Genomic DNA, 57671 nt, shown 5'->3' on the forward strand with positions numbered 1-57671 from the left:
ACGTTCCGCTGGCCGGCGATAAGGCAAACGAGGGTGAGAATGATTGATTTCGCACGCAAACCAGGACGGCAGCAGGCTGTAAAGCTGAACTTCTTCGAGGTACTCCTTCGCCGCTTGTGCTACCTGCTAGCGCAAAAGGGGAATCCAGATGTGTAACTCAACAAAATGCGGGTACTGCGGCAAGCCGGTTGAACCGGAGGAAGTAGTCAAAAGTACCCTTCTCTATCGCAACGGCGCAGAGCTGGCGCGCAAAGAAAAAGAATACTGCTCTGAACGTTGTGCTTCCTACGACCAAATGGCCCACGAGGCATAACGTAAAAGCCGCGCAAGGCGGCCCGTACGTCCGGTGCTCCCGACCAAAGTTACACCGGAAAACTACTTAAAAAACCAAAGTTCACCCAATGGGCGCTATCTCTGGCCCGGGGATCTTACATCCAAAAAAGAGGATCTCACATGGAATTTTTCTATGTAGTTAAGGCTACGCAGAAATCTGGCAAAGAAGACGCAGTGATTTGGTTCACTGCGAAATCAGAAGCCCGTGCCAACCTGCAGCTCGATGTTGAGCTAGAAGATGCCGGTATTGAAACCGGACGCGGTAAGGATTACGTCAAACCGGTTCGCACCGATTTCCCTGTTTACAACGATCTGCCTGAAGAAAGCACCGTGGATTACACCTGGTGCAAACGCTACGAACTGCAGGACGATGGACGCACCTGGCTGCCAAAGGCTGGTGCTGAGTCTACTGGAGCCATGGACAACACAGCGGCACCGGAAACTACCGTTAAAGTCGAAACTACCGTCGAGAGTGTCCCGCTTGAAAACCGCACTCCAGCAGTTCGTTATGCCGTCCATCTGACCAGCGACAAATACCAGTCACATATCACTAAAAAGCAGCAACTGGCTGCCAGCGAAATGTCACTGGATGAAGGCAACACCTATCTCCAGAACCTGCTACAGGCGAAGATCGATATCCCTGAAGTTGACGAACTCAGCCTGAACGCTGAGTGGAAACTAGTTCAGGCGATTAAGCAGGTATTTGCGCCAGATGAAGAGCACGAAGTAAAGCTACTTGCTGCTTTCATGGCCGACTGGTTGAGAGTAGATGCAGGTGACCGCAATGAGTTAGTTAGAGAGTGGAGAAGCGGAAAGCTTGCTCTTCTCAAATCAGAAAGCACCAGCATCGAAGACGTTGCAACTGCTAAGGATCTAGATCCTGATAACGGTATCCAGATTGACGAAAGTGATGACGAAACCACACGTTATCCAGTCGTTCGTATGCCGTTCCGCAAGCAGCTACTCGCCCAGTTCACCGCCGACGAACTGCGTCACCACTTAACCCGCGAAGAATACGAAGGTATCAGCGCGCTGGAGATGGATACTGACAACAGCTATGTCCAGAACCTGCTGCTGGCGGCAGAAAACTGCGAAGAGGTGAAGGGTTACGATACCAAAGACCTTTGGCGCTATACCGACGCCATTCGCAAGGTGTTCAGCCAGGAGAAGCGCCACGAACTCGCTTTGGTTCTCCGTTTCACCCGAATCTGGGCGGCGACTGATTATATTGACCGCGGAATTCTCGTTCGCGAGTGGGTAGCCGGTAATCGCATCAGTAATGTTCAGCGCACCGATTCTGGTACTAATGCCGACGGTGGCTGCGTAACGGATCGCGGCGAAGGCGCGCATCACACTCTGGACACCCTCGATCTTGAGATCGCATGCGCCCTACTGCCTATGGACTTCCACCACTTCGAAATTCCTTCGAGCGTGTTACGACGTGCCAAAGAAATCTTGGCTAAGAAAGAAGAACCATGGAAGTCATGGAGCGCAATCTTACGCAATCAACCAGGCATATTGGCGGTGAACCGTGCGGCAATCTTCAATCTGATCCGCATCGCGCCGGAAAACGTCCACCACACGCCAGCGGCTCATCTTGAGTTTGTTAATAAAACCATGACGGCTGAGTTTATCTCTGCTGTGGAGTTACTGCCGTTGCCTACTCCTGTAGTTGAGACTGAAGCCCCAGGTGAACAACCGCAGGTTGAAAATCTCGGCAGCGGCGTCTTCTCCATCGATGGCCTGATGGGTGGAAATACCGAACCGGTCGTCGATACCTCCTCAAATAAAGTCGAAAAAACGGAAAACGCAGCGGAGACCACCAACGATGTGCAGATGGAAACGGCTAAGCCAGAAAAAGACGAAGATGTTGGTTCGGTACCAACGGGCGAAAGCACTGATGCAGCTAATTCGCAGACAGATTCCGTAGCGTTGGAAGAACAGCAAGCAGAACCAGTAATTGAATACCCGGCTTACTTCGAGCCTGGCCGCTACGAAGGCCTACCGAATGACGTTTATCACGCAGCGAACGGCATTAGCTCAACCCAGGTGAAAGATGCCCGCGTCAGCCTGATGTACTTCAACGCGCGCCATGTGGCTAAAACTATCCCGCGCACAGCATCCAAAGTGCTGGACATGGGAAATCTGGTGCACGCCCTTGCACTGCAGCCGGAAAACCTGGAAGCAGAATTCAGCGTAGAACCTGAGATCCCAGAGGGTGCTTTCACCACCACCGCAACTCTGCGCGAGTTCATCGAAGCGTACAACGCCAGCCTGCCGGCGCTGCTAAGTACTGACGAGATTAAAGCGTTACTTGAAGAACATAACGCGTCCCTTCCCGCTCCAGTGCCGCTTGGCGCCAGTCTGGAAGAAACGGCTCAAAGCTATATGGCTCTCCCTGCTGAGTACCAGCGTATTGAAGAAGGCCAGAAGCAGACAGCAACGGCAATGAAGGCATGCATTAAAGAGTACAACGCCACTCTGCAGACGCCGGTTAAAACCAGCGGCAGCCGTGATGCGCTACTCGAGCAATTAGCGATCATCAATCCTGATCTGGTCGCACAGGAAGCGCAGAAACCGACGCCGCTGAAAGTGTCCGGCACCAAGGCAGACATGATCCAGGCAGTTAAGTCGGTTAAGCCCGATGCCGTGTTCGCAGACGAGCTGCTGGATGCCTGGCGCGACAACCCTGGCGAAAAGATTTTGGTTACCCGCCAGCAGTTGGCCACCGCGCGAGCAATTCAGTCCGCACTACTGGCGCACCCGACCGCGGGCATGCTGCTGACACATCCAAGCCGCGCCGTTGAAGTGAGTTACTTCGGCTTTGACGACGAAACCGGATTGGAAGTGCGTGTACGTCCGGACCTTGAAATTGAACTGGACGGCGTGCGCATCGGTGCGGACCTGAAAACCATCAGCATGTGGAACGTGAAGCAAGAAAGCCTACGCGCCAGGCTGCACCGGGAAATCATTGACCGGGACTACCACCTCAGTGCGGCTATGTATTGCGAGACCGCGGCGCTGGACCAGTTCTTCTGGATTTTCGTCAACAAAGACGAGAACTACCACTGGATCGCCATCATTGAGGCATCCACCGAACTGCTGGAACTGGGCATGCTTGAGTACCGCAAAACAATGCGCGCCATCGCCACAGGTTTCGACACGGGCGACTGGCCAGCGCCGATCACTACCAATTACACCGATGAACTGAACGACTTTGACCTGCGCCGCCTCGAAGCGCTGCGCACTCAGGCTTAAGGGGGATTTATGCATAACACTAACGTTACCGTTGCTGACCAGAACACCGTTATTAACTCCAACGTGGCTCTGTTCGATTCCCAGTATCTGAACGCCATCAGTACATTTGCGCAGATCATGGCGCAGGGCACTGCCACCGTTCCTAAACACCTGCAGGGCAACCAGGCCGACTGCATGGCAGTTGCGATGCAAGCGGCACAGTGGCAGATGAATCCCTTTGCCGTGGCGCAGAAAACGCACCTGATTAACGGTGTGCTCGGGTATGAAGCGCAGCTGGTTAATGCCGTCATTTCACGCAGTGGCGTGCTGGCCAGCCGTTTTGAATATGAGTGGTACGGGCCATGGGAAAAGGTCGTTGGGAAATTCCATATCCGTAAAGGCGACAAAGGCGAGTACCGAGTCCCGGGCTGGACCCTGGCTGACGAAGCAGGGATCGGCATCATTATCAGCGCAACGCTGAAAGGCGAAGATCAGCCGAGAGAACTTGATTTGCTGCTGGCTCAGGCCCGAACCCGTAACTCTACCCTTTGGGCTGATGACCCTCGCCAGCAGCTGGCGTACCTGGCCGTCAAACGCTGGGCGAGACTGTTCTGCCCGGATGTGATTCTGGGCGTTTACACCCCTGATGAGCTCGATGATCGACGAGAAGAACGAGAGGTAAACCCGGCACCGGCGCAGCTCGTTAGCCTCGCAGACATTTCAGGTGACAACGTAACTACCACTCAAACGGCTCAGGAATCAGCTCAAAACATCGATGCTCTTGCTGATGATTTTCGTGACCGCATCGAGGCGGCTCAGGATGTGGATAGCGCTAAAGCTCTTCGCGCAGATATTGAAACCGTGAAAGCAACCCTGGGTTCTGCCCTGTTCACTGAGCTGAAAAACAAGGCCGTGAAGCGTTATTACCAGGTTGATGCACGGAACAAAGTCGAAGCAGCCATCAATTCCTTGCCACCTTCAGATGAACCCGATGCAGCTGCGCGGTTCGCAGAGGTAGAGCGCGTTCTTGCATCGTCTAAACGCCATCTGGGCGACGAGCTGCATGGTCAGTTCAGCATCACCCTGGCGGATATGAAACCGGAATATGTAGGCTAATGGAGGCGGGAGGGTCAGCCCTCCCGGAAAAGGAATGCAAAATCAGAACTGTGTAAAACATCCAGCAATTCGCTACCACGGCGGTAAGTTCCGTCTTGCTTCATGGATTATCCCACATATGCCTCAGCACGTTTGCTACGTAGAACCTTTCGGCGGCGCAGCCGGCGTGCTGCTGCAAAAACCTCGAAGCTATGCAGAAGTCTATAACGATCTGGATGGCGAGGTAGTCAACCTGTTTCGCGTGCTGCGCGACGTCGAGATGAACCAACGTTTGCAGGAAGCGTGCATGCTAACACCTTATTCTCGGGACGAATTTTGCGCAGCCCGAGATGCGACAGACGAGCCGATTGAACGGGCCAGGCGCATGATTGTACGCGCCAGCATGGGCTTCGGTTCAGCAGCCGGAATCGGTGGTAATTCCGGCTTCCGTAGTGACAGCAAAAGGAAATATGCGACAGCTGCACATCTTTGGGTCCGTTATCCGGAAAATTTGGCAGCAGTAGGTCAGCGCCTCCAGGGGGTCATTATCGAGAATAAAGATGCTCTGGCAGTAATGCACGCTCATGATGCTGAAACCACACTGCACTACATCGATCCACCTTATGTACTTGAAACCCGTGTACAGGGTAACCGTTATTACAGACATGAAATGACTACAGAGGAGCACGTGCATTTGCTCTCAGCGGCAAGAGCGATGCTCGGAATGGTGATGATCAGTGGCTACGACACTGATCTGTATAACGACATGTTAAACGGTTGGGCAAAGCTTACAAAAGGAGCACGCATCAGCGCTGGGCGTGGCACAAAAGTTCGTACTGAATGCTTATGGATTAATCCACAGGCGCAACAAGCGGAGCGTGCAGTATGAAACTGATTAATCGAGGCAGTAAGCAATCCCCTTTGGCTCGCCAGGCATGTGAAATAGCACTTGCAGCCCACCAGCAAAGATATGGTGACTATGGGCGCAGCAAGATGAAAGAGACCTATACGGTGAGAGTGGAAGGCGTGAAGGTCTGGGTTGAAGTGATCAACTGCAAGGCAAGCTACGTGGCCACCGCAATGACCGGCATGCGCCGACTGCGTTCCCTGCCCGGCCAGGCAAACTGAAACTGAAATATCAACGACTGAAGACCGGCATATCTATACTCATGCCGGTTACCTGAGGTGAACCATGTCGCAGGTAATTTTTAACGAAGAATGGGTTGTTGGCGCAAGGCTCACAGAAAAAACAGGCCTGACCGAACGACAGATTGAGAAGTATCGCCAGGGCTGTTGGGTGGAAGGTGTCCATTTCAAACGGGTTTCTCCTTCCGGAGAAAAAACCTTGCGTGGCACAACCTGGTACAACTATCCGAGAATTAATCAGTTAATAAGGGATGCGTAAGATGGCAGCTTTGCCTACAGGTGTCGAAATCAGAAACAATAAGATTTGTATCTGGTTTATGTACCGGGGAAAGCGTTGCCGCGAAATTCTCAAAGGTTGGATTAACACCCCGGCGAACATCAAAAAAGCCGGGAATCTTCGGGCTGTGATCGTTAGTGAGATCAACCTTGGAGAGTTTGTTTACCACCAGCGCTTTCCTTCATCGTCCAGAGCAAAAAAAACCGTAACCACTGTTTCAGTTCAAACCTTTTCAGAGCTGTGTGAACTGTGGACGAGCATTAAAGAAACCGAAATTAGCGCGAATACCATGCGTAAGACGCGCTCACAACTCGGTACGTTAATGCACATCATTAACGGAGATACGCCTGTTTCAACTATACGCCACAGCGACATTCTGAAATACAGAAAGGAGCTGTTGAACGGTGAGACACTTTACCTGGCAAATCCCAGAAGTAACAAACAGGGACGCACTGTGCGTACCGTGAACAACTATATATCGCTTCTGTGCTCCCTTCTTCGGTTTGCACACAAATCTGGCTTTATCAGTGGCAAGCCCTTTGAAGGGATCAAGAAACTACACAAAGGGAAATTAAAACCGGATCCTTTAACGAAGCAGGAGTTTAGTTTGCTTGCGGAATCCGAGCGTGGCCAGAGCCTCAATATGTGGACGTTCGCAGTTTATACTGGTGTCCGTCATGGAGAGCTTGCAGCTCTTGCCTGGGAAGATATCGACTGGGAAAAAGGTACGGCTCATATACAGCGCAACCTTAATGCGCTAGGAATGTTCGTCCCACCAAAAACCGATGCAGGTGATCGAGTTATCACGCTATTAGAGCCAGCACTGGAGGCCTTGAAGGCACAGCGTACGCTGACTTCATTACAGCCCAAAACCGAGATTGTTTTTCATCACCGTGAGTATGGTGCGATGGAATATCAAAACCTGCGATTTGTTTTCATGCCCAGGATGCGCAAGGGCATACAGAAGGCCTACTACTCTTTATCGAGTATCGGCTCCAGATTTAACGCAGCTGTAAAACGTGCTGGTATTCGCCGCCGGAATCCGTACCATACGCGGCATACTTTTGCCTGCTGGCTGTTATCTGCCGGCGCTAACCCGTCTTTCATAGCCAGCCAGATGGGGCATGAAAACGCGCAAATGGTTTATGAAGTCTACGGTGCGTGGATTGAAGAAATGAATGGCGAACAGGTGCTGATGCTTAACGATAAGCTGGCACGCTGAAAAATTTTTGCCCCTATTATGCCCCTATTGGCTCCGAAGGTAGTAATAAATGCAAGAAAATCAATCAAATACAAAGAAAGAGCAATACAACCTGAATAAACTGCAAAAGCGACTGCGCCGTAACGTGGGCGAAGCCATTGCAGACTTCAACATGATTGAAGAAGGTGACCGCATCATGGTCTGCCTGTCAGGGGGTAAAGACAGCTATACCATGCTGGAGATCCTGCGTAATCTTCAGCAAAGCGCACCGGTGAAATTTTCCCTGGTGGCGGTAAACCTTGACCAGAAACAGCCGGGCTTCCCGGAGCACATTCTGCCGGAATACCTCGAGAAGCTGGGCGTTGAGTATAAAATCGTCGAAGAAAATACCTACGGCATTGTGAAAGAGAAAATCCCGGAAGGGAAAACCACCTGCTCACTCTGCTCTCGCCTGCGCCGCGGCATTTTGTATCGTACCGCGACGGAGCTGGGCGCGACCAAAATTGCGCTGGGCCATCACCGCGACGATATCCTGCAAACGCTGTTCCTCAACATGTTCTACGGCGGCAAGATGAAAGGCATGCCGCCTAAGCTGATGAGCGATGACGGCAAGCACATTGTGATCCGCCCTCTCGCCTACTGCCGCGAAAAAGACATTGAGCGTTTTTCTCAGGCTAAAGGTTTCCCGATCATTCCATGTAACCTGTGCGGCTCTCAGCCGAACCTGCAGCGTCAGGTAATTGGCGACATGCTGCGCGACTGGGATAAGCGTTATCCAGGGCGTATCGAAACCATGTTCAGCGCGATGCAGAACGTCGTCCCTTCCCATCTCGCGGATGTGGAGCTGTTCGACTTTAAAGGCATCAACCACGAGTCAGAAGTTGTGAACGGCGGGGACCTGGCGTTCGATCGGGAAGATATTCCCATGCAGCCAGCGGGCTGGCAGCCGGAAGAAGATGACAATCAGTTTGAAGAGCTACGTCTCAACGTGCTTGAAGTGAAGTAAGCGATTAGCGTCTCAGAAACACCGTCTGAGACGCTTCATTCTTTATTTCAGCAGACGTACGCGACAGGTTTTACCCTTAATTTTCCCGTTTTGCAGCTGCTTCCATGCCTTATGGGCAACCGCCTGGCGAACCGCTACGTAGACATGCGCCGGATGGACCGCAATCTTGCCGATATCCGCCCCGTCCAGACCCACATCTCCGGTCAGCGCCCCTAATACGTCTCCTGGACGCATCTTGGCTTTTTTACCGCCATCAATGCACAGCGTCGCCATTTCGGCCTCCAGCGGCACAAGGCTTACGCCAGCAGGGGCATTCATCCAGTTCAGCTTAATCTGCAGCATCTCAGACAAAATATTAGCGCGCTGCGCCTCTTCCGGTGCGCAGAAGCTGATCGCCAGACCGCTGTTTCCCGCGCGCGCGGTACGGCCAATACGGTGCACGTGCACTTCAGGGTCCCACGCCAGCTCAAAGTTCACCACCAGCTCCAGGGATTTAATATCCAGACCGCGCGCAGCGACGTCGGTTGCGACAAGAACGCGGGCGCTGCCGTTAGCGAAGCGGACCAGCGTCTGATCGCGATCGCGCTGTTCCAGATCGCCATGCAGAGACAATGCGCTCTGGCCGGCGGCATTCAGGGCGTCACAGACCGACTGACAGTCTTTTTTGGTATTACAGAACACCACGCAGGACGCAGGCTGATGCTGGCTCAGCAGTTTCTGCAGGAGCGAAATTTTCCCCTGCTGCGAGGTTTCAAAGAACTGCTGCTCGATAGCGGGCAGCGCATCTACGCTGTCGATTTCAATGGTGAGCGGATTTTTCTGCACGCGCCCGCTGATGGCGGCGATGGCCTCCGGCCAGGTCGCGGAGAACAGCAGCGTCTGACGATCGGCCGGGGCGAAACGGATCACCTCGTCAATCGCATCGCTGAAGCCCATATCCAGCATCCTGTCTGCCTCGTCCATCACCAGCGTTTGTAACGCATCCAGCGAGACGGTGCCTTTTTGCAGGTGATCCAGCAGGCGGCCGGGCGTTGCGACAATAATGTGCGGCGCATGCTGAAGTGAATCACGCTGCGCGCCGAACGGCTGTCCGCCACAGAGGGTTAAAATCTTGGTGTTGGGCAGGAAACGCGCCAGGCGACGCAGTTCACCCGCGACCTGGTCCGCCAGTTCGCGGGTCGGGCACAGCACCAGAGACTGGGTCTGAAAAAGCGCCGCATCGATATGCTGCAACAGGCCAAGGCCAAATGCCGCCGTTTTCCCGCTGCCCGTTTTTGCCTGCACGCGCACGTCACGGCCCTCAAGGATGGCGGGCAACGCGGCCGCCTGAACAGGCGTCATCGTGAGGTAACCCAACTCGGTGAGGTTATCGAGCTGGGCGGCGGGCAGAACATTCAGGGTAGAAAAAGCGGTCACAGTAGTCTCTCGTGGTCATCTTTGCGGTCAGATGGCGCGTATCCTCGCAGATCTCGCGGTTCGATGCGACAATTTAATCGGTTCTTGATCTGGCGGCGGGTCGGGCATCGGCTGCGGACGCGGGATGGGATCGGGCATTGGCACCGGATCGGTGGGGACGGGATCGGATTGACGCGATTGTTGCAGTAGCAGAGCGTTCAGGATGCTCATCATTCCCTCCAGAATTTGCTGTCGTCCCTTTTAGGGTAGACGCTGAGAATCAGGAGGCAAAAAAAAGCCGACTATGAAGTCGGCGTCGTACGAATCAATTGTGCTATGCAGTAATTCAAAAAAGGAAGTAAGACAATATGGAGCGCAACGCCCATCGCTTGACGTTGCATTCACCTGCGGGAGTAATATTGCACCTTACGGGGTAGATGTTTATTGACTTCGCTCAATTAAAAGAGCGTTTTGATCCCAGTAAAAGAACAAAAAAGCGTAAATTTACAGCCATTTACTACGATGCAACCACCATGCAACACCACCAATCAAAACAACTAACATCACGCAAAACGCGGTAAAGCCGTAGCGATAAGCGCCACCCGGAATTCCCCCAAGGTTGACGCCAAACAGCCCGGTAAGAAACGTGCTCGGTAAAAACACCATCGCCATCAGGGACATCGTATAGGTTCTTCTCGCCAGCGACTCCTGCATCACCTGCGCGATTTCGTCAGCCATCACCGCCGTTCTGGCAATACAGGAATCAATTTCATCGAGCCCGCGCCCCAGCCTGTCGGCGATATCCTGCATTCTGCGTCGCTGATCGTCATTCATCCAGGCGAGCCGCTCGCTGGCCAGACGCGCGTACACGTCGCGCTGCGGCGTCATATAGCGACGCATCACAATCAACTGCTTACGCAACAGGGCCAGAAAACCGCGGGGCGGGATCTGCTGATCGAGCAGGTTATCTTCTAGGTCGATGATTTTGTCGTGCAGTTCTTCAATAAATTCACTCGCATGATCGGTCAGGGCGTCACAGACGTCCACCAGCCAGCTGCCGCAGTCGACCGGCCCGGTGCCTTCTTTCAGATCGTTGACTATGTCATCCAGCGCCAGAACTTTTCGCTGGCGGGTCGACACAATGAGCCCGTCGTCCATGTAGACACGCATCGCAACCAGCTGATCCGGGCGTTCATCCGTGCTGCCGTTAATGCAGCGCAGGGTGATTAGCGTCCCGTCACCCATTCGGCTCACGCGGGGCCGCAGGCTTTCACCCGCCAGCGCATCGCGCACGTTATTGGGCAACAGCGGAGTCGAGGCCAGCCAGTCAGCGCTGTCCGGGTGGGTGTAGTTCAGATGTAGCCAGCAGGGATGCGCACTATCGATCGCATCATTATCTTCCAGCGGTCGCGCACCGCCGCGACCGTCCAGCACCCACGCAAAAACTGCGTCTGGAACGTTAAGTTCAGATCCTTTAATGCTTTCCACAGCGCCTCCACCTTTTTAGCTCTTCGGTGTCAGTCTAGCTTTCATCAGGTGTTAAGCAACAACTATGTATCCCATCGCGCTGAAATCGCTCAGGAATTGTACATACTGGCCAGAGGCGTAAAAAAAGCCTGGCATGCCAGGCTTTGAGGTGCTGTCAGAGAGAGTGCTCTGGCCGCTGCAGGAAGGATGGCGAGCCGCCAGGTGATGAGGACAAGGATGACTGATCGAGCCTGAAATTACGCGTTCGGGTCTGCAGCTCAATCACCTGATTACGCAGCACATCAGACGAACCGTTGAGTTCCTCTGCCATTGCCACGTTACTTTGCGTAACCCGCTCCAGCTCCGATAGCGCCAGGGTAATCTGAGAAATGCCTTTCTCCTGCTCTGAGGTTGACGCGGAAATGTCGTCCATTAAGCGGCTGACATTCCCCGAACCCGTCACGATTTCATGCATATTTTTCTCTGCCTGTGACACAACGCTGGCTCCCTGCGTGACGTTACTGCTGGTGACTTCAATCAGCGTTTTGATATTCTTCGCGGCCTCCGCGCTGCGGTGTGCCAGGTTTCTTACCTCTTCCGCGACGACAGAAAACCCCTTTCCATGATCGCCCGCCCTTGCCGCCTCAACGGCCGCGTTGAGCGCCAGGATATTCGTCTGGAACGCAATGCCGTCAATGAGCGAAATAATCTCCGTCATCTGCTGCGCGCATTCGGTAATGGACTGCATATTGCTGGCGACCTGCCCCATCAGCTCACCGCCCTTGCGCGCCTGTAACGTCGCCACATTTGCCTGCTCGCTCGCCAGGCGGGTGTTATCGGCATTGTTTTTGGTGCTCGCGGCCATTTGCTCCATGCTGGCTGCGGTTTGCACCAAAGACGCAGACTGCTGCTCGGTTTTCACCGATAGCTGAGCGCTACGTGCCGAGAGTTGGTCCGATAAGGTCATGGCGGTTTGCGATGACGCCCTGATCTCGCGCACCAGCGTCGCAATATTGCCGGAAAGGCTATTGATCCCGGGGATGAGCCGGCCCGCGCAGTTATTGCCAAATTCAGGGATAGATACGCCAAGGTTACCTGCAGTCACCTCCTCAATACTTCTCTTCACCGTATTGATCGGCGTCACAAGATACTTCGTCATATAGACCCAGAGCAAAAATAGCGCAACGAAATTGATGACATTAAGCGAAATAAAGAGAGACGTATTGCTGGAAAATAGAACAACGACACCTGCACTTACCAAAAAAAGAAAGAAAAGGAACCCGATAATAAAGGTCCTGACACTAATATTTTTTAGCATGATAATACCCACGTTTTATATTTTGGTCGGCACTTAGACTTATAGCATTGGCCCGGAAGTTTTTCATCGCAAACAACGCTTGTTTTTTGTTTCGCCGTTAGCATCCTGAGATTTACGTTAAGTCAGATAAAAAGAGCGTATTAGTGAAAATGTTCTGCTCAGCATGCTGTAATACTGGTCTCCAGCCATGTTAAGCGATAGTATCGCCCGCGGTGAGACGATACGATCGCCTTCATATTTAAGGAGCTTTGCTACTGTCATTCGTTCTTGTTTAGCAATGCTTAATATATTAACAAGAGAATATATTTTATATTCTTAATAAGTTTTAGAGTATTAATATGACTGGTCATTTTTCACGATAAATAACTAATATGGTTTGAATGCGCATGTTCGTTGCCCGATAAAGATGTACCCGGCAGGCGAAATCGGTAACCCTCTCAGGCGTGGGATTGCATAATGCTCAATATATCGTGGGACCCTGTGTTAATCGCTATCTCTTATCTGGTGGCGTTTATCGCCTCCTTTGTGGCGCTGGACAGCGCCGGAAAGATCCCCCTCTCCAGCCGAAAGGCTGCCCTCTTCTGGCGCATTGCCGGTGGGGTCACGCTGGGCATTGGCATTTGGTCGATGCACTTTATCGGCATGCTGTCGATGCAAATGCCCATGATGATGAGCTACGATCTCTGGTTAACCCTTGCGTCACTGGGCGTCGCGGTGGTTGCATCAGCCACGGCACTTAATATTGCCGTCGCGGGCAAAAAACTTTCTCCCTTTCGACTGATCTTTGCCACGGCAATCCTGAGCGCTGGCGTGGTGTCGATGCACTACATCGGTATGGCGGCCCTGATGCTGGATGGCAGCATCATCTGGGATCGCCGCCTCGTGGGGTTGTCCGTGGTTATTGCCGTTGTTGCCTCCGGCACGGCGCTGTGGCTGGCTTTCCGCCTGCGGGATAAACACAAAGGCGTCTTTATCAATCGCATTCTCGCGGCCTTCATCATGGGTGCCGCCATTTGTGCGATGCACTATACCGGCATGAGTGCCGCGCAGTTTCAGGAAATGGCGCATACCCTCCCGGGCGGGATCGGCGAGCTGGGGTTATCCATCTGGGTGTCGGTCACCACGCTCTGCCTGCTCGGCGTGATGTTAATCATTTCACTGATCGACTCCCACCGGCGCACCAGCAGACTGACGGATAATCTGCATCAGCTCAACCGCCAGCTTGAGCTACAGGCGCGTTTTGACGCGCTCACCGGGCTCGCAAACCGCCACCAGATGGATCTCCGCATGCAGGATTGTCTGCGCAGCGCGCTGCTGAGCAAAAAGCCATTTGCGGTTATTTTCCTGAACGTCGATCACTTCAAACGCGTTAACGATACGTGGGGTCACAGCGTCGGTGATGAGCTATTGATCACGGTCGCGCAGCGCATCACGGCCCGGCTCACGCGTGAGATGACCCTGGCAAGGCTGGGAGGCGACGCCTTTATCCTGCTGGTGCCGGAATGTGACGACGACAGGCTCAACGCCCTGGTCACCGCGCTGCTTGAAGACGTGCGACGCCCTCTTTCTGTCTGCGGGCACACGTTAAGCACAACGATCAGCGCGGGCGTCAGCCTCTATCCTCAGGATGGCGAAACGCTGCATGAGCTGAAGCTCAAGGCGGATGCAGCCCTTCATCGCGTCAAGGAAGAGGGCCGCAACGGCTGGGCGATTTACCGGGCCGAGATGTCAACGGCGATCCCGGCAAAACCCGGTTTCCTGCAGGAGCTTTCTCAGGCGCTTGAGCGCGATCAGTTTGAACTGTGGTACCAGCCAACCTGGCATGCGGGAGAGAAAACCATTCACGGTTTTGAAGCCCTTCTGCGCTGGCGACATCCTGAGCAAGGGGTTGTACTGCCCAATCTGTTTATCCCGTCTCTGGAGCAAACGGGTTTAATTATTCCGGTTGGTAACTGGGCCATTGAAGCAGCATGCCGACAGCTTCATTTCTGGACTGAGCAAGGTTTCAGCCAGTGGACGCTGTCGCTCAACCTATCCCCCATCCAGTTTGAACAGCCGGATATTTTCCAGATCATCTCGTCGATGCTGGAAAAATATAGCTTGTCCCCGTCCCGGCTGATCCTTGAGGTAACGGAAAGCACCGCGCTTAAAAATCTCGACCGCAGCATTGAGTTGCTCAATGCGTTTAATCACGCGGGGATCGTTGTCTCGATTGATGATTTTGGTACAGGCTATTCCAACCTTCTGATGCTGAGCGTGCTTCCGGCAAAAGAGCTCAAGATCGACAGAAGCTTTGTCACGTCGATGCTGGAAAATGAAAAAAGCTACAAGCTGGTTGAAACCATTATCAGTATCGCCCGGACCATGGAGATGAATGTGGTGGCAGAAGGGATCGAGACGGAAGAACAGCAGGCGGTTCTCACCCGACTCGGCTGCGATTACCTGCAGGGTTACCTTTTCTCCCGGCCCTTACCTGCCGAGCAGGTACCGTGGCTACTGCTGCAGATAAACTCAGACAAACAGATTATACCCATTAATAAAATTCAAACGGACCCCGCATTTATTTCTCAAAAAAATCATGCCTGAAGGGGTTAAGTGGAGTATGTTTCAAGGGAGTACACGCGAGTCAATTCTGTCATGATTGTCAGACACATGTTGTCGATGAACAGGAAACGCCTATGTCGCAACCTTGTTTTGATGCGTTGAATGTAATTAAAACACCCGTGTGGCTCGTTTCACCCGTGTCGGAAAAGATCATTTTTGCGAATGTGGCCGCAACGCAGATCATGGGGGATAAAACGCTCGATGACCTGCGCAAAGGGATCTACTCTGCCAGTGCGCAAACCGTCCTGTCGATGTATGTATCTGAACTGAAAACAGAGCAGGAGATCGTCGAAATCTGGACAACGAGCCGGAATGGACAGGATACGCCGTTAAGCTGTCGCCTCTCGCTTGCCCACTACGCGCCCTGGGGAGATGTGATTGTTTTCGAGGGCATCTCCCAACAAATACTCTCAGGATTGAAGGCCAGCCGTTCCGCTAACTACCGGCGGAAAAAGCAGGGTTTTTATGCGCGCTTTTTTCTGACCAACAGCGCCCCGATGCTGTTAATCGATCCGGCCCGCGACGGTCAAATCGTCGATGCAAATCTGGCCGCGCTTAATTTTTATGGTTATTCACATGATGACATGTGCAGTAAGCATACCTGGGAAATCAATACGCTGGGGCGAGATGTGATGCCCATTATGACTGCGATTGCCGCGCTGCCCGGTGGTCATAAGCCGCTCAATTTTGTTCACCGCCTTGCCGATGGCTCCACCCGCCACGTTCAGACGTATGCCGGGCCCATTGAGATCTACGGTGACAAGCTGATGCTGTGCATCATCCACGATATCACCGAGCAAAAAAGGCTGGAGCAGGAGCTGGAACATGCGGCGTTACGTGACTCCATGACCGGGCTACTCAACCGGCGCCAGTTCTACGCGATTACCGATCAAAGCAACCTTAATACACTTCCCGCGCAGCAGCAATTTAGCCTGCTTCTGGTGGATACCGACCATTTCAAAAACATTAATGACCTGTTCGGCCATCTGAAAGGCGATGAGGTGCTTATCGCCCTTTCCCGAACGCTGGAAGCCTGTAGTCGGGAGGGCGATATGGTCTTCCGCTGGGGTGGCGAAGAGTTCGTTATCCTGCTGCCGCGCACCTCTCTCGACACCGCGATGCAGATTGCCGAGTCAGTCCGCGCAGCCGTTGCCCGCATTACAATTCCGGGCCTGCCGCGGTTTACCGTCAGCATTGGCGTGGCGCGGCACAATCAGGGAGAGAGTATTGACGAGCTGTTTAAGCGCGTGGACGATGCGCTGTATCGCGCTAAAAATGACGGACGCAATAAAGTGCTTGCGGCATGAAACTGGAGTATCCGGAAAAGCCCCGCTACAATGCCCACCTCGAATCAATTAGCTTCAGGTGGGTAAAAGCCGCAATGGGAAAAACAGAAATAATACTCACCTTAATTATTTTACTCCTTATTATATTTGGCTTCTGGTTTATTTTTAGCGGTGAGATCTGGTATCTCGTCGAGTTTCTTGAAAATAGCCTTTATCCGACCTTTGACGCACCGTAACGCACGTTTAATCGCTTGTTTCACCTACCGAATATGTCAGGTATCTGCTTCCCTTACAGCCGCGTAAAATACGCGGCGTTATCCTCCAACAACGTTGATAACGAATCACTTATTCATTTGCTTATGTTGCCCGTGCTCTGACGGGCTTTTTTATTTCCGGCAATTCACCCACGCCAGGCTATATCTTAATCATCTTTATTGATAGAGGTGAGGAAAGATGAGCAAGAAGATCCTGATGCTGGTTGGCGATTACGCCGAAGATTACGAAACCATGGTGCCTTTTCAGGCGTTGCAGATGATTGGCCATCAGGTGGATGCGGTCTGCCCCGACAAACCGAAAGGCGACTACATCATGACGGCAATCCATGACTTTGACGGCGCCCAGACCTACAGCGAAAAGCCCGGTCACCGCTTTACCCTCAACGCCGATTTTTCAACCGTAAAGGAGCAGGACTACGACGCGCTGCTCATCCCCGGCGGGAGAGCCCCCGAGTATCTACGGCTAAATGAGGACGTCTTAAAGCTGGTACAGGCATTTGACGCCGCGCGTAAGCCGATTGCTGCGGTGTGCCACGGCCCGCAGCTGCTTGCTGCCGCGGGGATCCTGAAAGGACGAACCTGTAGCGCCTACCCGGCCTGCGCGCCTGAGGTACGCCTCGCGGGCGGACATTACGCCGCTATCGGCATCGATCAGGCCCATGTAGACGGTAACCTGGTGACGGCTCCCGCCTGGCCCGCGCATCCGCAGTGGCTGGCGAAGTTTAATGCGCTATTAGAATAACAGAGACCCGGCATCGGGCCACGCATAGCGGATGAAGCCGTACCGCGTATTGCAGACCTGGCGCATTCTCGCGCCAGGTCTCATAAAACATCAGTGCTTCTCGATATACATCGTCCGGCTATACGCCACGTCTTCCGGGTTATTAATAGGGTAGCCTTTCACCCAGGGCTTAATCAGACGACCATTGGTGTACTGGTAAATTGGCGCGATAGGCGCTTTCTCCATGAGGATTTTCTCCGCCATGTTGTAGTCCGTATTACGCGCTTTCGCCGTGGTTTCCAGCGTTGCCTGGTGGATAATTTTATCGTAGGCCGGGTCGTTGAAACGCGAGATATTACCGGTGTGGGTTGAGGTCAGCAGAGACAGGAAGGTCGACGGCTCGTTGTAATCGCCTACCCATGACGCGCGGATCACATCAAAATTGCCGGTATTACGGCTGTCGATATAGGTTTTCCACTCCTGGTTTTGCAGTTTGACGTCCACACCGAGATTTTTCTTCCACATAGACGCTACCGCAATAGCGATTTTCTGGTGGTTTTCCGAGGTGTTGTACAGCAGGGTCAACTTCAGCGGACGCTGAGGACCGTAACCTGCGGCCTGGAGCAACGTTTTTGCCTGAGCGTTCAGCTCCTGCTGGGACATCTGCTCGAACGGTGAAGGCTCAGGGGTGAACCCCGCCGTCACGTCAGGGGTGAAATGCCAGGCCGGCTTCTCGCCTGTACCTAATACCTTTTCTGCCATAATGCGGCGATCGATAGTCATGCTCAGCGCAAGACGCACCCGGGCATCGGCCGTCGGGCCCTTTTGCGTGTTAAACGCATAGTAATAGGTCCCGAGCTGAGGCGGCGTATACACCTGTCCCGGAATGTCCTTCAGGAGCTTCTGATACATGTTTTTCGGGAACGATTCGGTGATATCAATATCTCCCGCCAGATAGCGCTTAGTGGCGGACGATTCCTGATTAATTGGAATAAAGGTCACTTTTTGGAGGACAGTTTTCGCGTTGTCCCAGTAGTGCGTATTCGGCACGACAACCAGTTTTTCATTCACCACGCGGTCGTTCAGGACGTACGCGCCGTTACCCACCAGAGCGCCCGGACGCGTCCACTCTTTGCCGCTTTCAACGTTCGTTTTTTGCACCGGATAGAAGGCGAAGTTCGCCGTCAGGTTGCTAAACCACGGGAGCGGTTTGTCCAGCTGGACGCGTAAAGTTCTGGCATCCACCGCCGTCACGCCCAGGGTATCTGGCGCCGCTTTGCCATCGATAATGGCCTGCGCGTTGTTGATGCCCGCCAGTACCGCAAACCAGGCAAACGGAGACGTGGTTTTCGGGTCAACCAGACGCTGCCAGCTGTAGACAAAATCCTGCGCGGTGACGGGCGTACCGTCAGACCATTTCGCGTTATCGCGCAGGGTAAACGTCCAGATACGGTTATCGTTGCTCTGCCAGCGCGTCGCCACGCCCGGGGTCAGCTCCCCTTTCTCGTTCTGATTCACCAGCCCTTCGAAAAGATCGCGAATCACCTGAATCTCGGGTAATCCCACAGCTTTTGCCGGATCGAGCGAAGCCGGCTCGTCTTTAATATGCCTGACCAGCTCCTGTTTTTGCGCCAGTACCGTGCCCTGGGGCACATCAGCAGCGTACGAGAGTGTAGAGAGTCCGCACAGGTACAGTGCAGCGCAGAGACGCGAAACAGGATGCTTCATAAGATCCCCTTTAATGAATTCAGGTAACAAGCAGATGCGTAATTATTTGTTTCGAAACAGAGAAATGCAAATACCTTACGCCTGAATAGTGATTTAAGGCAATTCTCAAGCGTTACGGAAACTATTTGATTAACAGCGAGTTTTGCACAACACTGCCAGTAGAGACTTCTTTATCAGGATTTCGTATGGCAATCACCCGACCACGAGCGGAGCGCGGAGCCTTTCCGCCGGGCGCTGAGCAATATGGCCGCTCATTTTTAGGCGCATCGCTGATCTGGTTCCCGGCACCCGATGCCGATCGCAACAGCGGTTTGATCATTGCCGGCACGCACGGAGATGAGAACTCGTCCATCGTCACGCTTTCCTGCGCGCTGCGGACGCTGACGCCTTCATTGCGACGTCACCACGTGATTCTTGCCGTCAATCCGGACGGCTGTCAGCTTGGATTACGGGCGAATGCGAGGGGCGTTGACCTGAACCGTAATTTCCCGGCGGCAAACTGGCGTGCCGGCGAAACGGTTTATCGCTGGAACAGCTCCGCCGAGGAGCGGGACGTGGTGCTGCTGACGGGAGACAAGCCTGGTTCTGAGCCAGAAACGCAGGCGCTGTGCCAGCTTATCCATAAGATCCACCCTGCCTGGGTTGTCTCCTTCCACGATCCGCTGGCCTGCATTGAAGATCCGCGTCACTCCGATCTGGGCGCGTGGCTGGCGCAGGCTTTCGCCCTGCCGCTCGTCACCAGCGTGGGCTATGAAACACCCGGATCGTTCGGTAGCTGGTGCGCCGATTTGAGTCTGCCCTGCATCACCGCTGAATTCCCGCCGATTTCCTCCGACGAAGCCAGCGAAAAATACTTAAACGCGATGATGGAGCTTCTGCGCTGGCAGCCTCAGAGATGAAGCACGCCGCTGGTAAAATTAAGCGCCGGTGAAACGTCAACCGCCAGCCACGTCGGGCCATCCAGATCGGCAAAACGGACCTGATTGACCAGCGGCAGCGCCGCGCCGATCGCCCGGGATGTGCAGAGCATGCATCCCAGCATCAGGGAAAAGCCCTGCGCCTGCGCTTCCGCCGCCAGGGCCAGCGCTTCTGTCAGCCCGCCGGTCTTGTCGAGCTTGATATTGACCATCTCATAGCTGCCCTTAAGCGCGCTCAAATTCTCGCGGGTATGACAGCTTTCATCCGCACAGACGGGCAGCGGATGGATAAAATTCTTCAGCGCCGCATCATCCTTCGCTGGCAGAGGCTGCTCCAGCATCGCCACCCCCAGGTCAGCCAGCAGCTGGCATCGGGCGGCAAGCCCCTCGGGATGCCACGACTCGTTGGCGTCAACAATCAGCGTGGCCGAGGGAACCGCCGAGCGAATGGCAACCATGCGCTCGCTGATCAGGCGATCGTCGAGCTTCACTTTTAACAGCGTGGCCCCGGCGTCATAGAGCGCTTTTGCGCTGGCGGCCATCTGCTCCGGCTCACCAATCACGACCGTTTGCGCCGTTACGACGGACTCCGGCAGCGCCGCTCCCAGCAAGGATGTCAGCGATTGCTGCTGCTTTGCGGCCTCAAGGCTCCAGAGCGCACAGTCGATGGCATTGCGCGCTGCCCCGGCGGGTAAACGCTGCTGTAACGCCTCGCGCGTGAGCCCTTTTTGCAGCTCAGGCACCAGAGTCATGATATGCGCCATCACCGACGCGACACTTTCTCCGTAGCGCGGGTATGGCGTACATTCCCCAACGCCTTTAAACCCCTCTTCTTCGATTTCGACTACGACCACGCTGGCTTCACTACGACTGCCGCGGGAGATCACAAACGGGGTATGCAATGGCCAGGCTTCTTCATAGACCTTAACGCTTCTCATCACTGACTCCTTGCGGCCCGGAAAGGCGAAAAATTTGGTTTGCCGTGTTATCCGCTGATGGCATACACTAGCCCCGACGTTAACTATATGTAAACAGGAAGATATCTATGTCACAACTCGTTCATTTCCAGGGCAACCCGGTTGCTGTTGCAGGTTCCATTCCGCAGGCTGGCAGCAAAGCGCAGGCTTTTACTCTGGTGGCTAAAGATCTGTCTGACGTCACACTGGCTCAGTTTGCGGGTAAACGCAAAGTACTGAACATTTTCCCAAGCATTGATACCGGCGTTTGTGCCGCGTCCGTGCGTAAATTCAATCAGCTGGCGACTGAAATGGACAACACCGTTGTGCTGTGCATTTCCGCCGACCTGCCGTTTGCCCAGTCCCGTTTCTGCGGTGCTGAAGGCCTGAGCAACGTTATTACCCTCTCCACCCTGCGCAGCGCAGATTTCCTCGAGAAATACGGCGTCAGCATCGCGGAAGGCCCACTGAAAGGTCTGGCAGCACGTGCCGTACTGGTTCTGGATGAAAACGACACCGTTGTCTTCAGCGAACTGGTTAACGAAATCACCACCGAGCCGGATTACACTGCCGCGCTGGACGTGCTGAAAGCATAATAAGTACTTAGCATTCTATACAACTTATTCTCAACCTCGCCGCGGCGGGGTTTTTTATTGCGTCAAAGCTGAATCGTTAAAGCATAAATACACACAAATCACATTATTCATGCAATAACTTAGACAACATGTAACCTGAGCGTGATCAATAACGCATAATAATCGTTAAATTTCCCTATTTTCATCCCCAGTGAAGCACATCACATTTCCCTTTCTGCCTAAACATTAGATTTGCTTACGAAAGAAAATAATCGTTTCAGCAAAAAGGATAATATATGAAGATTAAATTCGCTTTTACGCTCCTTGCGGTACTGATTTCTGGCCATGCAGCGGCTAAAACCTGGGTGCTGACAAGCGCTGAAAGCAGCGTAGAGAAAGGAAACTGGAAGATTTCCAGTGATGAGCTGAAAGTTAAAGATCGGACGTTCAGCATTGAGCAAAAAGTCTTACACGGTGGTAAACAGGAAGGCAGCAAAGTCATCATAATTAGCAGCAAAGATGGCCTGACGATTACCCTCAGCCCGACCCGCGGGATGAACCTTCTGCATGTAGAAGGCTTTGGCACCCGGCTGGGGTGGAATTCGCCCGTTAAAGAGGTTGTTAACCCGGCTTATATCAATCTTGAAAGCCGCAACGGTCTCGGCTGGCTGGATGGTTTCAACGAGATGATGGTGCGCTGTGGCTATGAGTGGACCGGGCACCCGGTCACCGCTGACGGGCAAATTTACACCCTGCACGGCAGGGCCGGTAATACCCCTGTTTCGCAGGTCGAGGTTGAAATCGCGGATGCCGCCCCGCATGAGATCCGCGTTCGCGGTTTGATCAAAGAGAGCACGTTTAAAAAATCGGATCTGCAAACCATGACCGAACTGCGCTACGTTCCCGGAACCAACCAGTTCAGCCTGCATGATGTTCTGACCAACCATGCGGATTACCCTCATGATTACCAAATCATCTATCACAGCAACTTCGGCACGCCGATCCTTGAAGAAGGCGCCCGTTTCCTTGCGCCGGCGGCAAGCGTGAGCCCATTCAATGACTATGCCAAAGCGGGGGTTAACGACTGGCAAACCTATGCCGGGCCGACAAAAGGCTTTGATGAGATGGTCTTTAACATTAAACCGCTCTCAGACAATAACCACGAAACGCTTGCGGCGGTGGTCAATAAAGCCGGAGATAAAGGCGCGTCAATCCAGTTTGATACCCGCCAGCTGCCCGTGCTGACCTTATGGAAGAACACCGACACGCTGAAGCAGGGCTACGTCACGGGCATTGAGCCGGGCACCAGCTACGCCTACCCCGTTACGATTGAACGCGAGCAGAAGCGGGTTAAGCAGCTGCAGCCCGGTGCCAGAGCGCAGTTTGACCTGACCTATACCCTGCTGCACAGCCCGCAGCAGGTGAAAGAGGTCGAAAACAGGATTGCATCGATTCAGGGAGAGACAAAAACAGAAATCGTTAACACGCCTATGGCGAAGGAATAAACGTAAAGTAAAAAGCCTCTTTGCAGAGGCTTTTTTGTTATTCGTCGCCTTTCTTATGATTCAGACCGTACTCGCGCAGCTTGTTGGCGATCGCGGTGTGCGAGACGCCAAGGCGTTTTGCCAGCTTGCGGGTGCTGGGATAGCTGCGGTACAGCTGCGTCAGCACCGAGCGCTCAAAACGGCTGGTGATATCGTCCAGCGAACCTTCCATCGCCTCTTCGCCAACCGATACCGTCCCCGCGTCGTAATCAGGCAACAGAATATCCTGCGGACGCAGTTCATAGCCTTCAAGCTGGGTCAGCGCACGATAAACGGCGTTTTTGAGTTGGCGAATGTTGCCCGGCCAGCCGTAGCGCATGAGCACCGTGCCGAGATCGGCAGACAGCTTCGGACGCGGCACCCCCTGCTCGTCGGCAAAGCGGGCAACGAACAGCTCCGTTAGCGGCATGATGTCCTGCGGACAATCGCGCAGCGGGGGAATATTCAGCGTCAGGACGTTGAGACGGTAATAGAGATCCTCGCGGAAGATCCCCTTTTGCACCAGCTCAACCAGGTTTTTCTGAGTGGCGCAAATGACGCGCACGTCCACATGCACTTCGTGATCCTCGCCGACGCGGCGGAAGGTTCCGTCATTCAGGAAACGCAGCAGCTTAGCCTGCATGCGCGGCGACATTTCGCCGATCTCGTCCAGCAGCACGGAGCCGCCGTTAGCCTGCTCGAAGAACCCTTTCTTGCCTTCCGGCGCGTGGCCAAACAGCTCGCTTTCAACGGCATCTTCCGGAATAGAGGCGCAGTTAAGTGCCAGATAAGGCTTAGCCGCACGCGGGCTCGCCAGATGCACCGCGTGAGCCAGCAGGTCTTTCCCGGTGCCGGTATCCCCGGTAATCAGCAGCGGTGCGGTCAGGCTTGCGAGCTTGCGCGCCTGATCGACCACATGGCGCATTTTCGGGCTGACGGCAATAATCTGGCTAAAGGCGCCAACATCCTGGCTGGAAATGTTCTGCAGCTGACGGCCCATGCGTAACGTCGAGCGCAGCATGATCACCGCCCCGGTCAGCACACGGGTATTCCCTTCCCCTTTCAGATAAACCGGCGTGATCTCCATCAGGAAATTCTGCCCGTTAATCACCACATGCTCGCTAAGCGTGTTCTGCGGATTGCTGTCCAGCCAGCGCTGGAAGTTAAAGCCGGGGATCAGCTGCGCGGCGTTATGATTGCTGAGCTTCTCCTGGCTCTGCGCGAAAAGCTGGCAGCTCGCGTGGTTAACGCGCTCAACTTTGCTTTTCAAATCCAGGGAGAGGAACGGCTCTGGCATGGCCTCCAGCAGCGCGCTCAGGGCCAGGTGCTCACGCTCAGAGGGCATCCAGGGAATGGTGCGTACATCCGTAACGCCAGCGATACGGCGGATTTCCGCCATCAGGCTGCTGAAGGTGTTAAATTCAATTTCGGCAAAATTGAGGTAAATTCGCCCGACAGGATCGATCTCAATGCCACGTAAATCAATGCTACGTAAAACAAGAAGATCGAGTAATTCGCGGGTCAGACCGAGACGGTCTTCACAGAAGACTTCAAGACGCATGGGAAATTCACCGTTTTAAGCCAATAACAGTAAAATGATATGTCAGAACACGGTGATCGGGAAGATGGCTGTCAACAAATATTGACAGCCAGCACGATAAGTGAACAAAACCTCACGGAGCCGGTTTTTTATTGAGCGTCTCTTTGAGCTGGCCGATAAGCTCGCGCCTGAAATCCCCCAGACGGGGCTTATCGCCATCAATCCACGGCAGTGGACGACAGACCTCCATCGCTTTAATCCCCAAACGCGCCGTCAACAATCCCGCGCCAATACCCTGGGCGGCTCGAGCAGAAAGACGCGCCGCCAGATCCTGCGACATCCAGTCTATGCCCACTTCGCGCACCAGTTCACTCGCCCCGGCAAACGCAATATTGAGCAGGACCAGCTTGAACAGCCGGAGTCGACTGTAGTAACCCAGCTCTATGCCGTAAAGGTTCGCGATACGGTTGATCAGGCGCAGGTTACGCCAGGCGATAAAGGCCATATCGACCAGCGCCAGCGGGCTGACGGCAATCATCAGGGTGGATTCCGCCGCAGAACGGCTAATCTCGCGCCGCGCCTGGGCATCCAGCACCGGCTGAACCATATGGGAATAGAGCGTCACCACTTCCCGGTCATTTTGGGTTTCATGGATGGCGGCATACCAGCGCTGAAGCGCCGGATGCGACTGGTCGATTCCGGCCTGGCTGGCCAGCTTTTCACAGAACGCGCGGCCTTTGCCGGTGCCGTGACTGTGGAGCAGATCCCGCGCTTCATCACGCTCGTGCGCGCGCTGGCGCAAACGCCAGAGCCGCCGCCACTCGGTGGCAACCGACCCGATGCCCGCCCCCACAATCAGCGCGCCTGCGGCACATCCACCCAGCGCGACCCAGTCCTGAGTTTGCCAGGCATTCATCGTCCACTGCACGCCTTGACCAACCACGCTTACGCCAAACAGCGCCAGCCCGGCGGTGACCATCCTGCGCCACAGGCTGCGCTTTGGACGCAGGGCGGCTTCCACAACCGCCTCTGCCGGACCTTCCTCAACGCCGGGCTCCTCGGTCAGGGCCGGGGAAAAGTTATCAGCCTGCGTGCCGCTGAAGGTCTGCGCGGTTTTAAACGCCTCCTGAGGATCCTGCTCAAGCGTTCCGGTAAAGTCTATGCGCGGTTTTAACGGTTCCGTCATCGCAATTTATCTCCAATCAAAAACTCCAGCGCCGCATCCAGACGGATGTGTGGTAATGGCCGATCGACGCTCATTGCCTGCGGGCGGAAGGCTTCAAACTGGAAGCCCTGGTTCTGCCAGAAGGCCTGGCCAGGCAGCCGCGCAGGCACTTCCCCCGGATACACGGTAAGCGGTTCACCGTCGCTGAGCCGGTTCCCGCGTAATGCCGGTATTTTCTCGCCGTTAAGATCAATCAGCCCGCTTTGCGTCGCCTGCACGGACGCAAGCCCAAGGCAATCCATGCCGATCCCTTCGAAGGCGGCGTTTTGCCAGGCGTCCTGCACCAGCTGCTGCAGCAGCGATACCATATTGGCATGCTGGTCGACCGTGACGTGATCGGCCTTTGTGGCCGCAAAGAGCAGTTTGTCGATCACCGGTGAGAACAGACGGCGAAACAGCGTCCGCTGGCCGTAGTGAAAACTTTGCATCAGCTGCGTCAGCGCCAGGCGCATATCGTTGAAGGCCTGCGGCCCGCTGTTGAGCGGCTGCAGACAATCCACCAGAACAATCTGACGGTCAAATCGCAAAAAGTGGTTTTTATAGAATCCCTTAACCACTTTTTCACAGTAGTAATTGTAACGCTCGCGCAGCATCCCGGCGTTAGTGTGCCTGTCGGCCTGCGCCATCTTCGACTCGCCCACCCCGTCCACGTCCGGCCAGGGGAAGAACTGAAGCGCAGGCGCGCCCGCTAAATCACCCGGCAGGACAAAGCGACCCGGCTGAATGAAGTGCAACCCTTCCTGCTTGCACTGATGCAGATACGCCGTCCAGGCTTCGGCAATGGCCGCCAGACGGTTTTCATCGGCCGGTGCAAGCGGGTCCAGGCCTTCGCACAGCTGTCGCCATTTGGCCGACCACCCGGCGCGCTGCCCCTGCAACAAGCCCGTCATCTGGCGGGACCAGCTGAGGTAATCCTGCGCCAGCATCGGCAGGTCGAGCAACCATTCACCGGGGTAATCGACGATTTCAAGGTACAGCGTGGAGGTATCCTTGAAGTGGCGCATCAGGGATTCATTCGAGCGAAAGCGCAGCGCGAGGCGAATTTCACTCACCCCGCGCGTCGGCGTCGGCCACGTGGGCGGATCGCCGTAGAGCTGCGCCAGCCCTTCGTCATAGGTAAAGCGTGGAATACCAAAATCACGCTGAGGGACGCGCTTCACGCCCAGCAGGCGTTCTTCCCGCACCGCGCTAAGCAGCGGCAGACGCGCGCCGGCGTGCAGGTTCAGGAGCTGGTTTACCATCGCTGTGATAAACGCCGTCTTACCGCTGCGGCTCAGCCCCGTCACGGCCAGACGCAGATGACGGTCAACGCCACGGTTCACCAGTGAATTGATTTCGTTTTTAAGTCGCTTCATCGCCGTCCTTCGTTGCCTGGAAGCCTTGAATGCATGGCTTCAGAATACAATAAATGGGGGCAGATCGTTGATTATCAATTCTTATTTATTGCTATTGCCGTTTTCTCTCCAGTAAGATGAACGGCATTGCTGTCAGTCCGGAGTGAGTAAGGTGTATGTCACCCACCATCTATGATATCGCACGGGTTGCGGGCGTATCGAAATCAACCGTTTCCCGCGTTCTGAATAAACAAACGAATATTTCTCCCGAAGCGCGTGAAAAAGTGCTGAAGGCGATTGACGAATTAAATTATCAGCCCAACAAACTGGCCCGCGCCCTGACCTCTTCAGGCTTCGATGCCATTATGGTTATTTCGACCCGTTCAACCAAAACCACTGCCGGCAATCCTTTTTTCTCAGATGTCCTGCATGCCATTACGGCAAAAGCGGAAGAAGAAGGCTTTGACGTTATTTTACAAACGTCAAAAAGTAGCGAAGACGATCTGCTGAAATGCGTGAGTAAAATAAAACAGAAGATGATCAAAGGGATCATTATGCTGAGCTCACCGGCAAATGAATCCTTTTTCACCACGCTGGATGCGTATGGCGTACCGGTAGTAGTTATCGGCAAAGTCGAAGGTGAGTTTCAGAATATTTATTCCGTCGACACGGATAATTTCCATGACAGCGCCACGCTGACCGAAACCTTTATTAAAAACGGACGCCGTAAAATTGCCTGTCTGCATGCCCCGCTTGATTACCATGTTTCGATCGATCGCCTTGCGGGCTATAAAGCCAGTCTGGAAAAGCACCATATTGCCCTTAACCCGGACTGGATCAGGAATGGCGGTTATACCCATGAGAGTGCGCTTACGGCGGCGCTGGAATTGTTGTCTTCACCCACGCCGCCTGATGCAGTATTCGCTACCGACAGCATGAAGTTACTTAGCCTCTATCGCGCGGCGGATGAGTTGAACCTGATGATCCCGGAGCAGGTGGTGATAGCCGGATACAGTGACCCGATGCTGTCTCTCATTTTAACGCCCGCACCTGGCGGCTTCGATATCCCGACCCGAAAACTGGGCGAAGAGAGCTGCGATCTTCTTTTCAGGCGTATTGCGGGTCAGCCCGCACCGCAAAAAGTTCTCGTTGATACCCACTTTTTACTGGGGGCCTCGCTGCGCTAAAACCAGGGGCTTAGCGCCCCTGGCGTGCCCTCGGTCAGAACGCGTAATTTACCCCAACGCCCGCATAGTGGAAGCGGTCGTTTTTACCCTCGTCATGGTTTTCCCATTCATAGGCGTATTCAAGCGTCATGGATAAACCGTTGTTGAAGTCATAGGCATACTGCATACCCAGGCGGTTGAAATCATGTCCTTCACGCTCAGGATCGTCCTGCCAGTCCCAGTTCGACCAGCGATCGAGCCCCAGTCGGGTATAAGGCGTTAAGGTCGTCTGGCCCAATGAAATAGGCAGATAGGCGCGAAATTCCTGAGTGGAGAATTCGCCGTTATTACGCGAACCGTTCATATTGAAACCGCGCTCTAAATAGTAATTCACTTTAGCCGCAAAGGTTTCGTTAATGGTCCAGGTAAAGCCCGTTTCGGTTTCAACGCGGCTATCAGAATAACCGGTTTTCTCCAGATCGTTGGCAAACTGATACATAGCAAACCAGCCGCCAAAGCGCCAGTCATCGGTTAATTTAATATCCCAGTCAGGCTGAACTTTGTAGCGCTGCATATTCGCACTGCCGTCTTTGGCACCGTGTTCATCTTTAAAGTGGTAGCCATAATTACGGAAACCACCGGTCAGACCGAAAGTAAAATCATCGGTTCCGATAAAGCGATAGCGTAATTCAAATTCAGGACGGTCGAAATAGGTTCCACGGGTCATACTGCTGTAATCAACTGGCCCCTCCTGATACATCGCCAGTGAAATAGTCCACGCATCCCAGGTTGCATTAAACCACACGGAAGGTTCATATAATCCATCTTTATCGTCGCCCTGCCCCTCAACGTTTTCGATTTCATACATCGCGCCGATATTAAATTCCCACTGTTTCGCTGTTTCTGATGCTTGTGCACAGCTAACCCCTGCGCACAGCACGAGCGCAGCACTTCTTAGTAGAGTACTCATTTAATTTTCCCTTTATAAGTAACAAACAAAAAAACCGGAAATTTGCATTTCCGGCGAACACCTTTCTTATCTAATAGCCGCTTCGGTTTCAGCGTCGAAGAAATGGCACTTGTTCATATCGAACTGGATGTCGATATTATCCCCAGAGGCATAATCATTCGCAGCACCAGCGCGCACAACCAGCTCATGGCCGCCAACGGCGGCGTAAAGCATGAACTCCGCGCCGGTCAGTTCGGCTACGCTGACTTTCGCCGCGATATTCTCACCTCGGCTCTGCAGCGTGAGAATATCTTCCGGGCGGATCCCAAAGACTACGGCTTTGCGCTGATACCCTGCGGCATTCAGTGAAGCGAGCTTGTCCTCTGGAATCTTCAGACGGAGCGTTTCCGTAACAAAATAGCGATCGTCGATAGCGCCGCGAATAAAGTTCATGGCTGGCGATCCAATAAATCCTGCAACAAACATGTTTGCCGGTTCGTTGTACACCTGCTTCGGTGCTCCGACCTGCTGAATAATGCCGTCTTTTAAGATCACGATGCGTGTCGCCATCGTCATGGCTTCCGTCTGATCGTGGGTCACGTAAATCATCGTGGTGTTCAGCTTCTGGTGCAGCTTGCTGATTTCAGCCCGCATCTGCACGCGAAGCTTGGCATCAAGGTTGGAAAGCGGTTCATCCATCAGGAACACGCCAGCTTCGCGCACGATCGCCCTGCCCAACGCCACGCGCTGACGCTGGCCGCCGGACAGCGCGCCGGGTTTGCGCTTGAGATACTCGCGTAAACCGAGGATCTGTGCCGCCCAGTTAACGCGTTCTTCGATAACCGCAGGCGCAATTTTTTGCATCTTCAGGCCAAACGCCATGTTGTCATAGACCGTCATATGCGGATAAAGCGCATAGTTCTGGAAGACCATCGCAATATCGCGAGACTTGGCGGGCACGTCATTCATGCACACCCCGTCAATAATTAGTTCACCCGCGCTGATCTCCTCCAGACCGGCAATCATTCGCAGCGTCGTGGATTTACCGCAGCCCGAAGGCCCAACGAAGACGATGAACTCCTTGTCTTCGATTTCGAGATTGAAATCCTTAACCACGTGGACCTGGTTATCATAGATTTTCTGAATGTGTTTCAGGGACAGTTGAGCCATTGTTAATTCCTTAGCAATACGTCCGGGATGCCCAAAACTCGGTCAGGCATTTCCAGGTCAGTTCCCGCGTTGAATGAAGTTGTAATCCCGCATGGTTCAGGCCAGATCCAATCCCAACCGACAGCATTCCCGCCGCGTTGATCGCCTCAACGCCTGCAGGTGCATCTTCGATACCTATAGCCGCGTCAGGACGCACATTCAGGCCTAAACAGGCGGCGAGGAAGATCTCCGGGTCTGGTTTTGAGCGGCGAATACGGGAAGCATCGGCGCAAAAATCGAAGGCCTGATCAATGCCAAGCGCGTGCAGGATCCCCGGGGCATTCAGGGAAACGGAGGCAAGCCCAATTTTGACCTTCGCCGCACGGATATCCGTCAGCACGTCGCGAATACCGGGAAGCAGTGAATCCTCCGTCAGCGACGCCAGAGACTGGACATAGAGCGCGTTTTTCTTCGTCGCCAGCGCGAGGCACTGCTCATCGCTAAACGTCCCCTCTTTCCCGCCATGCTTCAGGATGCGCTGAAGGGAATCCATGCGGCTAATGCCCTTCAGCTGTTCGTTAAACGCTTCGTCGAAGGTGATGCCGATTTCATCAGCCACTGCACGCCAGGCCAAAAAATGGAGGTGTGCGGTATCGGTGATCACACCGTCCAGATCGAATACAACAGCCTTAAGCGTCATGGTGCCCCTCCGTGGTAGCGGTCCCATTTTCAGGTGCAAGAAAATCCTTATAAGCGCAAATTTTCCGCCCCGATACATGTAGCGTTTTGCCCCACAGCGTGAGCGTGGCAGGTGCCGAAGCTTCTATGGTTAACACCTCATTTTCATAGGTGAAGTGCAGCGTCGCGTTCCGCCAGCGCAGAGGGAAAGCAAGTCTTCGCCAGTGGGCCGGCAACCTGGGCGCAAGGTGCAGTTCCCCTTCCTCTATCTGCATACCGGCAAAGCCCTGAATGACGCCGGACCAGATAGCGCCGGTCGCAGCGGCGTGAATTCCGTCATCGCAGCTGTGGGGGTCGTCCCCAAGATCAATGGCGACGCCATCGCGCCAGAAGGCGTAGGCACCTTCGACGTCACCACAGCGGGCAGTCACAATGCCGTGAATGGCCTTGCTCAGCGAAGAATCATGGATCGTGCGGGGCTCGTAGAACGCCAGATTGGCGGCGCATTGCTGCGGGGTAAACCGCTCCGGCAACAGGTAGGTAAGCATCACCACATCGGCCTGCTTAAGGATCTGCATGTCGTTGACTTCCGCGCGGGAATAATCGAGCAGAATGGTCTGCTTACCCGCTTTGGCTTTGTAGCGGCTCAGATCGATGGCAGGTTTTGCCATAAAGGTATCATCCTGCGGGATCACACCGTCTGAATTGGCCTCCGGCAGCCATAAGCGCGTCAGGAACCGTGTCGCTTTCTGCGTAAAACCTTCATCCTCGCGCCCAAACATCGTCATAAACTGGCGAGCGCAGGCGACGTTGTGCCAGGCCAGATAGTTGGTATAAGCGTTGTTGTTCACATGCTCGGTGTATTCGTCAGGTCCGATAACGTCATGGATTTCGAGACGACCATTAATTTCCGTCGCGCGGCCCATCCAGAACGCAGCGGTTTCCATCAAGAGCGTCAGACCTTCATTCCGCATAAAGGTCTCATCGTGCGTCGCCTGCCAGTAAGCGACGACGGCCCAGGCGATGTCCGCCACGATGTGGTGTTCCGCCAGCGCGGAGGCCACCTTCTGACGCGTGCCGGTTCGGATGTTGATAGCCGCGAACTCTGGCGTCTCTTCCAGCCCGCTGGCGGCGCTTTCCCATGGGAACAACGCGCCGGGCCAGCCATTGCGACGGGCTTTTTCCCGCGCCCCGGCCAGGTTGAGCCAACGATAGCGCAGCAGGCTACGGGCGGTCTGGGGACGCGTGAAGAGATGGAAAGGCAGCAGGAAAATTTCGGTATCCCAGAAGACGTGGCCTTTATACCCCTCGCCCGTCAGCCCTTTGGCGGCGATACTGCTTCGCTCATCATGGGCAGGCGTCATGGCCGTCAAATGCCAGACGGCGTAATCCAGCGCCATCTGATCCTGATGTTCCGTAGAGTCCACCTCCACCCGAGCGTTACGCCAGACCTCTTGCCAGGCACACGCCGAACTCTCAAGCAAGGCGTCGTAGCCTCTTGCCGCGCAGACTTTGAGATCGGCCAGCACGTTGCGGGCGAAAGACGCCTGCGACAGTGCCTTATCACTGCGATGTGCCACCCAGACGATTTTTTCAAGCGTGACAGTGTCACCCTTCGCAATCGTCAGCGAATGATTAGCGCTGAGACGACGATTTTTGGCGGTGAAACAGCTGTCGCTCTTCGCTGAGAGCTGACAATACGCTGAAACAACAATCTCAGACGCGCGGTCCTGCGTTTCATACACGCCCTGCATGTATTCCTGATCGAACACTCTGACCGACACTTCATCCAGATGCTGTCTGCCGCTGTTCGTTTGCGTTGCGTCAATGCCGGTTTGCAGCACGGCGTGCGCGACGGCATCGAGCGGCGTGATGGAAAGCTGCATGGCCACTAAGGGCAACTGGTCCAGCGACACAAAACGACGGCTCTCCAGACGATAGCGTTTCCCGTCAGGCGAGCGCCAGACGACGCTGCGACGAAGTTCGCCATTGGCAAACGCCAGCTCGCGCTGCCACTCGAGGATTTCGCCTGACAGGAGCGTGAAATTGACGCCATCCAGCTCAACATCAATACCGATGATATCCGGCAGATTGACCAGCTCAGTGGTCTCGTTGCGACCAGCACGATGATAGAGACCCGCAAGATACATGCCTCTGGTTTGCTGGGTGTAATCTTCTTCGTGCGCAGCGCGGATCCCCATGTAGCCATTACCGCAGGCCATGATGGAGGCGTATTTATTCAGGCTGTGTGGACAAAAGCCCGGGTCGGTTAATACAGACACGTTTAGCATAACGTCACGCTTTCCCCTGTTTCAGCTGATTCATACAGCGCGGCGACGAGCTGCTGGATAACCAGCCCCTGCTCCGCATCAGCGATCATGACGGGCTCTCCCTGCACATGCCGCACAAAGGCATCCATACTGCGCATATGACGCCGATCGTCAGCCTCTTCACGCTGCGTGAGGGTGACTAAAGTCCCGGCTTCGTCGTTGTAGATGTGCGCCGGGAACAGCATGGCGCCCGCCTTTTCACCGCAGAATGCGACGTTCATGATGGATTGTTCACGGATATTGAGCGCAAACGACGTGTCCAGACGCAGAATGCCGCCGTTGCAAAATTCAATAGTGCCAAACAGGGCATCTTCAACGGTAAACTGCGTGGGATCCCACGCGCCAAACTGGCCGCTGCTTTTACGGTTTCCCAGCCTCTGGAAGCTGTGTGCCGTCACCTTTTTTACCGACGGGAACCCCAGCACGTACATCGCGGCATCGAGCATATGGATGCCGATATCAATCAGCGGCCCACCGCCCTGAAGCGTTTTGTTGGTAAAGACGCCCCAGCCGGGAACCCCGCAGCGGCGTAGCGCCTGCGCCGTGGTGTAATAAATTTCTCCCAGCGTCCCCTTCATCACAGCCTCACGCAGCAGTTGCGTATCGAGAGCAAAACGATGGTGAAAATCATACGCCAGCACTTTTCCCGCCTTGCGCGCGGCCATGCGCATCCGATCGGCCTCCTGCGACGTCATAGCAGGTGGTTTTTCACACATCACGTGGCAGCCAGCTTCCAGCGCTGCCATGACGTGCTCGAAATGGAACCGGTTAGGCGAACAGACGCTCACCACATCCGGCTTAACCGCCTCGAGCATGTCTCGCACATCCTGCCATACCGAGGGAATACCATGACGTTCCGCAAACGCCCGTGCCTGTTCAGGATGGCTGTCCATGACAGCCACCATCTGAACATCATTGCGCGTGGCGTAATACGAGGCATGCACTTTATCCGCGACCTGCCCGGCGCCAATGATGGCGACGCGCAGAGGCGAAGGTGTAGAAGCACTCATCACGCTCGTCATCCTTAGCATTCACGCAAGTAAGTGAGCGAATCCCGGTATGCCTGAGCCGGATCCTCGGCGCGAACACGGCACTCATACACCACGTAACCCTGGTAGTTATCGGCACGCAGCTGATCGAACAGGCTGGCAAAATCGAGGCTGCCGCTGCCCGGCTGGTAGCGGTGGTTATCTGCAATGTGCACATGGCCCAGCAGATCGCGGTGCTGATGCAGCGCATCCGTCAGCGAGTCTTCTTCGATGTTCATATGATAGAAATCGCCGATGATCTGCACATGCTTCAGACCGTTCTCTTCGATATAGCGACGCGCGTCAGCCAGGGTGTTGATCATGTGATCCTGATAGCGGTTCAGCGGTTCCAGGTAGACGGTTGTTCCGGTGCGCGCCGCCACCTCATCCAGCCAGCGCAGGGAGGCGCTTACGGCTTTGCGGTCACCGTCCAGGCTGCGTGGAGAGGTCATTGGCGGCAGACGGAAGGTGAACATCCCCCAGGCAGCAGGCACGATAATGCCCTTGCCGCCCACTTCAGCCAGCGCTTCCAGAATGCGTTCAATCTGCTTTAATCCGTTCAGACGACGCTCTTCGATGAAATCACCGATCCAGCCATCGTATCCACCGCAGGCCGTTGTCACCGGCAGACCGGTGGCTTTAATAGCGGCTTTTACGTCGTCGAGGTTTTCAACCAGCAGGCGGCCGTCAATTTCGTAGCCATCAAAACCCATCGCTTTGATGTACTCGAATTTTTCCATGATGTTGGTTGGGAAAAAGGCCTGGTTTTGTGTTGCGATCTTCATGATTTGCTGTCCTTAGCTTAAAAAGTGACGCCCATTTTGATACTGAGTTCCGGGTGCTGATCGACATACTTCATATAGCTTTCCGGGGTGGTGGCGAAGGTCACGACCGGATCGATCAGATCGTCACAATTCAGATAGCCGTTCATCAGCAGTTCCCAGCAGGTCTCTTCAATACGCTTGCGGCTCCAGCGCGGGTAGTCCGGGTTGGGCTCGCTGCAGGCGCGGGAGAAGACAATCTTCGCGTTATTGAAATGCGCTTCGCGGCCGAGGTTAAAGCCTTCCGCGAACGGTTTTGCGAAAGCTACATAGGAGATGGTGCCGCCGTAGGCAAGTCCGCGCAGCGCGGACTGCAGCGCATCTGCAAAGCCGCTGGTTTCGATGATCGCGTCCGCGCCCTGCTTCCCGGTCAGCTTTTTGATTTCCAGACCGACATCAGTGCCTATTGGGTTCAGACAGTGGTCTGCCCCATGACGACGGGCGATCTCACAGCGGTGTTCGATTGGATCAACGCCGATAACCACTGACGCACCGGCTTTTTTCGCCAGCTGAATCGCAATCTGCCCAATGGCTCCCAGACCGACCACGACCACAAAGTCGCCCACGCGGACGTTGGCATCACGCACGCCGCTCATGGCGAACTGCGCCGGATCGTAGCAAACGGCGTTTTTCCAGGACGCACCCTGCGGCATTTTGCGCAGCTTGTAGTTGTTCACCGCGTTAACGATCAGCGTTTCCTGCAGCGGGCCGTAGCAGCAGACGCTGTCGCCGATCTGATATTCCGTGACGTCATCACCGCATTCGATAATCTCGCCAACAATCATGTTGCCCAGCTGGAACTTACCGAATTCGATCCCGCGGGCCGTCCCCTCTTCACGCGGCGTGAACATCTGCCACTCCGCGTTGAACTCTTCGTCAATAAACGGGCTTGCCGCGCGGAAATCCACGACTTCAGTGCCGTGCTTCGGCGCGCCAAAGCGTGAACGAATTTTCACTTCATGCGCTCCCACAGCACGATCTTCATATTCCACCAGCGCCGCCACGCGTGGCGCTGTCGCTACTAATTTTTTCATGACTGACTCCTTGTTAAAATTGGCCGCCTCAGCCCTTCACGCCACCGGCGGTCAAACCACTTTTAATAAAACGTTCAGACAGGGCGTACATGATGACCACCGGAAGCGCCGTCACCAGCGATGCCGCCATCATGCGACCCCAGATATAATCTGGCGTGCTAAAGAGCGTGTTCAGTCCGACCGGCAAGGTGAAATTGCTGGCGCTGGACAGGAAAATGGACGCAAACAGATAGTCGTTCCACGCCACCATGAAGCAGTAGACAAACACCGATACGAGCCCGGAAATCGCCAGCGGCACGGTGATGCGGAAGATGATTTGCAGGCGGTTAAGGCCGTCCATCATCGCGGCTTCTTCGATTTCGTCCGGGATGGTGTCGAAATAGCTGCGCAGCATGAACACCGCTGTCGGTAACGTTTGGGTCACCATGGTGATAATCAGCGCCAGCTCGGTGTCGTAGATCCCAAGGGCAGTGATGATTTTGAACAGCGGCACCACCAGCAATATTCCGGAGAACATGTAGACGGTGTAAAAACTCGCGTTGATCGTCGTGCGGCCCTTAAAACGCAGTTTGGACAAGGCGTAAGCCCCCAGCGTGCCGAGAAACACGGCAATCACCGAGGAGGTCAGCGACACCACCATGCTGTTTTTGAAATTGTCCAGGAACGGGAAAATCAGCGGATTAAAGATGTCGACGTAATGCTGCAGCGTCCACGCCTGCGGCAAAATGGTCGGGTTAAGCGATATGGCCTCTTTCGCGCTCTTGAATGACGTCATCAGCATCACGAAGAACGGGAACAGCGTGATGACCAGGAACACCGCCAGACCGAGATAAAAACCAATACGGCTCAGTACGCGTTTATTTGTTGCCATTGAGGTTTACCCTTTTTCTGGTCAGCAGAATCACCGCGAAGATGATCACAAACAGCACAACGGAGATCGCCGCAGCCTTCCCCAAATCGTTGAAAGCGAATGCCGTTTTGTAGAGGTAGACGCCCAAAATATCGACCTTGGTCGTCAACAGGTAGACATCCGCAAACATGTAGAACATCCAGATAGTGCGGAGCGTCACTACCGTTGCCAGCACCGGCATAATCGCGGGTAGCGTAACGATTCGAAAACGCTGCCAGGCATTCGCGCCGTCCATTTCCGCCGCTTCATACAGCGACTTATCAATGGTCTGCAAAATCGCGAGGAACGAAATGAACGCGTACGGGAAGTAGCGCCAGATGGCGAACAACACCACCAGCACAAAGCTGCTGCCAGGATTGTCGAACCACAGGGGTGCCTGGTCATACAGATGCAGCAGGTCAACGCCCAGATAGTTCACAATGCCGTAGCCGTTGTTGAACATGTATTTCCATGCAAACACCAGCGAAATGGACGGGGTGACGTAGGACAAAATCACCAGTGAACGTGCCGTTTTCCGCAGACGGAATTCACGGTTAAAGAAGATCGCAACCGCCAGCCCCAACCCCGTGCTGCCGATCACCACCAGCGCGGTATACCAGAACGTCATCCACAGGGAGTGCCAGAACGCAGCATCTCCCAGAATGCGGATGTAGTTATCCAACCCGACGAACACCGCATCAATACGCGGGTTGAGCGGCAGACGTAAGAAACTGATTTCAATATTGGAAATCATTGGCCAGGCCACCAGGCCCCCCAGCAAAATCAGGCTGGGGGCCAACAGCAGCATGGCGAAAGGCATATCTGAACGACCAGAAAACAACGTCTTCATAATTTCCTTCCGCAGAGCGCTCCTATCGTTGTGAAATCAGATCGGTCAGACGCTTCTGGCTGTTACTAAGCGTGTTGCTGAGATCTTTTTTCCCCACCGTGACGTTATGCACCATGGAACTGATGATGCCGGACCCGGTAACATCGCCCATGCGTGTGAAGTTTTTGTCCCCCACCGAGCCAAACACCTGCACATTCGGGAACTGCGCAATCAGTTCGTAAGGCAGTTGTCCAAACGCTTTGATCACATCGTTGTTTTTCCAGGTATCGGTGCCCACCACCAGCTTGTTCACCGGCAGTGCCGCGCCAGGCGACATCATGACCCAGTCGGTTGCGTTTTGAGCCTGCTCCATCCAGGTCACAAACTTTTCAGCCGCCTGAGTTTCATCTTCGGTTTGACCGGTGGTAATCGTCAGCGACGTGACCATGCCGTAAACAGCAGAAGAGGTTTCTGTTGGGACGACGAAGCCCAGGTTGGCAGGGTTTCCGTCCTGGAATACCGCCGGAAGGATGTAGGTGGAGTAAACCGCCATAGGCGCAGAACCGTTCATGAAGGCATCTTTGATCTCCATGACGTCGTTTGAACCCGGCATGGTGGTCGCGGCCAGATCTTTGTAAAACGCCAGGGCTTTTGCCATTTCAGAGGTATCGATATCGACGTTCCCTTTGGCATCAAAAACGTTCGCGCCGCCGGAAAGCGCAAACTGGGAGAATGCCTGCTCCGTCATCACGCTTTCGGCGGTGGGCAGCGCAATGCCGTAATGTTTTTTGGCCGGGTCGTTGAGCCTCTGGCTGGCTTTCAGCAGCTGTTCCCAGTTATGCGGCTCCTGGATACCTGCCGCAGCAAGCGCATCTTTGTGATACCAGACGCCGGATAGCCAGGCGCTGACTGGCACTCCCGTCAAGGCAGAACCGTCTTCCGTACGAACAACACGCAAAATGCCGTCATAGAAGGTGTCCTCGCCTACCGCTTTAATGGCTTCGCCGATAGCTTTGCGATCCAGTAGCTGTTCCTTGTCCATAACTTTCGCGTAGTCATGGCTGACCTCAATCACCTCGGGCAGCGCGCCCGTTCTGGCGAGCGTAATGACCTTGGTGTTGTAGGCATCCTCTTCTACCGGCACCTGTTTCACCGTGATGCCGGGGTTCTCTTTCTCGAACTTTTCGATAAGCTTCGTTATAACCGCCTGACGCTCCTGCTCGACTGACGAGTGCATAAACTCAATGGTGACAGCAGACTTTTTGTCGTCCTTGCAGCCTGATAACAAGGCGCACGAAACCAGTGCTGAAATCAGCACAATTCTGGGCATTTTCATTTTTAAGGTCCTTTTTAGTTTTCTTTAATCCACAACACCTGCCATGGATGTAGGGTCAGCTTTTTGTCTGTAATATCGTTTCCGGTGATCAAGTCCTTTCCGGATTGAATATCGGATTCCACCGTTTGAATGCCGTCACTGAAATTAAACAGCGCCGTTATTTTTTCACCACAAACCGCCACACGAACGATTTTTAAAACATGTTCACCTGACGCGCTAAAATAAGCCTCACTGTCAGGGTGAAATGCTTTCTCCGCCCGACGCAGCGCGATTAACTGGCTTAACGAGTAATAGACCTGAGAGCGCAGGCTATTTTTATCTTCAAGCTCGCCATCAATTTGTCCTGCGATATATTTCTCACGATTAATCGCACGGTTATATCCCAGGCGCTCAACACCTGCATAATCATTACGGGAACCGAGAATGCTCTGGATATAAACCGCAGGCACGCCGGGGAAGCTTAAAAGGACGGCATGCGCCAGAATAAAACGGGCAATCCGTTGGCTGTCAGGACTGTTACGCGTACTTAATGCATCCAGATAGGTCACATTAATTTCATAAGGACTGCGTGTTCCATCCGGGTTATTTTTCCAGTTAACCAACGCCCCTTCAGCCTGAAGTTTTTCCACAAGCGAGAGGATTTCCGACTCGGGTAAAATTCCGCGTAACGGATTCAGACCAATCCCGTCATGCGAGGCCAGGAAGTTAAACCAGGTGGTTTTCGTGGAAGGCAACGTCAGCGACGCCGCCCACTGGCTCAGCGTCCGGACGTCCTGACAATGCACCGCATGCAGCACCAGCGGGGGCAAAGAGAACTGATAAACCATCTGCGCTTCATTTTCACCGTCACCAAAGTAAGCAACGTTATCTTTATGCGGAACGTTCGTCTCGGTGATAATCACCGTTCCCGGGGCGACAGCCTCGGTAATGGCGCGGAAAAGCTGGATGAGCTGATGGGTTTGCTCAAGGTGGATGCAGTTTGTTCCGGGTAGTTTCCACATGAAGCCTACAGCATCCAGACGAATATATCGCGCCCCTTCAATCAGGTAATGCAGCAGCACGTCGACCATCGCGATCAGCACCTGCGGAGAGGCGAAATTGAGATCAACCTGGTCCTCGCTGAAAGTGGTCCACAGGTGTCGCACGCTGCCGTCATGCAGCGTGAAAGGCGTAAGAAGCGGTAAGGCACGCGGACGCGTCACCGCGGATAAGTCTGTTTCAGGATCGACGGAAATAAAGAAATCGTCATATCCTGGCATTTGTTTCAGATAATTAGCGAACCATTTGCTTTTGGCCGACATATGGTTGCATACGAAATCAAACATTAAACTGGCTGACTGTTTTAATTCGGCAACGTCTCGCCACGTTCCGGTTTCCGGTGCAACCTCATGATAATCAATAACAGAAAACCCGTCGTCTGAAGACCATGGATAAAAAGGCAAGAGATGGACATGAGAAAAAGAATGAGAAAGCCACCTGTTATAAAAACGTGTAAAAACAGGCAGCGCCTTCTCCCCTTTCGCTGAAAACTGATCGGCATAGGTGATCAGGACAACGTCTTTTTCATCCCAACCCGTTTTACGTTTTTCCGTAATAACAGAAGCGGCCTTTTCAATATTTTCCAGCAGCACATTAAGATGGGCTTCAGAAAACGTTTCCCCGTAAACAAAATTAATGATCTCTTTAATTTTTGTATTCATTTCATTTTCCATGGTAGCGGTCCCACGAAGTGGCAATCTACTCCCATGAAAAATATCTGTCAACGGACCAGAAAGGAGAAAAAGGTGATTGCAAAGCAGCTCAGCGCAATATTGTGAGCTGCCGCAAAGAAAGAACGGGGAAAAGAGGAAATGCGGTTAACCCTCGCCAGTCCCTCCCCCGTCAGGGAACGGGCTAACGCCAGCGGGAATTATTGGGATAAGTAGCGGCGAGAAAGCCGTTTTGCCACCTTTTGCAACAGCGGTTCTAGCGCCACGGCCAGCACCATTCTGACCGGCTTGCGGGCTACAGATTTAATTGCCCAACCCGCCACACCTGCCGGGCCGAACCGTAACGCGGTCAGCAGGACCAGTTTACCTGCGATTTTCAGGCCGGGTTTTACCTTCTGACCGGCCTGTTGCCAGTGTTGTTTCATCTCATCTCTCTCTTAAAGCTGACGAAAGCGACTTCTCAGCGTAAAGGTATCCGACGTGACATAGCGTTCCATTTCCCGTAGCCGCTTCTCACCGGCGGCAAGCTGCTCATCAACCGCATTGAGAAGATCGCTGCTGGTCGGGGCTCCCTCCGCAGCCAGTTCTCCTTCCGGCATCGGGTCAAGAACAAACGACAGGACGATGTATGCCACCAGGGTAATAAACGCCAGGCCGAAGAAGATCGATAGCACCGCGACCACGCGGACAAGTTTCACCGGGACATCAAGATAGTGAGCCAGCCCGGCACAAACGCCGCGCACCATGCCCTGCTGTGGAATACGCCACAGCTTTTTGTTCAGATTCAGTCCAGACATTAACGGTCCCTCCAGTTTGGATGCTCAGCATCCAGGATGGCTTCCAGCGCCTGAATGCGTTCGCGCATTTTGTTCGCTTCGTCGGAGAGCTGCACCAGACGCTGTTGTTCACTCTGGGAGAGTTCGCCCCGAGAAGAACGGTTGCTGTAGTGCAGCCATAGCCAAATCGGCAAAACGAACAGCACGAAAATTGTCAGGGGAATGGCCAGAAAAAGCGCGCTCATGTGTACTCCTTGTCTTATGATGCGGCACGCTCAGGTGCCGCAGGAATTATTATTGGTTGTCTTGCTTCATTTTGGCTTTCAGTGCCGCCAGCTGCTCGCTGATTTCATCATCAGCCTTCAGATCGGCGAACTGTTGATCCAGCGACTTCTGCTTGCCGATGCCGTGGCTTTCGGCTTCCGCTTCCATGTGGTCGATACGACGTTCAAACGATTCAAAACGCGCCATTGCTTCATCCAGCTTACCGCTGTCCAGCTGACGACGCACGTCGCGGGAGGAGCTTGCCGCCTGGTGACGCAGGGTCAGCGCCTGCTGACGCGCACGGGTTTCGCTCAGTTTGTTTTCAAGCTCACCAATCTCTTTCTTCATACGGGTGAGCGTGTCGTCCACCAGCGTCACTTCATGCTCGAGCGTCGCGACCATATCGGCCAGCTTCTGTTTTTCAATCAGCGCCGCGCGCGCCAGATCCTCTTTATCTTTGCGCAGCGCAAGTTCCGCTTTTTCCTGCCATTCGTTCAGCTGAGCGGTAGCTTGTTCAATGCGACGCGTAAGCTGTTTTTTCTCCGCCAACGCGCGGGCGGAGGTAGAACGCACTTCAACCAGCGTGTCTTCCATCTCCTGAATCATCAGGCGGACCAGCTTCTGCGGATCTTCTGCTTTCTCAAGCAGCGAGTTGATGTTGGCGTTCACGATGTCGGCAAAACGAGAAAAAATACCCATAATCTAATCCTCATAGTTCTGTTATCGGGCTATGCCCTGCTGTACAGATAATACAAACATCATGCCAACTTTTTATCTTATTGATTTTAATGAACCTGATTGATTTTCATGCAGTGAAGAACTATTCTTGCCTGGTGAATATCGCTAAGGAGTGGTTAATTTCATCATGCCTGGATACAAAGACAATTTACTCGGCGAAGCAAACAGTTTCCTTGAAGTGCTGGAACAGGTCTCTCGCCTGGCGCCGCTCAACAAGCCGGTGCTGATCATCGGTGAACGCGGAACGGGGAAAGAGCTGATAGCCAACCGTCTGCATTACCTGTCCGGGCGCTGGGATGGCCCCTTCATTTCCCTTAACTGCGCGGCGCTGAACGAAAACCTGCTCGACACCGAGCTCTTCGGCCATGAGGCGGGCGCGTTTACCGGTGCCCAGAAACGCCATCCCGGACGCTTTGAGCGCGCCGACGGCGGTACGCTGTTTCTTGATGAACTGGCCACCGCGCCCATGCTGGTACAGGAAAAACTGCTGCGCGTGATTGAGTACGGCGAGCTGGAGCGCGTCGGCGGTAGCCAGCCGCTGCAGGTTAACGTGCGCCTGGTGTGCGCCACGAACGCCAACCTGCCGGAGATGGTGGCGGAGGAGAAATTCCGTGCCGACCTGCTTGACCGCCTGGCCTTTGACGTCGTTCAGCTTCCTCCGCTGCGCGAGCGCAAAAGCGACATCATGCTGCTGGCAGACCAGTTTGCGATTCAGATGTGCCGCGAGCTCGGCCTGCCGCTGTTCCCCGGCTTCAGCGATTATGCGCAGGAGACGCTGCTGGCTTACCACTGGCCGGGAAATATCCGTGAACTGAAAAACGTCGTTGAACGCTCCGTCTATCGTCACGGCACAAGCGAGACGGAGCTGGACAATATTATTATCGATCCTTTTCAGCGCAGCGCAGCGCCGCTGCCCGCACCAGCGTCTTCAGGCGATCTCCCTACTCTCCCCCTTGATTTACGCCAGTTCCAGAACGACCAGGAGAAACAGCTGCTGGAGCAAAGCCTGAAGACGGCGAAATATAACCAGAAACGGGCGGCTGAACTGCTGGGTCTGACCTACCATCAGTTAAGGGCATTGCTTAAAAAGCATCAAATGCGCTGACAATATCAGCACTTACCCGCAGACATTTTTACGAAGCAGGCGTAAGTGCGATACACTTTGCAGATCGAACCTAAAAACCTTAAAAATTATGCGTCTGGTTTTATCGTCCTTTTTTGCACTCGGTCTGTTTAGCAGCCTGGCCTTTGCCGCGCCCGGGCTAGCTCCGCAGCCTGACATTCGTGACAGCGGCTTCGTCTATTGCGTAAGCGGCCAGGTGGACACCTTCAACCCGCAAAAAGCGGGCAGCGGCCTGATCGTGGATACCCTGGCCGCGCAGCTTTACGACCGTCTGCTTGATGTTGATCCTTACACCTACCGTCTGGTGCCTGAGCTGGCGGAAAGCTGGGAAGTGCTGGATAACGGCGCAACCTACCGTTTTCACCTGCGCGATGACGTCGCATTTCAGCGCACGCCGTGGTTTACCCCCACGCGCAAGCTGAACGCAGATGACGTGGTCTTTACTTTCCAGCGCATCTTTAACCGCAACCACCCGTGGCATAACGTTAACGGCAGCAACTTCCCCTATTTCGACAGCCTGCAGTTTGCCGACACCGTCAAGAGCGTGCGCAAGCTGGACAACCGGACGGTTGAATTTACGCTGACGCGCCCGGATGCTTCCTTCCTCTGGCACCTGGCGACCCACTATGCATCGGTCATGTCCGCTGAATACGCGGCGAACCTGACGAAAAAAGATCGCCAGGAGTTGCTCGATCGTCAGCCGGTCGGCACAGGTCCGTTCCAGCTCGCCGAATACCGCGCCGGGCAATATATTCGTCTGCAGCGTCATGAGCATTTCTGGCGCGGCACCCCGCTGATGCCGCAGGTGGTGGTCGATCTCGGTTCAGGCGGGACAGGACGTCTGTCAAAACTGCTCACCGGGGAGTGCGATGTACTCGCCTGGCCCGCGGCCAGCCAGCTCACCATTTTGCGTGACGATCCGCGCCTGCGCCTGACGTTACGCCCCGGCATGAATATCGCTTATCTGGCCTTTAACACGGATAAGCCGCCGTTGAATAACCCTGCCGTACGTCACGCTCTGGCGCTGGCGATTAACAACCAGCGTTTGATGCAGTCGATCTACTACGGCACGGCGGAAACAGCCGCCTCAATTTTACCGCGCGCCTCGTGGGCCTATGACGGTGAAGCTAAAATTACGGAATACAATCCGGCCAAAGCGCGTGAGCAGCTGAAGGCGCTGGGGGCGGAAAACCTCACGCTGCAGCTTTGGGTGCCAACCAGTTCCCAGGCGTGGAACCCGAGCCCGCTCAAGACCGCCGAACTGCTGCAGGCAGATATGGCGCAGGTGGGCGTCAAAGTGATCATCGTACCGGTTGAGGGCCGTTTCCAGGAGGCGCGCCTGATGGACATGAATCATGATTTAACCCTGACCGGCTGGGCGACCGACAGTAACGATCCGGACAGTTTCTTCCGGCCGCTGCTGAGCTGTGCGGCGATAAATTCGCAGACCAACTACGCCCACTGGTGTAACCGGGAGTTTGACGCCGTGCTGCAAAAAGCGCTGGCTTCCCAGCAGCTGGCCTCACGCATCGACGCCTATGATGAAGCGCAGAAGATCCTTGCCCAGGAGCTGCCGGTGCTGCCGCTGGCCTCTTCCCTGCGCCTTCAGGCCTATCGTTATGATATTAAAGGTCTGGTGCTGAGTCCGTTCGGCAACGCCTCGTTTGCCGGCGTGTCGCGTGAAAAAGAACAAGAGGTGAAAAAACCATGATTATTTTTACCTTACGTCGGCTCCTTTTGCTGCTGGTGACGCTCTTTTTCCTGAACTTTGTCGGCTTCAGCCTGAGCTATTTCACGCCCCACGCCCCGCTCCAGGGGTCGTCGCTGTGGGATGCCTGGCTGTTCTGGTTTAACGGGCTGCTGCACTGGGATTTCGGCGTGTCCAGCATTAACGGGCAGCTGATTTCCCAGCAGCTGAAAGAGGTATTCCCGGCCACGATGGAGCTGTGCATTCTGGCCTTCGGCTTTGCCCTGATGGTCGGCATCCCTGTGGGTATGCTGGCCGGGATCTATCGCAATAAATGGCAGGATAAGTTTATCAGCGCCCTCGCCCTGTTCGGCTTCTCCATCCCGGTATTCTGGCTGGCGCTGCTGCTGACGCTGTTCTTCTCGCTGACGATGGGCTGGCTACCGGTTTCGGGTCGCTTTGACCTGCTCTATACGGTTAAAACGGTGACGGGTTTTGCCATCATTGACGCGTGGCTGTCCGATTCGGTGTGGCGCCATGAGATGATCGTCAGCGCCGTGCGCCATATGGTATTGCCGGTACTGACGCTGGCGGTTGCGCCAACAACCGAAGTGATCCGCCTGATGCGACTGAGCACAATTGAGGTATTTGACCAGAACTACGTCAAAGCCGCGGCCACGCGCGGGTTGTCCCGCCTGACCATACTGCGCCGCAACGTCCTGCACAACGCGCTGCCGCCGGTAATTCCGCGTCTGGGATTACAGTTTTCCACCATGCTGACGCTGGCCATGATCACCGAGATGGTCTTTAGCTGGCCGGGCCTGGGGCGATGGCTGATTAACGCCATCCGCCAGCAGGACTACGCCGCTATTTCTGCCGGCGTAATGGTGATTGGTTCGCTGGTGATTATTGTTAACGTGTTGTCCGATATTCTGGGTGCCATGGCTAACCCATTGAAGCATAAGGAATGGTATGCCTTACGATAGCGTATACAGTGAAAAGCGCACGCCCGGCGTGCTGCGTACCGTGTGGCGTAAGTTCTATGGTGACACCACGGCGATGATCGGCCTTTACGGCTGTGCCGGCCTGGTGTTGCTTTGCGTCTTTGGCTCGTGGTTTGCGCCGTACGGCATCGACCAGCAGTTCCTTGGCTATCAGCTGCTGCCGCCGTCCTGGTCGCGCTACGGCGAAGTCTCTTTCTTCCTGGGAACGGACGACCTTGGACGTGACGTGTTGAGCCGTCTGCTGAGCGGTGCAGCCCCGACGGTGGGCGGCGCATTTGTGGTGACGCTCGCGGCAACGATCTGTGGGCTGGCGCTTGGTATTTTTGCAGGATCCACGCACGGCCTGCGTTCGGCGTTGCTTAACCACATTCTGGATACGCTGCTGTCGATCCCGTCCCTGCTGCTGGCGATCATTGTTGTTGCCTTTGCCGGTCCGCACCTGTCGCACGCCATGTTCGCCGTCTGGCTGGCTATCCTGCCCCGCATCGTGCGCTCGGTTTACAGCATGGTGCATGATGAGCTGGAAAAAGAGTACGTCGTTGCCGCGCGTCTGGACGGCGCGACAACCTTCAACATTCTGTGGTTTGCCGTACTGCCCAACATCGCCGCCGGGTTGGTCACAGAGATCACCCGCGCCCTGTCGATGGCGATCCTGGACATCGCGGCGCTCGGCTTCCTCGATCTCGGTGCACAGCTGCCGTCGCCCGAATGGGGTGCGATGCTCGGCGACGCGCTGGAGCTAATCTACGTGGCACCGTGGACGGTCATGCTGCCGGGTGCGGCCATTATGGTGAGCGTGCTGCTTATCAACCTGCTGGGCGACGGTATTCGCCGTGCAATTAACGCGGGGGTGCAATAATGCCGCTTCTTGATATTCGCAACCTCACCATCGAATTTAAAACCGGTGAAGGCTGGGTTAAAGCCGTCGATCGCATCAGTATCACCCTTGCGGAGGGTGAAATTCGCGGGCTGGTGGGGGAATCCGGCTCAGGAAAAAGCCTGATTGCCAAAGCTATATGCGGCGTGGCGAAAGACAACTGGCGCGTGACGGCAGACCGTATGCGTTTTGATGATATCGATCTGCTGCGCCTCTCCCCCCGCGAGCGGAGAAAGCTGGTCGGGCATAACGTCTCGATGATTTTCCAGGAGCCGCAGTCCTGTCTCGATCCGTCCGAACGCGTGGGTAAACAGCTCATGCAGAACATTCCCGGCTGGACCTATAAAGGCCGCTGGTGGCAACGCGTTGGCTGGCGCAAGCGCCGCGCCATCGAGCTTTTACACCGCGTCGGGATCAAAGATCACAAAGATGCGATGCGCAGCTTCCCTTATGAGCTGACCGACGGCGAATGTCAGAAAGTGATGATTGCCATTGCGCTGGCAAATCAGCCGCGTTTGCTGATTGCGGATGAGCCCACCAACGCGATGGAACCCACCACGCAGGCGCAAATTTTCCGTCTGCTGTCGCGTCTCAACCAGAATAACAACACCACCATTTTGCTGATCAGCCATGACCTGCAAATGCTCAGCAAATGGGCGGATAAAATTGACGTCATGTACTGCGGGCAAACGGTCGAAACCGCGCCGAGTGAAGATCTGATCGGCGCGCCGCATCATCCGTATACGCAGGCGCTTATCCGCGCCATTCCGGATTTTGGCAGCGCGATGCCGCATAAGAGCCGCCTGAATACCCTGCCGGGGGCGATTCCGCTGCTGGAATCCCTGCCGATAGGCTGTCGTCTGGGGCCGCGGTGTCCCTATGCTCAGCGTAAATGTATCGAGACGCCACGCCTGACCGGGGCCAAAAATCATCTATACGCCTGTCATTTCCCGCTGAACATGGAGAGAGAGTGAAATGGTCGAAACCTTACTGGAAGTCCGCAACCTGAGTAAGACCTTTCGCTACCGCACGGGGCTGTTTCATCGTCAAACTGTCGACGCGGTGAAGCCGCTGAGCTTTACGCTGCGTGAAAAACAGACTCTGGCGATCATCGGCGAGAACGGTTCCGGGAAATCCACCCTGGCGAAAATGCTCGCCGGCATGGTTGAACCCACTGCAGGCGAAGTGTTGATTGACGATCATCCTCTGACGTTCGGCGATTACTCTTTCCGCAGCCAGCGCATCCGCATGATCTTCCAGGATCCGTCTACCTCTCTTAACCCGCGCCAGCGCATTTCGCAGATCCTCGATTTTCCGCTGCGTCTGAACACCGACCTGGAGCCAGAGGCGCGCCGTAAGCGCGTATTTGAAACCCTGCGTATGGTTGGGCTATTACCGGATCACGAAAGCTACTACCCGCATATGCTGGCACCAGGCCAGAAACAGCGTCTGGGTCTGGCGCGTGCGTTGATTTTGCGGCCAAAAGTGATCATTGCGGATGAAGCGCTTGCCTCGCTGGATATGTCGATGCGCTCGCAGCTGATTAACCTGATGCTGGAATTGCAGGAAAAACAGGGGATCTCGTATATCTACGTCACCCAGCATCTGGGAATGATGAAGCACATCAGCGATCAGGTGATGGTCATGCACCAGGGTGAAGTGGTAGAGCGCGGCAGCACGGCGGATGTGATGGCCTCTCCGCTTCATGAACTGACAAAACGGCTGATTGCCGGTCATTTCGGTGAAGCATTAACCGCCGATGCGTGGAGAAAGGACCGCTAAGCGCGACGCTTCACAAAAACTACCCCGTTAAATTAAGGATTAAATAGCCTGCGTGCGCTATTTAATCCTTTAATTTTTCGTCTCCATCCCTGCTCCATATTTTAAGCAATATCAATCAACAGTTCTTCTCCAGAATATCCGGACATTACGGAGGAGAAGAAATGAACACCGCCACTTACGTTTTAAAATACACAGAGTATCTCATCAGAAAATGCCGCTCATTTTTAATGACGGACCTGCATTTTCATACCGTGAGGCTTAAAAAATCAACCGGGGAAACTCCTGACATTAACTCGCCCACGACGTTGAGTGAAAAAATATGTCATCGTCTGGTCTATGACCATAATAACTTCTACACGATGCTTGCCGATAAACTCGCCGTTCGGGCATACGTTTCCTCCAGAACAACGCGCGTGAAAACGGTGCCATTAATTGGCGTTTATACCAGGCCGTCGCAGATTGATTTTTCAGTTCTTCCTGACAAATTCGTCCTTAAGTGCAACCATGACAGCGGCAGCACAATAATATGTACAAACAAAGCACAATTTAATGAAAAAGAAGCGTGTAAAAAACTGAGCCTCGCGTTAAAGAAAAATCTTTACTACACCACGCGCGAATGGCAGTACAAAAACATTACGCCAAGTATACTTTGCGAGCCGTTTGTCGATCTCTTCGACAATGCTGACAGGAACACAACGCCCGAAATGCTGAGGATCCATTGCTTTCACGGCGTTGCCCACTATGTAGAGGCGGATTTTACGGATGATAACGGCAAAGGGTTTATCAACGTTTATGACAGGCACTGGAACTTACAACCCTTCCGGATGGAATATCCGAATACTTCAGCAACGCCTGTCGAACCGCTCTTGTTCCGTCAGGCACTGTTGGCCTCCCAGGAGCTGGCGGATGGAATTGACTACTGCCGCGTTGACCTTATGCTAAAAAAAGATGAAATCTATTTCAGCGAAATAACCTTAAGCCCGAGACGCGGTAAACTGACGATTACCCCGCAGGAATGGGATGCTAAGTTAGGAAAAATATGGCATTTATCGCCGGCAGGCACATTTGACCTGCCGCTGAAGCTCACGAGTCGGGCCAGGTGAGTTTAAATATCGAGTGGTTTTGCGTCGATAAGGTATAGGTAACATCGCCACCATGAGCCAGCATGATGGCTTTTACCACCGACAGGCCCAAGCCACAGCCTTCCGGGTTCACATGTCTGGCGCCATTATCGCGCTGAAAGGGCTGAAACAGGAAATCATGAAACTCTCTGGGGATGCCCGGTCCCCCGTCCTGAATAAGGATATAATTGCCTTTATCAGAAACGCCATTTTTCACGATGAGCGTGCGCGAGGTTGAATAGTGTAAGGCATTATCAAATAAAACGGTCAGACACTGATTGATGCGTAATGGATCGAATACGCACTGCTGCTCCCTCAGGTCTGTATTGACGGTAAATGCCTTACGGCTGAACTCGGGCATGAACGTATCGAGTGCGTTCTGGATTGCCCCTTTTAGATCCGTTCTGGACTGGCATAACGTGTATCCCGCCCCGCCATTCGAACTGACAACCCGGAGATCTTCAATCAGGCGGGTTAACCCTTCCGTCTGTTTGAGAAGATTATTAAACAGCACCGGATCCGGGGTAAAAACGCCGTCAACCAACCCCTGAAGCCGTCCGCGTAAGATCGTGACCGGGGTTCTCAGCTCATGCGCGATAGCGGCATTCCAGGATTTCCTCTGAATATCCAGCGTCTGTAATTTTTCCGCCATTTCATTGAAATCCGTCACCAGGTGATTGATCTCACCCAGCCGGGAACTGGCGCAAAATGCCCTGGCGTCCAGATCGCCCTGAGAAATCTTTTTCAGGCTGGACGCTACCGCGTTTAGCGGGGTGAGTATCCGCGATGAAAGTTTGACCGTGAAAAAGAGGGCAATAATCATACTGATCGTAGTCGCGGTCCCAATCCATACCCAGTCCCACATCGTCATCTGCTCGTCATCGCCCGCAGCAGGGCCGCCCGGGAGGTGATCCAGAATAAAGGAGTAAAAAAACCAGGAGCCGAGTATGGCGATGGCAATGATCGTAAACGTCAGCAACAGCATATACGTTAAGATCTGACGACTCAGGACAGACTCTTTGTTCATTTCTTTTCCCCAAGCCGGTAGCCCATGCCTCTGATACTCTCGGGAACACCGTAAAGGCCGGCAAGCTCCAGTTTTTTACGCAACTTGCTCATGTGGCTATCGACCGTTCTGTCGAGCGTATCCCCTTCCGGCAGACACGCGTTGAGTAGCTCTTCGCGTGAGCAGACCTTTCGCGGATATCTCACCAGGTATGTGAGCAATTTAAATTCGGTCGTCGTTAATACCGGGGAGACAACCTCTGCGTCCACGGTGACTTCCACGTAGAAGTCATCCGGGTAGACCGTAATAAATGGCGTTCTGAGCGGCTGGGAACCCGCCTGCTGAAGCGCGGGTTTTGTCCTGCGCAGCACCGCCTCAACCCGTGCGACAACTTCAGAAGGGTTGAAGGGTTTGATCACGTAATCATCCGCGCCCAGCCTCAGCCCCATGAGCTTATCGACATCCTGATCGAGAGCGGAAACCATAATGACGGGGACAGCGCTTTCCTGACGAAGCGTGGTAAGTACGCTCCAGCCGTCACATACGGGCAGGTGAATGTCCAGCAATATGAGATCCGGTTTATGGAGGCGATTGAGTGCTATGGCCTGTTCGCCCTGCCTGGCTCGGAGCGTTTTCATTCCCGAACGCTCTAAGTAACTCATCAGTATATCGGCAATTTCGTCTTCATCTTCAACAACAAGGATCAGCGTATTTTTGTGCATTTTATCTCCGCGGGTGAAATCCCTTTGAGCTCGCTATCAGATATCTTTAGCACAATAAGACACAGCCTCCGGGAAAAAGTGCCGTAGTCGCGAAAATTTCCCGGCTGATTTACCTGCGCGGTTATTTCTCCATACAGCCTACACATTCCGTCAATAAAGACTCGACAATACCCGTTCAAAATCGCTATTGGGGCATAACCCTTTTGGCAGTGAGCGTTGCAAATTAATCCTGTTACTTAAAGACTTTATGAAGTTGGCTGAAATAATGAACATGGAACTTTCTAAATATTTCTCTCCTAAAAAACTGGGCATATATTCCCTGTTCCTGCTGCTGTCCTGGGGATTACTTTACACCTGGCTGATGCTGGTACACAAAATGGATGAAAAAGTCGCCTCGACGCTGCTCTCTTCACCCATTATCTATGGCTGCATAGCATTGTCAGTTGTCTCTCTGATAATCCAGAATAAAGCCGGCGCGTTGACCGAGCTGCTCGTCGTTGCCTTCTGGCTGATGGTGATTTTTGTCTATCTCATTATTACGTTCACCGTACTGTTAAACGCGATGCCCGATATCGAGGATCTGATCTTTTACTACGAGTGTTATTTGATCATTTTTTTTGGCGGAGCCCCGCTGTACCTTATTATGAGAATGATTTGAGCCGCTGCTCCACACAGCCTCCACAAACCGCCCATTTCCGCTAAACAGGCGCGCGGTAGACTCTCCCTCACGCTATTTTGCACAAAAATAACTCACCTAAAACATCTGATAAAACTTATCCATAATGATGAACCGTAATAATCTTCGTTCTTCTGAACCTGCCGGAGTGATGCACTCGCTAAAAAAACTCGCGATACGGCACCGGAAAAAACTGGTTGTCACTTTTTTCCTGGTGGTGGCCGAAAACGTGACGTTTTTACTTTATCCCGTTCTGGCTGGCATCGCGATAAATGCCATCCTCGCCGGTGAGACGCTTAACGCCGCGTTGTATGGCCTGATGGTGCTTTGCATGTGGTTCATCGGTGCGGCCAGACGGAGCGTAGACACGCGCACGTTTGCGCGCATTTATGCCGGACTCGCGGTTTCCGTCGTCCTGGCACAGCGCAAATACCAGCTTAACCATTCGGCGATCGCCGCAAGGGTAACGCTCTCGCGCGAATATGTGGATTTCTTTGAAATGCACCTTCCCCTGCTTATTACGTCGCTGAGCTCACTTTTTGGTGCCGCAATCATGTTGCTGTTTATTGAATTTTGGGCCGGCGTCATGTGCTTTGCGATTGTATTTATCCTGCTCGGATTTGTCTCAGGATATGCCCGTAAAAATGAATGGCTGTTCATGCGCCTGAATAATCGGCTGGAAAAAGAAGTGGATTATGTCCATAAGGCGGGCACGGCCACGCTTCACCGACATTACTCCACGCTGGCGCGTTTACGTATCGCATTATCTGACCGCGAAGCGTGGGGTTATTTATGGGTTGGCGTGCTCGTTGCCGCGCTTTTTACGCTGACCATCGTCTGGATGACGCGCTCAACCGGCATCACCGCCGGACATATTTACTCCGTGATGACCTACATGTGGATGTTCGCGACGAGCCTCGATGACGCGCCGCAGCTTCTGGAGAAATTTTCGCAGCTCAGGGATATCGGCAAGCGCGTATCCACTGATGATGAAATTCACGTAACCGGACGTTAATTTAATGCCGCATTTTTTTATTGAACGCCCCGTTTTCGCATGGGTAGTAGCGCTTTTTATCGTTCTGGCAGGACTCCTGTCTATTCCCCGTTTGCCGGTTGCGCAGTATCCGGCGGTGGCGCCGCCTGGAATCATTATTTCCGTCAGTTACCCGGGGGCCAGCCCCGATATCATGAACACGTCGGTGGTATCGTTAATCGAGCGCGAAATCTCTGGCGTAGATAATTTGCTCTACTTTGAATCATCCAGTGACACAACCGGTTCGGCATCGATTACCGTCACGTTTAAACCGGGCACGGACATCAAGCTGGCGCAGATGGATCTGCAGAATCAGATTAAGATTGTCGAGCCTCGTCTGCCTCAGGCGGTAAGGCAAAATGGGATTAACGTCGAGGCCGCTAACTCTGGCTTTTTAATGATGGTGGGGCTGAAGTCCGCGACGGGTCAATTTGAGGAAGCCGATTTAAGCGACTATTTTGCCAGAAACGTCAGTGACGAGCTTCGTCGCGTGCCCGGCGTAGGGAAAGTTCAGCTGTTTGGCGGCGAAAAAGCGCTGCGCATATGGTTGGATCCCATAAAGCTCCACGGCTACGGGCTTTCGGTGAGCGATGTTCTTACCGCCGTTGGCCAGCAAAATGCCCTTGTGTCGCCCGGCAAAACGGGAGATGAGCCAGCCTCTGCAGGACAAGGGGTGACGTATCCCATCACCGTGAAGGGACAACTCTCCTCGGTTGAGGCGTTCAGGAATATCACCCTGAAATCTGATGCATCCGGCGCCCGCCTGAAACTGTCCGACATTGCGCGGATTGAATCTGGCCTGCAAAGCTACGCCTTTGGTATCCGTGAAAATGGCGTGCCCGCAACGGCGGCGGCAATCCAGCTCTCGCCAGGCGCCAACGCAATGAGTACGGCTTCCGGCGTACGGGCGCGCATCGACGAACTTTCCCGGGTGTTACCCGAAGGAATGGCGTTTACGATCCCCTTCGACACCGCGCCGTTTGTGAAACTTTCTATCATGAAGGTTGTTCAGACATTTGTGGAAGCGATGGTCCTGGTCTTCCTGGTTATGCTGCTGTTTCTGCACAAGATACGCTGTACGCTTATCCCGGCGATTGTTGCTCCCGTCGCCCTTCTTGGCACCTTCACCGTGATGCTGTTGAGCGGCTACTCCATCAATATTCTGACGATGTTCGGCATGGTGCTGGCCATAGGGATTATCGTTGATGATGCCATTGTGGTCGTAGAAAACGTTGAACGTCTGATGGAGGAAAAAAACCTGTCCCCGCGTGACGCCACGCGGCAAGCCATGCAGGAAATCACCCCGGCGATTATTGGCATCACGCTGGTGCTGACCGCCGTCTTTATCCCCATGGGGTTTGCGGAAGGATCCGTCGGGATTATCTACCGACAATTTTGTATTTCCATGGCGGTCTCCATACTGCTGTCCGCGTTTCTTGCCCTGACGCTGACGCCTGCCCTGTGCGCAACGTTACTCAAGCCGCATAAGGCAGGAAAGAGCGGAGGCGGAAGGTTCGCGGTCGGATTTAACGCGCGCTTTCGTTCGCTCACCGCCTGTTACGAAGCCGGGCTGGGTGCCGTTCTGAAGCGAACCGGGCGTATGCTGCTTCTGTACGCTGCGCTTTGTGCCGCGCTGTTTCTGGGATTGTCTTCGTTACCGTCGTCCTTTCTGCCGGATGAAGATCAGGGCTACTTTATGTCCTCAATCCAGCTGCCTTCTGATGCCACGATGCAGCGTACCCTCAACGTGGTTAAAAAATTTGAAGAGGAAATTGCGGCCCGGCCGGATATTGAAAGCAACATTATGATCCTGGGCTTTGGATTTTCAGGTTCAGGACCAAACTCGGCTATGGCCTTCACCACGCTGAAGGACTGGAAAGATCGGCAGGGTGCGACGGCCCAGGGGGAAGCCGACCGGATACAGGCCAGCATGGCGAACGTCTCTGATGCCGTCACGATGAGCCTGCTCCCGCCGGCCATTTCGGATATGGGCACCTCGTCGGGCTTCACCTGGTACGTGCAGGACAGAGCGGGACTGGGCTACGAGGCGTTAAAGCGCGCTGCCGACGCGCTGGTCCTGCAGGCCAACCAGCGCCCTGAACTGAGTGATGTGTATATAGACGGGCTTCCGGAAGGAACAAGCCTTGCGCTCCAGGTGGACAGAGAAAAGGCGGAAGCAATGGGCGTCTCATTTGATGAAATCAACCAGACGCTCTCCGTCACCCTGGGCTCAAATTACGTCAATGACTATACGAACAACGGCCGCGTTCAGCAGGTGATTATTCAGGCCGATGCGCCCTACCGAATGCAGCCCGAGCAGATACTGACATTATCAGTGAAAAACCGGATGGGGCAGATGGTGCCGGTATCGACGTTTGCCACGCTTTCCTGGCACGTTGCGCCGCAGCAGTTGACGCGTTATCAGGGATATTCGGCTATTCGCATTACCGGAAATGCGGCGCCGGGAGAATCCAGCGGCACCGCAATGAAGGTTATGGAGAGTTTGTCCAGAGATTTACCTCAGGGCATGGCGGGCGAGTGGGCCGGGAGCTCATTGCAGGAGAGAAAATCGGAATCTCAGCTTCCGGGCCTTATCGTCCTGTCGATACTGGTCGTGTTTATGGTGCTGGCCGCCCTGTATGAGAGCTGGTCTATTCCTTTTGCGGTCATGCTGGTCGTTCCGCTGGGCCTTATCGGCGCGGTGATCGCGGTGTCCGTTGCCGGCATGACGAATGACGTTTTCTTCAAGGTAGGCCTGATTACGCTTATCGGCCTGTCGGCCAAGAACGCCATTCTGATTGTTGAATTTGCGAGGCAGCTCCATCGCCAGGGGCAGCCCCTGCTGGCGGCAACCATTCATGCCGCCGGCCAGCGCCTGCGCCCTATTCTGATGACGTCGTTAGCCTTCACCTTAGGGGTTGTTCCGTTGATGCTGGCCCATGGGGCGAGCGACAGTACGCAGCATGCCATCGGTACCGGCGTATTTGGCGGCATGATTAGCGGTACGCTTCTCGCCATTTTCTTCGTACCGGTTTTCTTTATCGTCATCGCGCGCTTCATCGACAACCTCAGGAAAGCGTGAATACCCTTGCGGGATCGCGCTTCCTCGCTGGTTGGATGAGGCGAAGCTGTTGCCGGGTGATATACTGGACGAATGCTGAAATTTTGAGCCCCCGCGAGTCCGCGGCGCATTCTTCGGGGCAGGCGACTTCGGAGAACAGCGAGAAATATCGTGACACAAGGGGCTGTGAGTGGGCTATAATTTCGAGCTAATTTCGAATGATTTTGAAATACTGCCTGTAACGCTATGAATTACAAGGCAAAATTAGCAATGAATATAAGGATTAAAGCTATGGGTTTTCTTTCCGGTAAGCGCATTCTGGTGACTGGCGTTGCCAGCAAACTGTCCATCGCATACGGCATCGCACAGGCAATGCATCGCGAAGGCGCTGAGCTGGCGTTCACCTACCAGAACGACAAGCTGAAAGGCCGTGTTGAAGAGTTTGCCGCGCAGCTGGGTTCCAGCATCGTTCTGGAATGTGACGTTGCACAAGACGAAAGCATCGACGGCATGTTTGCTGAACTGGCAAAAGCATGGCCGAAATTCGACGGTTTCGTTCACTCCATTGGCTTCGCTCCTGGCGACCAGCTGGACGGCGACTACGTGAACGCGGTTACCCGTGATGGCTTCAAAATCGCTCACGACATCAGCTCCTACAGCTTCGTTGCGATGGCGAAATCCTGCCGCGCGATGCTGAACCCGGGCGCAGCCCTGCTGACTCTGT

Annotated in this window: 53 protein-coding genes and 1 pseudogene (1 of these 54 running past the window's edge); 28 read left to right on the forward strand and 26 right to left on the reverse strand. The window is 54.2% G+C overall.

Annotated elements, in window-relative coordinates:
* From ACMGGX_RS00005 to ttcA, 9 genes and pseudogenes are all read left to right on the forward strand, one after another.
* Positions 1–156 (forward strand): annotated as a pseudogene (locus ACMGGX_RS00005) (hypothetical protein); the annotation flags it as partial.
* Positions 149–313, forward strand: a complete 165-nt coding sequence (locus ACMGGX_RS00010; protein WP_182383652.1) for a YdaE family protein — start codon at positions 149–151, stop codon at positions 311–313. The pseudogene ACMGGX_RS00005 and the gene ACMGGX_RS00010, both read left to right, overlap by 8 nt.
* Positions 314–453: 140 nt before the next feature.
* The gene (locus ACMGGX_RS00015) at positions 454–3591 is read left to right on the forward strand and encodes a RecE family exodeoxyribonuclease (protein ID WP_182383653.1); all 3138 of its coding nucleotides are present in this window, start codon (positions 454–456) and stop codon (positions 3589–3591) included.
* Between the two features lie 9 nt (positions 3592–3600).
* On the forward strand, positions 3601–4686 hold the full coding sequence (locus tag ACMGGX_RS00020; RefSeq protein WP_182383654.1) for a RecT family recombinase: 1086 nt from the start codon (positions 3601–3603) through the stop codon (positions 4684–4686).
* Positions 4687–4720: 34 nt separating this feature from the next.
* Entirely contained in the window at positions 4721–5554 is an 834-nt protein-coding gene (locus ACMGGX_RS00025) for a DNA adenine methylase (protein WP_182383655.1), read from the forward strand.
* On the forward strand, positions 5551–5793 hold the full coding sequence (locus ACMGGX_RS00030) for a DUF4060 family protein (RefSeq protein WP_095428395.1): 243 nt from the start codon (positions 5551–5553) through the stop codon (positions 5791–5793). The genes ACMGGX_RS00025 and ACMGGX_RS00030 overlap by 4 nt, the downstream gene beginning before the upstream one ends.
* A 64-nt stretch (positions 5794–5857) precedes the next feature.
* Entirely contained in the window at positions 5858–6070 is a 213-nt protein-coding gene (xisR, locus tag ACMGGX_RS00035) for an excisionase family protein (RefSeq protein ID WP_014884030.1), read from the forward strand.
* Between the two features lies 1 nt (position 6071).
* Positions 6072–7310 (forward strand): site-specific integrase, encoded by a 1239-nt coding sequence (locus ACMGGX_RS00040; RefSeq protein ID WP_182383656.1) that lies wholly within the window; start codon positions 6072–6074, stop codon positions 7308–7310.
* 49 nt (positions 7311–7359) lie between these two features.
* Positions 7360–8295 carry a tRNA 2-thiocytidine(32) synthetase TtcA gene (ttcA, locus tag ACMGGX_RS00045; protein WP_047741809.1) on the forward strand — a complete coding sequence of 312 codons (936 nt, stop codon included), beginning with the start codon at positions 7360–7362 and terminating at the stop codon, positions 8293–8295.
* A 42-nt stretch (positions 8296–8337) separates the two neighbouring features.
* Here the strand turns inward: ttcA and dbpA are convergent, their stop codons facing one another.
* The 4 genes from dbpA to ACMGGX_RS00065 form a co-directional block, all read right to left on the reverse strand.
* A complete protein-coding gene (dbpA, locus tag ACMGGX_RS00050; RefSeq protein ID WP_420297863.1) occupies positions 8338–9711 on the reverse strand; it encodes an ATP-dependent RNA helicase DbpA in 1374 nt (457 codons plus the stop codon).
* A gap of 27 nt (positions 9712–9738) precedes the next feature.
* A complete protein-coding gene (locus tag ACMGGX_RS00055; protein WP_419095316.1) occupies positions 9739–9924 on the reverse strand; it encodes a hypothetical protein in 186 nt (61 codons plus the stop codon).
* Between the two features lie 270 nt (positions 9925–10194).
* Positions 10195–11178, reverse strand: a complete 984-nt coding sequence (gene zntB / locus ACMGGX_RS00060) for a zinc transporter ZntB (protein ID WP_023312017.1) — start codon at positions 11176–11178, stop codon at positions 10195–10197.
* Between the two features lie 154 nt (positions 11179–11332).
* Positions 11333–12475, reverse strand: coding sequence for a methyl-accepting chemotaxis protein (locus tag ACMGGX_RS00065; RefSeq protein ID WP_348561665.1), 1143 nt, complete (start codon positions 12473–12475; stop codon positions 11333–11335).
* Between the two features lie 456 nt (positions 12476–12931).
* Between ACMGGX_RS00065 and ACMGGX_RS00070 the strand changes: the two genes are divergently transcribed.
* The 4 genes from ACMGGX_RS00070 (at position 12932) to ACMGGX_RS00085 (ending at position 17382) form a co-directional block, all read left to right on the forward strand.
* The gene (locus ACMGGX_RS00070) at positions 12932–15061 is read left to right on the forward strand and encodes a putative bifunctional diguanylate cyclase/phosphodiesterase (protein ID WP_420297864.1); all 2130 of its coding nucleotides are present in this window, start codon (positions 12932–12934) and stop codon (positions 15059–15061) included.
* Between the two features lie 92 nt (positions 15062–15153).
* Complete coding sequence (locus tag ACMGGX_RS00075; protein WP_348561265.1) at positions 15154–16386, forward strand: sensor domain-containing diguanylate cyclase; 1233 nt, start codon at positions 15154–15156, stop codon at positions 16384–16386.
* A gap of 74 nt (positions 16387–16460) precedes the next feature.
* Positions 16461–16601 carry an Ecr family regulatory small membrane protein gene (locus tag ACMGGX_RS00080; protein ID WP_021240268.1) on the forward strand — a complete coding sequence of 47 codons (141 nt, stop codon included), beginning with the start codon at positions 16461–16463 and terminating at the stop codon, positions 16599–16601.
* Between the two features lie 217 nt (positions 16602–16818).
* Positions 16819–17382 carry a DJ-1/PfpI family protein gene (locus ACMGGX_RS00085; protein WP_214575914.1) on the forward strand — a complete coding sequence of 188 codons (564 nt, stop codon included), beginning with the start codon at positions 16819–16821 and terminating at the stop codon, positions 17380–17382.
* A 90-nt stretch (positions 17383–17472) separates the two neighbouring features.
* Here ACMGGX_RS00085 and ACMGGX_RS00090 read toward each other — a convergent pair whose 3' ends face one another.
* The gene (locus ACMGGX_RS00090) at positions 17473–19089 is read right to left on the reverse strand and encodes a peptide ABC transporter substrate-binding protein (protein WP_420297865.1); all 1617 of its coding nucleotides are present in this window, start codon (positions 19087–19089) and stop codon (positions 17473–17475) included.
* Positions 19090–19274: 185 nt separating this feature from the next.
* Here ACMGGX_RS00090 and mpaA point away from each other — a divergent pair, with 185 nt between their 5' ends.
* Positions 19275–19988 carry a murein tripeptide amidase MpaA gene (gene mpaA, locus ACMGGX_RS00095; protein WP_214575916.1) on the forward strand — a complete coding sequence of 238 codons (714 nt, stop codon included), beginning with the start codon at positions 19275–19277 and terminating at the stop codon, positions 19986–19988.
* Here mpaA and ycjG read toward each other — a convergent pair.
* Positions 19979–20944 (reverse strand): L-Ala-D/L-Glu epimerase, encoded by a 966-nt coding sequence (gene ycjG, locus ACMGGX_RS00100; RefSeq protein WP_205916496.1) that lies wholly within the window; start codon positions 20942–20944, stop codon positions 19979–19981. The genes mpaA and ycjG overlap by 10 nt on opposite strands.
* A 107-nt stretch (positions 20945–21051) precedes the next feature.
* Here ycjG and tpx point away from each other — a divergent pair, with 107 nt between their 5' ends.
* Both tpx and ACMGGX_RS00110 read left to right on the forward strand, forming a co-directional pair.
* Complete coding sequence (tpx, locus tag ACMGGX_RS00105; RefSeq protein WP_023335907.1) at positions 21052–21558, forward strand: thiol peroxidase; 507 nt, start codon at positions 21052–21054, stop codon at positions 21556–21558.
* Between the two features lie 275 nt (positions 21559–21833).
* On the forward strand, positions 21834–23042 hold the full coding sequence (locus tag ACMGGX_RS00110; protein ID WP_420297866.1) for an aldose 1-epimerase family protein: 1209 nt from the start codon (positions 21834–21836) through the stop codon (positions 23040–23042).
* A gap of 37 nt (positions 23043–23079) precedes the next feature.
* Here the strand turns inward: ACMGGX_RS00110 and tyrR are convergent, their stop codons facing one another.
* From tyrR to ACMGGX_RS00125, 3 genes are all read right to left on the reverse strand, one after another.
* Positions 23080–24621 (reverse strand): transcriptional regulator TyrR, encoded by a 1542-nt coding sequence (gene tyrR, locus ACMGGX_RS00115; protein ID WP_023335909.1) that lies wholly within the window; start codon positions 24619–24621, stop codon positions 23080–23082.
* Positions 24622–24733: 112 nt separating this feature from the next.
* Positions 24734–25786 (reverse strand): TIGR01620 family protein, encoded by a 1053-nt coding sequence (locus tag ACMGGX_RS00120; RefSeq protein WP_420297867.1) that lies wholly within the window; start codon positions 25784–25786, stop codon positions 24734–24736.
* Entirely contained in the window at positions 25783–27180 is a 1398-nt protein-coding gene (locus tag ACMGGX_RS00125) for a YcjX family protein (RefSeq protein ID WP_420297868.1), read from the reverse strand. The genes ACMGGX_RS00120 and ACMGGX_RS00125 overlap by 4 nt, the downstream gene beginning before the upstream one ends.
* Before the next feature lie 155 nt (positions 27181–27335).
* Between ACMGGX_RS00125 and ACMGGX_RS00130 the strand changes: the two genes are divergently transcribed.
* Positions 27336–28346, forward strand: a complete 1011-nt coding sequence (locus ACMGGX_RS00130; protein WP_420297869.1) for a LacI family DNA-binding transcriptional regulator — start codon at positions 27336–27338, stop codon at positions 28344–28346.
* Positions 28347–28380: 34 nt separating this feature from the next.
* Here the strand turns inward: ACMGGX_RS00130 and ACMGGX_RS00135 are convergent, their stop codons facing one another.
* The 15 genes from ACMGGX_RS00135 to pspA form a co-directional block, all read right to left on the reverse strand.
* Positions 28381–29295, reverse strand: a complete 915-nt coding sequence (locus ACMGGX_RS00135; RefSeq protein WP_420297870.1) for an OmpG family monomeric porin — start codon at positions 29293–29295, stop codon at positions 28381–28383.
* Positions 29296–29361: 66 nt separating this feature from the next.
* Entirely contained in the window at positions 29362–30444 is a 1083-nt protein-coding gene (locus ACMGGX_RS00140; protein WP_063439778.1) for an ABC transporter ATP-binding protein, read from the reverse strand.
* Between the two features lie 10 nt (positions 30445–30454).
* A complete protein-coding gene (gene pgmB / locus ACMGGX_RS00145; protein WP_420297871.1) occupies positions 30455–31123 on the reverse strand; it encodes a beta-phosphoglucomutase in 669 nt (222 codons plus the stop codon).
* On the reverse strand, positions 31113–33392 hold the full coding sequence (locus ACMGGX_RS00150) for a glycoside hydrolase family 65 protein (RefSeq protein WP_420297872.1): 2280 nt from the start codon (positions 33390–33392) through the stop codon (positions 31113–31115). Before ACMGGX_RS00150 ends, pgmB begins: the two co-directional genes overlap by 11 nt.
* Positions 33386–34444 (reverse strand): Gfo/Idh/MocA family protein, encoded by a 1059-nt coding sequence (locus ACMGGX_RS00155; RefSeq protein ID WP_420297873.1) that lies wholly within the window; start codon positions 34442–34444, stop codon positions 33386–33388. The genes ACMGGX_RS00150 and ACMGGX_RS00155 overlap by 7 nt, the downstream gene beginning before the upstream one ends.
* 11 nt (positions 34445–34455) lie before the next feature.
* Positions 34456–35244, reverse strand: a complete 789-nt coding sequence (locus ACMGGX_RS00160; protein ID WP_420297874.1) for a sugar phosphate isomerase/epimerase family protein — start codon at positions 35242–35244, stop codon at positions 34456–34458.
* A gap of 17 nt (positions 35245–35261) precedes the next feature.
* Complete coding sequence (locus tag ACMGGX_RS00165; protein WP_420297875.1) at positions 35262–36314, reverse strand: zinc-dependent alcohol dehydrogenase; 1053 nt, start codon at positions 36312–36314, stop codon at positions 35262–35264.
* 28 nt (positions 36315–36342) lie between these two features.
* A complete protein-coding gene (locus tag ACMGGX_RS00170; protein WP_420297876.1) occupies positions 36343–37185 on the reverse strand; it encodes a carbohydrate ABC transporter permease in 843 nt (280 codons plus the stop codon).
* Positions 37172–38053, reverse strand: coding sequence for a carbohydrate ABC transporter permease (locus tag ACMGGX_RS00175; protein ID WP_029740504.1), 882 nt, complete (start codon positions 38051–38053; stop codon positions 37172–37174). The genes ACMGGX_RS00170 and ACMGGX_RS00175 overlap by 14 nt, the downstream gene beginning before the upstream one ends.
* Before the next feature lie 22 nt (positions 38054–38075).
* Positions 38076–39368: an ABC transporter substrate-binding protein gene (locus tag ACMGGX_RS00180; protein WP_420297877.1), complete on the reverse strand. Its 1293-nt coding sequence runs from the start codon at positions 39366–39368 to the stop codon at positions 38076–38078.
* A 14-nt stretch (positions 39369–39382) separates the two neighbouring features.
* Positions 39383–41080: a sugar phosphorylase gene (locus ACMGGX_RS00185; protein WP_420297878.1), complete on the reverse strand. Its 1698-nt coding sequence runs from the start codon at positions 41078–41080 to the stop codon at positions 39383–39385.
* A 197-nt stretch (positions 41081–41277) separates the two neighbouring features.
* Positions 41278–41502: a phage shock protein PspD gene (gene pspD / locus ACMGGX_RS00190; protein ID WP_023312043.1), complete on the reverse strand. Its 225-nt coding sequence runs from the start codon at positions 41500–41502 to the stop codon at positions 41278–41280.
* 12 nt (positions 41503–41514) lie between these two features.
* Positions 41515–41874, reverse strand: coding sequence for an envelope stress response membrane protein PspC (pspC, locus tag ACMGGX_RS00195; RefSeq protein ID WP_023312044.1), 360 nt, complete (start codon positions 41872–41874; stop codon positions 41515–41517).
* A complete protein-coding gene (gene pspB / locus ACMGGX_RS00200; RefSeq protein ID WP_023312045.1) occupies positions 41874–42098 on the reverse strand; it encodes an envelope stress response membrane protein PspB in 225 nt (74 codons plus the stop codon). Before pspB ends, pspC begins: the two co-directional genes overlap by 1 nt.
* 49 nt (positions 42099–42147) lie before the next feature.
* On the reverse strand, positions 42148–42816 hold the full coding sequence (gene pspA / locus ACMGGX_RS00205; protein ID WP_029740507.1) for a phage shock protein PspA: 669 nt from the start codon (positions 42814–42816) through the stop codon (positions 42148–42150).
* Between the two features lie 166 nt (positions 42817–42982).
* Here pspA and pspF point away from each other — a divergent pair, with 166 nt between their 5' ends.
* From pspF to ACMGGX_RS00240, 7 genes are all read left to right on the forward strand, one after another.
* The gene (pspF, locus tag ACMGGX_RS00210; protein ID WP_420297879.1) at positions 42983–43960 is read left to right on the forward strand and encodes a phage shock protein operon transcriptional activator; all 978 of its coding nucleotides are present in this window, start codon (positions 42983–42985) and stop codon (positions 43958–43960) included.
* Between the two features lie 88 nt (positions 43961–44048).
* Positions 44049–45689, forward strand: coding sequence for an ABC transporter substrate-binding protein SapA (gene sapA, locus ACMGGX_RS00215; RefSeq protein ID WP_420297880.1), 1641 nt, complete (start codon positions 44049–44051; stop codon positions 45687–45689).
* Entirely contained in the window at positions 45686–46651 is a 966-nt protein-coding gene (gene sapB, locus ACMGGX_RS00220) for a putrescine export ABC transporter permease SapB (RefSeq protein ID WP_023312049.1), read from the forward strand. The genes sapA and sapB overlap by 4 nt, the downstream gene beginning before the upstream one ends.
* Complete coding sequence (gene sapC / locus ACMGGX_RS00225) at positions 46638–47528, forward strand: putrescine export ABC transporter permease SapC (RefSeq protein WP_420297881.1); 891 nt, start codon at positions 46638–46640, stop codon at positions 47526–47528. The genes sapB and sapC overlap by 14 nt, the downstream gene beginning before the upstream one ends.
* Positions 47528–48520: a putrescine export ABC transporter ATP-binding protein SapD gene (gene sapD, locus ACMGGX_RS00230; protein ID WP_033145732.1), complete on the forward strand. Its 993-nt coding sequence runs from the start codon at positions 47528–47530 to the stop codon at positions 48518–48520. Before sapC ends, sapD begins: the two co-directional genes overlap by 1 nt.
* Position 48521: 1 nt before the next feature.
* Positions 48522–49328 (forward strand): putrescine export ABC transporter ATP-binding protein SapF, encoded by an 807-nt coding sequence (sapF, locus tag ACMGGX_RS00235; protein ID WP_023312051.1) that lies wholly within the window; start codon positions 48522–48524, stop codon positions 49326–49328.
* A 161-nt stretch (positions 49329–49489) separates the two neighbouring features.
* Positions 49490–50431: an ATP-grasp fold amidoligase family protein gene (locus ACMGGX_RS00240; RefSeq protein ID WP_348561278.1), complete on the forward strand. Its 942-nt coding sequence runs from the start codon at positions 49490–49492 to the stop codon at positions 50429–50431.
* On the opposite strand, the gene ACMGGX_RS00245 is transcribed toward ACMGGX_RS00240, so the two are convergent.
* Together ACMGGX_RS00245 and ACMGGX_RS00250 are read right to left on the reverse strand one after the other, a co-directional pair.
* Positions 50412–51476, reverse strand: a complete 1065-nt coding sequence (locus ACMGGX_RS00245; protein ID WP_348561279.1) for an ATP-binding protein — start codon at positions 51474–51476, stop codon at positions 50412–50414. The genes ACMGGX_RS00240 and ACMGGX_RS00245 overlap by 20 nt on opposite strands.
* Entirely contained in the window at positions 51473–52177 is a 705-nt protein-coding gene (locus ACMGGX_RS00250) for a response regulator (RefSeq protein ID WP_202771353.1), read from the reverse strand. The genes ACMGGX_RS00245 and ACMGGX_RS00250 overlap by 4 nt, the downstream gene beginning before the upstream one ends.
* A 271-nt stretch (positions 52178–52448) precedes the next feature.
* Between ACMGGX_RS00250 and ACMGGX_RS00255 the strand changes: the two genes are divergently transcribed.
* The 4 genes from ACMGGX_RS00255 to fabI all read left to right on the forward strand — a co-directional run.
* Positions 52449–52835: a hypothetical protein gene (locus ACMGGX_RS00255; RefSeq protein ID WP_045285958.1), complete on the forward strand. Its 387-nt coding sequence runs from the start codon at positions 52449–52451 to the stop codon at positions 52833–52835.
* A gap of 124 nt (positions 52836–52959) precedes the next feature.
* Positions 52960–53868: an ABC transporter six-transmembrane domain-containing protein gene (locus ACMGGX_RS00260; protein ID WP_063441951.1), complete on the forward strand. Its 909-nt coding sequence runs from the start codon at positions 52960–52962 to the stop codon at positions 53866–53868.
* A 4-nt stretch (positions 53869–53872) separates the two neighbouring features.
* A complete protein-coding gene (locus tag ACMGGX_RS00265) occupies positions 53873–56968 on the forward strand; it encodes a multidrug efflux RND transporter permease subunit (protein WP_420297882.1) in 3096 nt (1031 codons plus the stop codon).
* Between the two features lie 270 nt (positions 56969–57238).
* Positions 57239–57671, forward strand: the 5' portion of a protein-coding gene (gene fabI, locus ACMGGX_RS00270) for an enoyl-ACP reductase FabI (RefSeq protein WP_003856831.1). It continues 356 nt past the right edge of the window; only the first 433 of its 789 coding nucleotides appear in the window; its start codon is at positions 57239–57241; its stop codon lies off the right edge, out of view.

This window comes from Enterobacter sp. BNK-29 (assembly GCF_048684785.1).
GTDB lineage: Bacteria > Pseudomonadota > Gammaproteobacteria > Enterobacterales > Enterobacteriaceae > Enterobacter > Enterobacter cloacae_M.

Excerpts from the sequence above, each read along its gene's own strand:
- tyrR (WP_023335909.1), bottom strand. The coding sequence starts at position 24,621 with ATGCGTCTTGAAGTCTTCTGTGAAGACCGTCTCGGTCTGACCCGCGAA.
- sapB (WP_023312049.1), top strand. The coding sequence starts at position 45,686 with ATGATTATTTTTACCTTACGTCGGCTCCTTTTGCTGCTGGTGACGCTC.
- ACMGGX_RS00025 (WP_182383655.1), top strand. The coding sequence starts at position 4,721 with ATGCAAAATCAGAACTGTGTAAAACATCCAGCAATTCGCTACCACGGC.
- ACMGGX_RS00175 (WP_029740504.1), bottom strand. The coding sequence starts at position 38,053 with ATGAAGACGTTGTTTTCTGGTCGTTCAGATATGCCTTTCGCCATGCTG.
- ycjG (WP_205916496.1), bottom strand. The coding sequence starts at position 20,944 with ATGAGAAGCGTTAAGGTCTATGAAGAAGCCTGGCCATTGCATACCCCG.
- ACMGGX_RS00070 (WP_420297864.1), top strand. The coding sequence starts at position 12,932 with ATGCTCAATATATCGTGGGACCCTGTGTTAATCGCTATCTCTTATCTG.
- pgmB (WP_420297871.1), bottom strand. The coding sequence starts at position 31,123 with ATGACGCTTAAGGCTGTTGTATTCGATCTGGACGGTGTGATCACCGAT.
- pspC (WP_023312044.1), bottom strand. The coding sequence starts at position 41,874 with ATGTCTGGACTGAATCTGAACAAAAAGCTGTGGCGTATTCCACAGCAG.
- ACMGGX_RS00055 (WP_419095316.1), bottom strand. The coding sequence starts at position 9,924 with ATGATGAGCATCCTGAACGCTCTGCTACTGCAACAATCGCGTCAATCC.
- sapA (WP_420297880.1), top strand. The coding sequence starts at position 44,049 with ATGCGTCTGGTTTTATCGTCCTTTTTTGCACTCGGTCTGTTTAGCAGC.
- ACMGGX_RS00015 (WP_182383653.1), top strand. The coding sequence starts at position 454 with ATGGAATTTTTCTATGTAGTTAAGGCTACGCAGAAATCTGGCAAAGAA.
- ACMGGX_RS00185 (WP_420297878.1), bottom strand. The coding sequence starts at position 41,080 with ATGGAAAATGAAATGAATACAAAAATTAAAGAGATCATTAATTTTGTT.
- ACMGGX_RS00165 (WP_420297875.1), bottom strand. The coding sequence starts at position 36,314 with ATGAAAAAATTAGTAGCGACAGCGCCACGCGTGGCGGCGCTGGTGGAA.
- ACMGGX_RS00240 (WP_348561278.1), top strand. The coding sequence starts at position 49,490 with ATGAACACCGCCACTTACGTTTTAAAATACACAGAGTATCTCATCAGA.
- pspF (WP_420297879.1), top strand. The coding sequence starts at position 42,983 with ATGCCTGGATACAAAGACAATTTACTCGGCGAAGCAAACAGTTTCCTT.
- sapC (WP_420297881.1), top strand. The coding sequence starts at position 46,638 with ATGCCTTACGATAGCGTATACAGTGAAAAGCGCACGCCCGGCGTGCTG.
- ACMGGX_RS00085 (WP_214575914.1), top strand. The coding sequence starts at position 16,819 with ATGAGCAAGAAGATCCTGATGCTGGTTGGCGATTACGCCGAAGATTAC.
- sapF (WP_023312051.1), top strand. The coding sequence starts at position 48,522 with ATGGTCGAAACCTTACTGGAAGTCCGCAACCTGAGTAAGACCTTTCGC.
- ACMGGX_RS00090 (WP_420297865.1), bottom strand. The coding sequence starts at position 19,089 with ATGAAGCATCCTGTTTCGCGTCTCTGCGCTGCACTGTACCTGTGCGGA.
- xisR (WP_014884030.1), top strand. The coding sequence starts at position 5,858 with ATGTCGCAGGTAATTTTTAACGAAGAATGGGTTGTTGGCGCAAGGCTC.
- ACMGGX_RS00265 (WP_420297882.1), top strand. The coding sequence starts at position 53,873 with ATGCCGCATTTTTTTATTGAACGCCCCGTTTTCGCATGGGTAGTAGCG.
- ACMGGX_RS00125 (WP_420297868.1), bottom strand. The coding sequence starts at position 27,180 with ATGAAGCGACTTAAAAACGAAATCAATTCACTGGTGAACCGTGGCGTT.
- pspD (WP_023312043.1), bottom strand. The coding sequence starts at position 41,502 with ATGAAACAACACTGGCAACAGGCCGGTCAGAAGGTAAAACCCGGCCTG.
- pspA (WP_029740507.1), bottom strand. The coding sequence starts at position 42,816 with ATGGGTATTTTTTCTCGTTTTGCCGACATCGTGAACGCCAACATCAAC.
- ACMGGX_RS00110 (WP_420297866.1), top strand. The coding sequence starts at position 21,834 with ATGAAGATTAAATTCGCTTTTACGCTCCTTGCGGTACTGATTTCTGGC.
- ACMGGX_RS00180 (WP_420297877.1), bottom strand. The coding sequence starts at position 39,368 with ATGAAAATGCCCAGAATTGTGCTGATTTCAGCACTGGTTTCGTGCGCC.
- ACMGGX_RS00075 (WP_348561265.1), top strand. The coding sequence starts at position 15,154 with ATGTCGCAACCTTGTTTTGATGCGTTGAATGTAATTAAAACACCCGTG.
- ACMGGX_RS00170 (WP_420297876.1), bottom strand. The coding sequence starts at position 37,185 with ATGGCAACAAATAAACGCGTACTGAGCCGTATTGGTTTTTATCTCGGT.
- ACMGGX_RS00020 (WP_182383654.1), top strand. The coding sequence starts at position 3,601 with ATGCATAACACTAACGTTACCGTTGCTGACCAGAACACCGTTATTAAC.
- ACMGGX_RS00160 (WP_420297874.1), bottom strand. The coding sequence starts at position 35,244 with ATGAAGATCGCAACACAAAACCAGGCCTTTTTCCCAACCAACATCATG.
- ACMGGX_RS00040 (WP_182383656.1), top strand. The coding sequence starts at position 6,072 with ATGGCAGCTTTGCCTACAGGTGTCGAAATCAGAAACAATAAGATTTGT.
- ACMGGX_RS00245 (WP_348561279.1), bottom strand. The coding sequence starts at position 51,476 with ATGAACAAAGAGTCTGTCCTGAGTCGTCAGATCTTAACGTATATGCTG.
- pspB (WP_023312045.1), bottom strand. The coding sequence starts at position 42,098 with ATGAGCGCGCTTTTTCTGGCCATTCCCCTGACAATTTTCGTGCTGTTC.
- ACMGGX_RS00065 (WP_348561665.1), bottom strand. The coding sequence starts at position 12,475 with ATGCTAAAAAATATTAGTGTCAGGACCTTTATTATCGGGTTCCTTTTC.
- sapD (WP_033145732.1), top strand. The coding sequence starts at position 47,528 with ATGCCGCTTCTTGATATTCGCAACCTCACCATCGAATTTAAAACCGGT.
- ACMGGX_RS00135 (WP_420297870.1), bottom strand. The coding sequence starts at position 29,295 with ATGAGTACTCTACTAAGAAGTGCTGCGCTCGTGCTGTGCGCAGGGGTT.
- ACMGGX_RS00255 (WP_045285958.1), top strand. The coding sequence starts at position 52,449 with ATGGAACTTTCTAAATATTTCTCTCCTAAAAAACTGGGCATATATTCC.
- ACMGGX_RS00250 (WP_202771353.1), bottom strand. The coding sequence starts at position 52,177 with ATGCACAAAAATACGCTGATCCTTGTTGTTGAAGATGAAGACGAAATT.
- ACMGGX_RS00010 (WP_182383652.1), top strand. The coding sequence starts at position 149 with ATGTGTAACTCAACAAAATGCGGGTACTGCGGCAAGCCGGTTGAACCG.
- tpx (WP_023335907.1), top strand. The coding sequence starts at position 21,052 with ATGTCACAACTCGTTCATTTCCAGGGCAACCCGGTTGCTGTTGCAGGT.
- mpaA (WP_214575916.1), top strand. The coding sequence starts at position 19,275 with ATGGCAATCACCCGACCACGAGCGGAGCGCGGAGCCTTTCCGCCGGGC.
- ACMGGX_RS00150 (WP_420297872.1), bottom strand. The coding sequence starts at position 33,392 with ATGCTAAACGTGTCTGTATTAACCGACCCGGGCTTTTGTCCACACAGC.
- ACMGGX_RS00130 (WP_420297869.1), top strand. The coding sequence starts at position 27,336 with ATGTCACCCACCATCTATGATATCGCACGGGTTGCGGGCGTATCGAAA.
- ACMGGX_RS00260 (WP_063441951.1), top strand. The coding sequence starts at position 52,960 with ATGATGAACCGTAATAATCTTCGTTCTTCTGAACCTGCCGGAGTGATG.
- ACMGGX_RS00120 (WP_420297867.1), bottom strand. The coding sequence starts at position 25,786 with ATGACGGAACCGTTAAAACCGCGCATAGACTTTACCGGAACGCTTGAG.
- ACMGGX_RS00030 (WP_095428395.1), top strand. The coding sequence starts at position 5,551 with ATGAAACTGATTAATCGAGGCAGTAAGCAATCCCCTTTGGCTCGCCAG.
- ACMGGX_RS00080 (WP_021240268.1), top strand. The coding sequence starts at position 16,461 with ATGGGAAAAACAGAAATAATACTCACCTTAATTATTTTACTCCTTATT.
- ACMGGX_RS00140 (WP_063439778.1), bottom strand. The coding sequence starts at position 30,444 with ATGGCTCAACTGTCCCTGAAACACATTCAGAAAATCTATGATAACCAG.
- ttcA (WP_047741809.1), top strand. The coding sequence starts at position 7,360 with ATGCAAGAAAATCAATCAAATACAAAGAAAGAGCAATACAACCTGAAT.